Source organism: Pseudomonas sp. HLS-6 TE3448, from assembly GCF_053629555.1.
On the sequence record NZ_JBRJIO010000001.1, the window covers coordinates 570,001 to 627,671 of the forward strand.

The 57,671-nt window shown below is 58.4% G+C and carries 52 protein-coding genes and 2 tRNA genes (2 of these 54 only partly in view); 20 read left to right on the plus strand and 34 right to left on the minus strand.

Features of this window, described 5'->3' with window-relative positions:
- From msrQ to mrcB, 9 genes are all read right to left on the minus strand, one after another.
- Positions 1–288, minus strand: the 5' end (the start) of a protein-coding gene (gene msrQ, locus AB7M23_RS02700; protein ID WP_099775794.1) for a protein-methionine-sulfoxide reductase heme-binding subunit MsrQ. Its footprint begins 333 nt before the window's first position; the window shows 288 of its 621 coding nt (coding positions 1–288); the start codon lies at positions 286–288; its stop codon lies beyond the left edge, outside the window.
- Entirely contained in the window at positions 288–1,301 is a 1,014-nt protein-coding gene (msrP, locus tag AB7M23_RS02705; protein WP_454240169.1) for a protein-methionine-sulfoxide reductase catalytic subunit MsrP, read from the minus strand. The genes msrQ and msrP overlap by 1 nt, the downstream gene beginning before the upstream one ends.
- Positions 1,302–1,364: 63 nt before the next feature.
- Positions 1,365–2,222, minus strand: a complete 858-nt coding sequence (gene pssA / locus AB7M23_RS02710; RefSeq protein ID WP_065758297.1) for a CDP-diacylglycerol--serine O-phosphatidyltransferase — start codon at positions 2,220–2,222, stop codon at positions 1,365–1,367.
- 143 nt (positions 2,223–2,365) lie between these two features.
- Positions 2,366–3,382, minus strand: a complete 1,017-nt coding sequence (gene ilvC, locus AB7M23_RS02715; RefSeq protein WP_065758296.1) for a ketol-acid reductoisomerase — start codon at positions 3,380–3,382, stop codon at positions 2,366–2,368.
- A gap of 49 nt (positions 3,383–3,431) precedes the next feature.
- Positions 3,432–3,923, minus strand: a complete 492-nt coding sequence (ilvN, locus tag AB7M23_RS02720) for an acetolactate synthase small subunit (protein WP_042125802.1) — start codon at positions 3,921–3,923, stop codon at positions 3,432–3,434.
- Between the two features lie 2 nt (positions 3,924–3,925).
- Positions 3,926–5,650 carry an acetolactate synthase 3 large subunit gene (locus AB7M23_RS02725; RefSeq protein ID WP_065758302.1) on the minus strand — a complete coding sequence of 575 codons (1,725 nt, stop codon included), beginning with the start codon at positions 5,648–5,650 and terminating at the stop codon, positions 3,926–3,928.
- Between the two features lie 422 nt (positions 5,651–6,072).
- The gene (locus AB7M23_RS02730) at positions 6,073–6,402 is read right to left on the minus strand and encodes a YqcC family protein (RefSeq protein ID WP_102053646.1); all 330 of its coding nucleotides are present in this window, start codon (positions 6,400–6,402) and stop codon (positions 6,073–6,075) included.
- Complete coding sequence (locus AB7M23_RS02735) at positions 6,402–7,142, minus strand: tetratricopeptide repeat protein (RefSeq protein ID WP_065758294.1); 741 nt, start codon at positions 7,140–7,142, stop codon at positions 6,402–6,404. Before AB7M23_RS02735 ends, AB7M23_RS02730 begins: the two co-directional genes overlap by 1 nt.
- A 22-nt stretch (positions 7,143–7,164) precedes the next feature.
- Positions 7,165–9,486, minus strand: a complete 2,322-nt coding sequence (gene mrcB / locus AB7M23_RS02740) for a penicillin-binding protein 1B (protein WP_065758293.1) — start codon at positions 9,484–9,486, stop codon at positions 7,165–7,167.
- Between the two features lie 117 nt (positions 9,487–9,603).
- On the opposite strand from mrcB, the gene AB7M23_RS02745 reads away from it, so the two are divergent.
- The 3 genes from AB7M23_RS02745 to AB7M23_RS02755 all read left to right on the plus strand — a co-directional run bounded on the left by AB7M23_RS02745 (position 9,604) and on the right by AB7M23_RS02755 (position 12,049).
- Entirely contained in the window at positions 9,604–11,166 is a 1,563-nt protein-coding gene (locus AB7M23_RS02745; RefSeq protein WP_102053647.1) for a bifunctional aminoglycoside phosphotransferase/ATP-binding protein, read from the plus strand.
- A gap of 102 nt (positions 11,167–11,268) precedes the next feature.
- The gene (locus AB7M23_RS02750; protein WP_065758291.1) at positions 11,269–11,613 is read left to right on the plus strand and encodes a pentapeptide repeat-containing protein; all 345 of its coding nucleotides are present in this window, start codon (positions 11,269–11,271) and stop codon (positions 11,611–11,613) included.
- Positions 11,614–11,776: 163 nt separating this feature from the next.
- Entirely contained in the window at positions 11,777–12,049 is a 273-nt protein-coding gene (locus tag AB7M23_RS02755; RefSeq protein ID WP_065758290.1) for a TfoX/Sxy family protein, read from the plus strand.
- Positions 12,050–12,224: 175 nt separating this feature from the next.
- On the opposite strand, the gene AB7M23_RS02760 is transcribed toward AB7M23_RS02755, so the two are convergent.
- On the minus strand, positions 12,225–13,121 hold the full coding sequence (locus AB7M23_RS02760) for a ChaN family lipoprotein (RefSeq protein ID WP_454240170.1): 897 nt from the start codon (positions 13,119–13,121) through the stop codon (positions 12,225–12,227).
- A gap of 152 nt (positions 13,122–13,273) precedes the next feature.
- On the opposite strand from AB7M23_RS02760, the gene AB7M23_RS02765 reads away from it, so the two are divergent.
- A complete protein-coding gene (locus tag AB7M23_RS02765) occupies positions 13,274–13,591 on the plus strand; it encodes a Rieske (2Fe-2S) protein (protein WP_454240171.1) in 318 nt (105 codons plus the stop codon).
- On the opposite strand, the gene sfsA is transcribed toward AB7M23_RS02765, so the two are convergent.
- Both sfsA and AB7M23_RS02775 read right to left on the minus strand, forming a co-directional pair.
- Entirely contained in the window at positions 13,581–14,294 is a 714-nt protein-coding gene (sfsA, locus tag AB7M23_RS02770) for a DNA/RNA nuclease SfsA (RefSeq protein ID WP_454240172.1), read from the minus strand. The genes AB7M23_RS02765 and sfsA overlap by 11 nt on opposite strands.
- Entirely contained in the window at positions 14,294–15,466 is a 1,173-nt protein-coding gene (locus tag AB7M23_RS02775; RefSeq protein ID WP_454240173.1) for a pyridoxal phosphate-dependent aminotransferase, read from the minus strand. Before AB7M23_RS02775 ends, sfsA begins: the two co-directional genes overlap by 1 nt.
- Before the next feature lie 199 nt (positions 15,467–15,665).
- Between AB7M23_RS02775 and dksA the strand changes: the two genes are divergently transcribed.
- The 15 genes from dksA (at position 15,666) to AB7M23_RS02850 (ending at position 34,940) form a co-directional block, all read left to right on the plus strand.
- Entirely contained in the window at positions 15,666–16,112 is a 447-nt protein-coding gene (gene dksA, locus AB7M23_RS02780) for an RNA polymerase-binding protein DksA (protein ID WP_065758286.1), read from the plus strand.
- Between the two features lie 77 nt (positions 16,113–16,189).
- Positions 16,190–17,077, plus strand: coding sequence for a tRNA glutamyl-Q(34) synthetase GluQRS (gluQRS, locus tag AB7M23_RS02785; protein ID WP_454240174.1), 888 nt, complete (start codon positions 16,190–16,192; stop codon positions 17,075–17,077).
- Between the two features lie 155 nt (positions 17,078–17,232).
- Positions 17,233–17,409, plus strand: a complete 177-nt coding sequence (locus tag AB7M23_RS02790) for a hypothetical protein (protein ID WP_003250005.1) — start codon at positions 17,233–17,235, stop codon at positions 17,407–17,409.
- The gene (locus AB7M23_RS02795; RefSeq protein WP_177442424.1) at positions 17,393–20,350 is read left to right on the plus strand and encodes a sensor histidine kinase; all 2,958 of its coding nucleotides are present in this window, start codon (positions 17,393–17,395) and stop codon (positions 20,348–20,350) included. Before AB7M23_RS02790 ends, AB7M23_RS02795 begins: the two co-directional genes overlap by 17 nt.
- Before the next feature lie 22 nt (positions 20,351–20,372).
- Positions 20,373–21,809 carry a sigma-54-dependent transcriptional regulator gene (locus AB7M23_RS02800; RefSeq protein ID WP_454240175.1) on the plus strand — a complete coding sequence of 479 codons (1,437 nt, stop codon included), beginning with the start codon at positions 20,373–20,375 and terminating at the stop codon, positions 21,807–21,809.
- Between the two features lie 698 nt (positions 21,810–22,507).
- The gene (locus AB7M23_RS02805) at positions 22,508–23,896 is read left to right on the plus strand and encodes a polynucleotide adenylyltransferase PcnB (protein ID WP_065758282.1); all 1,389 of its coding nucleotides are present in this window, start codon (positions 22,508–22,510) and stop codon (positions 23,894–23,896) included.
- A 2-nt stretch (positions 23,897–23,898) separates the two neighbouring features.
- Positions 23,899–24,375, plus strand: coding sequence for a 2-amino-4-hydroxy-6-hydroxymethyldihydropteridine diphosphokinase (folK, locus tag AB7M23_RS02810; protein ID WP_065758281.1), 477 nt, complete (start codon positions 23,899–23,901; stop codon positions 24,373–24,375).
- A gap of 252 nt (positions 24,376–24,627) precedes the next feature.
- Positions 24,628–25,428, plus strand: coding sequence for a 3-methyl-2-oxobutanoate hydroxymethyltransferase (gene panB, locus AB7M23_RS02815; RefSeq protein WP_099775817.1), 801 nt, complete (start codon positions 24,628–24,630; stop codon positions 25,426–25,428).
- Positions 25,425–26,285, plus strand: a complete 861-nt coding sequence (panC, locus tag AB7M23_RS02820; protein WP_099775819.1) for a pantoate--beta-alanine ligase — start codon at positions 25,425–25,427, stop codon at positions 26,283–26,285. Before panB ends, panC begins: the two co-directional genes overlap by 4 nt.
- A gap of 101 nt (positions 26,286–26,386) precedes the next feature.
- Positions 26,387–26,767, plus strand: a complete 381-nt coding sequence (gene panD / locus AB7M23_RS02825) for an aspartate 1-decarboxylase (RefSeq protein ID WP_099775821.1) — start codon at positions 26,387–26,389, stop codon at positions 26,765–26,767.
- A gap of 118 nt (positions 26,768–26,885) precedes the next feature.
- Positions 26,886–28,550: a glucose-6-phosphate isomerase gene (pgi, locus tag AB7M23_RS02830; protein ID WP_065758277.1), complete on the plus strand. Its 1,665-nt coding sequence runs from the start codon at positions 26,886–26,888 to the stop codon at positions 28,548–28,550.
- Between the two features lie 77 nt (positions 28,551–28,627).
- A complete protein-coding gene (locus AB7M23_RS02835; protein ID WP_454240176.1) occupies positions 28,628–29,497 on the plus strand; it encodes an oxygenase MpaB family protein in 870 nt (289 codons plus the stop codon).
- Between the two features lie 142 nt (positions 29,498–29,639).
- Positions 29,640–30,818 (plus strand): acetyl-CoA C-acetyltransferase, encoded by a 1,179-nt coding sequence (locus AB7M23_RS02840; protein WP_065758275.1) that lies wholly within the window; start codon positions 29,640–29,642, stop codon positions 30,816–30,818.
- 69 nt (positions 30,819–30,887) lie between these two features.
- Positions 30,888–31,904, plus strand: a complete 1,017-nt coding sequence (locus AB7M23_RS02845; protein WP_065758274.1) for a class I SAM-dependent rRNA methyltransferase — start codon at positions 30,888–30,890, stop codon at positions 31,902–31,904.
- Between the two features lie 102 nt (positions 31,905–32,006).
- The gene (locus AB7M23_RS02850) at positions 32,007–34,940 is read left to right on the plus strand and encodes a DUF748 domain-containing protein (protein WP_454240177.1); all 2,934 of its coding nucleotides are present in this window, start codon (positions 32,007–32,009) and stop codon (positions 34,938–34,940) included.
- Positions 34,941–34,991: 51 nt separating this feature from the next.
- Here the strand turns inward: AB7M23_RS02850 and AB7M23_RS02855 are convergent, their stop codons facing one another.
- The 16 genes from AB7M23_RS02855 to rlmE form a co-directional block, all read right to left on the minus strand.
- Positions 34,992–35,324 carry a BON domain-containing protein gene (locus AB7M23_RS02855; RefSeq protein WP_065758272.1) on the minus strand — a complete coding sequence of 111 codons (333 nt, stop codon included), beginning with the start codon at positions 35,322–35,324 and terminating at the stop codon, positions 34,992–34,994.
- Between the two features lie 103 nt (positions 35,325–35,427).
- The gene (gene pnp, locus AB7M23_RS02860) at positions 35,428–37,533 is read right to left on the minus strand and encodes a polyribonucleotide nucleotidyltransferase (protein WP_065758271.1); all 2,106 of its coding nucleotides are present in this window, start codon (positions 37,531–37,533) and stop codon (positions 35,428–35,430) included.
- 250 nt (positions 37,534–37,783) lie between these two features.
- Complete coding sequence (rpsO, locus tag AB7M23_RS02865; protein ID WP_065758270.1) at positions 37,784–38,053, minus strand: 30S ribosomal protein S15; 270 nt, start codon at positions 38,051–38,053, stop codon at positions 37,784–37,786.
- Positions 38,054–38,205: 152 nt separating this feature from the next.
- Positions 38,206–39,123, minus strand: a complete 918-nt coding sequence (gene truB, locus AB7M23_RS02870) for a tRNA pseudouridine(55) synthase TruB (protein ID WP_065758269.1) — start codon at positions 39,121–39,123, stop codon at positions 38,206–38,208.
- Positions 39,124–39,126: 3 nt separating this feature from the next.
- On the minus strand, positions 39,127–39,528 hold the full coding sequence (gene rbfA / locus AB7M23_RS02875; RefSeq protein ID WP_065758268.1) for a 30S ribosome-binding factor RbfA: 402 nt from the start codon (positions 39,526–39,528) through the stop codon (positions 39,127–39,129).
- A 120-nt stretch (positions 39,529–39,648) separates the two neighbouring features.
- A complete protein-coding gene (gene infB / locus AB7M23_RS02880; RefSeq protein ID WP_454240178.1) occupies positions 39,649–42,144 on the minus strand; it encodes a translation initiation factor IF-2 in 2,496 nt (831 codons plus the stop codon).
- A gap of 26 nt (positions 42,145–42,170) precedes the next feature.
- A complete protein-coding gene (gene nusA, locus AB7M23_RS02885; protein WP_065758266.1) occupies positions 42,171–43,652 on the minus strand; it encodes a transcription termination factor NusA in 1,482 nt (493 codons plus the stop codon).
- 59 nt (positions 43,653–43,711) lie between these two features.
- Entirely contained in the window at positions 43,712–44,170 is a 459-nt protein-coding gene (rimP, locus tag AB7M23_RS02890; RefSeq protein ID WP_065758300.1) for a ribosome maturation factor RimP, read from the minus strand.
- A gap of 130 nt (positions 44,171–44,300) precedes the next feature.
- A tRNA-Met gene (locus AB7M23_RS02895) sits at positions 44,301–44,377 on the minus strand.
- 99 nt (positions 44,378–44,476) lie between these two features.
- Positions 44,477–44,562, minus strand: a tRNA-Leu gene (locus tag AB7M23_RS02900).
- A gap of 20 nt (positions 44,563–44,582) precedes the next feature.
- The gene (gene secG / locus AB7M23_RS02905) at positions 44,583–44,963 is read right to left on the minus strand and encodes a preprotein translocase subunit SecG (RefSeq protein ID WP_065758265.1); all 381 of its coding nucleotides are present in this window, start codon (positions 44,961–44,963) and stop codon (positions 44,583–44,585) included.
- A 3-nt stretch (positions 44,964–44,966) separates the two neighbouring features.
- The gene (gene tpiA, locus AB7M23_RS02910) at positions 44,967–45,722 is read right to left on the minus strand and encodes a triose-phosphate isomerase (RefSeq protein WP_065758264.1); all 756 of its coding nucleotides are present in this window, start codon (positions 45,720–45,722) and stop codon (positions 44,967–44,969) included.
- Between the two features lie 66 nt (positions 45,723–45,788).
- Positions 45,789–47,129 carry a phosphoglucosamine mutase gene (gene glmM, locus AB7M23_RS02915; protein WP_065758263.1) on the minus strand — a complete coding sequence of 447 codons (1,341 nt, stop codon included), beginning with the start codon at positions 47,127–47,129 and terminating at the stop codon, positions 45,789–45,791.
- Positions 47,130–47,145: 16 nt separating this feature from the next.
- On the minus strand, positions 47,146–47,997 hold the full coding sequence (folP, locus tag AB7M23_RS02920) for a dihydropteroate synthase (RefSeq protein ID WP_099775834.1): 852 nt from the start codon (positions 47,995–47,997) through the stop codon (positions 47,146–47,148).
- Positions 47,998–48,005: 8 nt separating this feature from the next.
- Positions 48,006–49,913, minus strand: coding sequence for an ATP-dependent zinc metalloprotease FtsH (ftsH, locus tag AB7M23_RS02925; RefSeq protein WP_099775835.1), 1,908 nt, complete (start codon positions 49,911–49,913; stop codon positions 48,006–48,008).
- Positions 49,914–50,124: 211 nt separating this feature from the next.
- On the minus strand, positions 50,125–50,748 hold the full coding sequence (gene rlmE / locus AB7M23_RS02930) for a 23S rRNA (uridine(2552)-2'-O)-methyltransferase RlmE (RefSeq protein ID WP_065758260.1): 624 nt from the start codon (positions 50,746–50,748) through the stop codon (positions 50,125–50,127).
- 100 nt (positions 50,749–50,848) lie between these two features.
- Between rlmE and yhbY the strand changes: the two genes are divergently transcribed.
- Positions 50,849–51,157 carry a ribosome assembly RNA-binding protein YhbY gene (yhbY, locus tag AB7M23_RS02935; protein ID WP_099775837.1) on the plus strand — a complete coding sequence of 103 codons (309 nt, stop codon included), beginning with the start codon at positions 50,849–50,851 and terminating at the stop codon, positions 51,155–51,157.
- Between the two features lie 13 nt (positions 51,158–51,170).
- Here the strand turns inward: yhbY and AB7M23_RS02940 are convergent, their stop codons facing one another.
- From AB7M23_RS02940 to dnaJ, 6 genes are all read right to left on the minus strand, one after another.
- Positions 51,171–51,566, minus strand: coding sequence for an MFS transporter (locus AB7M23_RS02940; protein WP_065758258.1), 396 nt, complete (start codon positions 51,564–51,566; stop codon positions 51,171–51,173).
- A gap of 28 nt (positions 51,567–51,594) precedes the next feature.
- On the minus strand, positions 51,595–52,071 hold the full coding sequence (greA, locus tag AB7M23_RS02945; RefSeq protein ID WP_065758257.1) for a transcription elongation factor GreA: 477 nt from the start codon (positions 52,069–52,071) through the stop codon (positions 51,595–51,597).
- Complete coding sequence (gene carB / locus AB7M23_RS02950) at positions 52,068–55,289, minus strand: carbamoyl-phosphate synthase large subunit (protein ID WP_099775839.1); 3,222 nt, start codon at positions 55,287–55,289, stop codon at positions 52,068–52,070. Before carB ends, greA begins: the two co-directional genes overlap by 4 nt.
- A 103-nt stretch (positions 55,290–55,392) precedes the next feature.
- Entirely contained in the window at positions 55,393–56,529 is a 1,137-nt protein-coding gene (gene carA, locus AB7M23_RS02955; RefSeq protein ID WP_099775841.1) for a glutamine-hydrolyzing carbamoyl-phosphate synthase small subunit, read from the minus strand.
- 281 nt (positions 56,530–56,810) lie between these two features.
- Positions 56,811–57,614: a 4-hydroxy-tetrahydrodipicolinate reductase gene (dapB, locus tag AB7M23_RS02960; protein WP_454240179.1), complete on the minus strand. Its 804-nt coding sequence runs from the start codon at positions 57,612–57,614 to the stop codon at positions 56,811–56,813.
- Positions 57,615–57,627: 13 nt separating this feature from the next.
- Positions 57,628–57,671, minus strand: partial view of a molecular chaperone DnaJ gene (gene dnaJ, locus AB7M23_RS02965; protein WP_065758253.1) — the 3' portion only. The gene runs 1,081 nt beyond the window's last position; only the last 44 of its 1,125 coding nucleotides appear in the window; its start codon lies off the right edge, out of view — the gene reads right to left on this strand; its stop codon occupies positions 57,628–57,630.

Sequence of the window (57,671 nt, forward strand, 5' to 3'; positions counted from 1 at the left end):
GCCGAGAATAAAGAACAGGTAACCGCTCAAGTGCAACACGACATAGGCAAAGCACCACAAGCCCAACTGGCGCCTCACCACAATCCAGCCAGACCAGCCGCTCAGGCGCTGCAATGGCGTCATGCACAAGGTAATGAGCAAAAAGATCAACGCCCCCAACCCCAGCCGATCAACCAACACCTTGCCCGGGTCTGGCCCCAATGCAAACGCCCACGCCTGATAGAGCCAAAACAAAGGCCAAAAACTGGCGAGAACAAAAATACCAAGGCGAAACCATGGGTAGCGCATCAGTAGTTCTTCCTCAGATCAAGACCACTATAAAGAGAAGCGACTTCCTCTGCGTACCCATTGAACATCTGCGTGTCGCGCACATTCGGACTGAACAGCCCACTCGGCAACCGACGCTCACGCGCCTGCGTCCAGCGTGGATGATCAACCTGAGGGTTCACATTGGCATAAAAGCCGTACTCATCCGGCGCAATACTTTGCCACGTGGTTTTCGGCTGCTGCTCAACGAGACTGATGCGCACGATCGACTTAATGCTCTTGAAGCCATACTTCCACGGAACCACCAACCTGAGAGGCGCACCATTCTGATTAGGCAGCTCCCGCCCATACATACCAACAGCCAGTATGGCCAACGGATTCATGGCCTCATCCAGACGCAACCCTTCTACATAAGGCCAGTCAATCAAGGCAAAGCCTGAGCGTTGGCCAGGCATGCTTTTCGGATCCTGCAGCGTTTCGAAGCGGATGTAACGCGCTTTGGATGTTGGCTCCACCTGCTTGAGCAGAGCGGACAACGGGAACCCCAACCAGGGGATCACCATCGACCAAGCCTCTACACAGCGCAGCCGATAGATGCGCTCCTCCAACTGATAGGGCTTGATGAAGTCTTCCAACGCATAGCGACCGGGCTTTCCGACCTCGCCATCGACTACTACCGTCCAAGGCGCCGTTTTCAGCACAGCCGCGTTTTGCGCCGGGTCTCCTTTATCAGGGCCGAACTCATAGAAGTTGTTGTAGTGGGTTGCATCTTTGAATGGCGTAATGGCCTCGCCTGGCGCCGTCACCGCCTGCCATTGAGTTCCACCAAGTTTCTCGCTGAACCAACCGGGCGCGGAACCGGCATCGACATCCGGATAACGCGAAACATCGGCGGCACTGGCCAAACGCGGCAGGGCTGAAACAGCCAACGCAGCCAAGGACCCGCCCAACAGATGGCGACGAGAGACATAGATAGATTCGGGGGTGACCTCTGACGCTTTGCAGTCAGAGGCCTTGGACATCTTGATCAGCATGATGACTCCGTAGAACGGGTGGACTGATGCACCAGTAGACTACGGAGTCTCGCAGAAATTACATCACTCGGTGCCTTTACGCCGACGCATGCGCAACAGGTACTGGATAGGGCCCGAAGCGGCATAAGCAAGGAAAATCAGCAACAGAATACGTGGCGGATCACTGAAGACCACAGCAAACACAAGCACTACGGCGAGAATCGCCACGAAAGGTACACGCCCCTTCAGGTCGAGTTCCTTGAAGCTGTTGTACTTGATGTTACTGACCATCAGCATGCCGGCGGCAGCAACCAACAGCGCCACCAGGAACGACAGTTTGGAACCCTGGATACCGTAGTCACTGAATGCCCAGACAGTACCGGCTACCACACCCGCCGCAGCCGGGCTGGCCAAACCGATAAAGTAGCGTTTGTCCGCCTTGCCAACCTGGGTATTGAAACGCGCCAGACGCAACGCGGCACCAGCCACATAAATGAAGGCCACCATCCAGCCGACTTTACCCATGTCGCCCAGCGCCCAGCCGAACGCCAGCAATGCCGGGGCCACACCGAAAGCGACCATGTCGGACAGGGAATCGTACTCGGCACCAAAGGCGCTTTGAGTGTTGGTCATGCGCGCAACACGACCATCAAGGCCATCGAGCACCATGGCAACAAAAATGGCGATGGCGGCGAAGGCAAAATACTTGCTCGCTTCGCGAGGATCACCAGCACTCAGCGCGCTTTGTGCGCTCATCGAGCTGATGATGGAATAGAAACCGGCAAACAGGTTGGCGGTAGTAAAGAGATTGGGCAGCAGATAGATACCACGATGCCGCACCTTGCGTCCTTCGGCATCATGCCCTTCTTCAACATGCTCATCGATCGGTAGCAGGCTTTCGGCGTCGGAGGCCTTACTGGGCTCTTCTGGACGTTCGCTCATGGACATTACCTTGCAACGGTTTGGAAAGTTTCGGCTGTTGTTTGCAGCGAGAGATCGTGCACACAGTGAGCTTTATACCAGAAGCTGACCCTCTAAACGAAAAAACGCGGCCGAAGCCGCGTTCTTATCGCATCAAGGCAAGATTAGTTCTTGGCTTTGTCTACGATTTTGTTCGCCGCGATCCAAGGCATCATCGAGCGCAGTTGCTCACCGATGACTTCGATACCGTGGGCAGCGTTGTTACGACGACGAGCAGTCATCGATGGGTAGCCAGTGGCACCCTCGCTGATGAACATCTTCGCGTACTCGCCGTCCTGGATGCGCTTCAGAGCGTTGCGCATGGCCTGACGGGACTCAGCGTTGATAACCTCTGGGCCAGTTACGTACTCGCCGTACTCAGCGTTGTTGGAGATCGAGTAGTTCATGTTGGCGATACCGCCTTCGTACATGAGGTCAACGATCAGCTTCAGCTCGTGCAGGCACTCGAAGTAGGCCATTTCTGGCGCGTAGCCAGCTTCAACCAGTGTTTCGAAACCGGCTTTGACCAGCTCAACAGTACCGCCACACAGAACAGCCTGCTCACCGAACAGGTCGGTTTCAGTCTCGTCCTTGAAGGTCGTTTCGATGATGCCGGTACGGCCACCGCCAACGCCTGCGGCGTAGGACAGGGCAACGTTCTTGGCGTTACCGGAAGCGTCCTGGTAGATCGCGATCAGGTCAGGGATACCGCCGCCCTTGACGAACTCGGAACGTACAGTGTGGCCTGGTGCTTTAGGGGCGATCATGATCACGTCCAGGTCAGCACGTGGCACAACCTGGTTGTAGTGAATCGCGAAACCGTGGGAGAACGCCAGGGTAGCGCCCTTCTTCAGGTTAGGCTCGACTTCGCTCTTGTACAGCTGAGACTGGAACTCGTCTGGGGTCAGGATCATGACCAGGTCAGCAGCGGCAACAGCGCTGGCCACGTCAGTGACTTTCAGACCGTGCGCTTCAGCCTTGGCAACAGTAGCCGAGCCTTTACGCAGACCAACGGTAACATCCACACCCGAATCTTTCAGGTTGCACGCTTGGGCGTGACCCTGAGAGCCGTAACCGATGATGGCAACTTTTTTGCCCTGGATGATCGAAAGGTCGCAGTCTTTGTCGTAATAAACTTTCATGAAACACCCCTTATCTCGGCCTTTCGAGGCCATTCGCTAATTTTTTGAGTTAGATGCTAAGAACTTTGTCGCCACGGGCAATGCCGGTGACGCCACTGCGTACGGTTTCGAGAATGGACGCGGTACCGATAGCCTGAATGAAACTGTCCAGTTTGTCGCTGGTACCGGTCAGTTGCACGGTATAGACACTGGCACTGACATCGACGATCTGCCCACGATAGATATCGGTGGTGCGCTTGATCTCGGCACGCTGTGCGCCCGTGGCCTTGACCTTGACCAGCATCAGTTCACGCTCGATATGCGCGCTTTCTGAAAGGTCGACCAACTTGACCACTTCAACCAGCTTGTTCAGGTTCTTGGTGATCTGCTCGATCACTTCATCATGGCCGACTGTTGTCAGCGTCAGACGCGACAAGGTCGGGTCTTCAGTCGGAGCAACCGTCAGGCTTTCGATGTTGTAGTTACGCTGGGAGAACAGGCCAACCACGCGCGACAAGGCACCAGGTTCGTTTTCCAACAGCAGGGAAATAATGTGCCGCATGATTAGGTACGCTCCGTCTTGCTCAGCCACATATCGCGCATCGAGCCATCCTTGATTTGCATCGGATAGACGTGCTCGCTGTTGTCGACCTGGATATCGATGAACACCAACCGGTCTTTCATGGCAAAGGCTTCCTCGAGCTTGGGCTTGAGGTCCTTCAGGCTGGTGATGCGGATACCCACATGGCCATAGGCTTCGGCCAACTTGACGAAATCAGGCAGCGATTCCATGTAGGAGTGCGAGTGACGGCTGTTGTAGGCCATGTCCTGCCACTGGCGGACCATGCCCAATACACCGTTGTTCAGGTTGACGATCTTCACCGGCAGGTCGTACTGCAGGCAGGTCGACAACTCCTGAATGTTCATCTGGATACTGCCCTCACCGGTGACACAGGCAACATCCTGGTCAGGGAAGTTCAGCTTGACACCCATGGCGGCAGGGAAGCCAAAGCCCATGGTGCCCAGGCCACCGGAGTTGATCCAGCGGTTTGGCTTGTTGAAGCGGTAGTACTGCGCCGCGAACATCTGGTGCTGGCCGACATCGGAGGTAACGAAGGCATCGCCTTTGGTCACTTCGCAGAGTGTCTCGATAACGGTCTGTGGCTTGATGACACTGCCATCACCCTTGTCGTAAGGGAACATGCCACGGTCGCCACGCCACTCTTCGATCTGCTTCCACCAGGCATCCATTGCCGCCTTTTCAGGCTTCTCACCGATTTCCTTGAGGATCGCGACCATCTCGGTCAGAACGCTTTCGACAGGCCCGACAATAGGCACATCGGCCTTGATCATTTTGGAGATCGACGCAGGGTCGATGTCGATATGGATGATCTTGGCGTTCGGGCAGAACTTCGCCGGGCCGTTGACTACCCGATCATCGAAACGCGCGCCAACAGCAAGGATCACGTCGGCATGGTGCATCGTCAGGTTGGCGGTGTAACTGCCGTGCATGCCCAGCATGCCGAGGAATTGACGGTCAGTACCCGGATAGCAACCCAGGCCCATCAGGGTATTGGTGACCGGCAGGTTCAGCATCTGCGCCATTTCAGTCAGGGCTGCGGAGCCACCGCCGAGGATGACACCACCCCCAGCGTACACAACCGGACGCTTAGCCGAGAGCAGCATTTCTGCGGCTTTGCGGATCTGGCCCGAGTGCCCACGAACAGCGGGGCTGTACGAGCGCAGCTTGACCTTCTTCGGATAGACGTACTCGAACTTTTCAGCCGGGTTGGTCATGTCCTTCGGAATGTCGACGACAACCGGGCCTGGACGGCCGGACTGCGCGAGGTAGAAGGCCTTTTTCAGAACTTCAGGGATTTCCGATGCGTGCTTGATCATGAAGCTGTGCTTCACGATCGGCCGGGAAATACCGATCATGTCGGTTTCCTGGAAAGCATCCGTACCGACCATGGTGCTAGGCACCTGACCGGAAAGGATGACCATCGGAATGGAGTCCATGTAAGCGGTGGCAATACCGGTAATGGCATTGGTCGCCCCAGGACCGGAGGTCACCAGAACTACACCAGCCTTGCCGGTAGCACGGGCGTAACCATCCGCCATATGGGTTGCAGCCTGCTCATGACGGACCAGAATGTGACTCACTTCCGGTTCTTTGAACAGAGCATCGTAAACATGAAGAAGAGCACCGCCCGGGTACCCATAGATGTGCTTAACGCCTTCGTCACGCAAAAAGCGGACGACCATTTCAGCGCCAGATAAAAGCTCCACGTTGTTCACCTCTAAAACGCCAGAATACCGTCCGATGGGAACGGGTCTTAATAGGTTTACTGCCAAGCAGAGCATGAGCGACGAAATCGCCGACTACGTCAGCACTGACTGAGCAAGTATTGGGAGCGCCCCAGAGTGTTGCGGGGTTTTCCCACCCAGCGCGAGGTAACGCGTTGCGGGGTGTAACAGGTCGGCGCGGGTGTGCGCCTCATGATCTGCTTAGCGGGTCTGCTTCTGGCAGTCCCTCTACAGCGGACTTTGGATTGTTCTGATTCGAACTGCTCAAGTCAAGTGATCTTCGCGGTTAATTCACCATAAGCCACTCTTGAGCAAGCAGAAAAACGTTTGCCTGAGCATGTGAAGCATCAGGCAACGAGCGTGCGGGGCAGACGAAGCTGCCCCGGAAGGAGAAACTCAGGAACTCAGCGAGATGAGCGAATCAGTTCGTCAAACTCGGACAACAGTCGACGCAGCTGCGTACTTTCCTGCACCCGATCCACATAAACCATCTCGGCCATCTCGAGAATACCGGAGGCGTTAGGCAGCGGTAGGTCGTTCTCAAGAATAATCTTCATACGCTGGAGGAAGATCCACTGCAGCCACTGCTCAAAAGACAGCGTATCGACCGCAAAGGGTTCAACACTGGCCAGCGCCTCGGCACTCGGCGCCCTCTCCTCCCACCATCCAAGCAAGCGCAGCTCCTGCTCGATCAGCAACAGATGGTCGGCGATTGACGGAACCCGCTTGTCCATTACGAGCTCACCCGCGCTTTCTGACGGGCCAGCGCAGCGCCAGCGGCGTCACCTTGCTTCTCCCGTGACTGGGCGATGATGTCCCACAGCCCGGCCTGCAAATCGGGTCGACCATTGGCATAGGTCAGCGCCCGTCGAGCCAGTTGCTCGGATTGGGCAGCATCCCCTTGGGCCAGGCGCACCTGGGCCAAACGGTAGAGCACTTGCGGCTCACGCGGTGCAATGCGCTGGGCACGCTCCAAGCTGGACGAGGCACCGTTGTAATCACCACTGCCTTGTTGTTGCTGCGCAGTGGTCAGCAACGCCAGCACCGGACCATCCAGTTGTTCATCCGCGGACAAGCCACCCGCATTGCCGCGAGGGATGCCTGTTGGCGCACTTGGCATGCTGTAGCCGCCAGAGCTGATTGATGCGGTCGTCATCGGCTCCGATGTCACCGGGCCTGGCGTAATCGGCCCCGGTGTAATTGGTGCTGCGCTGGTCGACGCCGGGAACGTCTGGATCGGCGCCGCACCAGCCCCCTGCGGCACCATGACGGTTACGGCATCGTTCTGAGGTATTGCTTGAGCCTGACGCGCACCGCTGGCGGCAGCGTTATAGCCACCGCGGCTGGCCGTTACTCGCTCACTGTTAGAAACACGCGTGCCTGACTCGACAACAGGGATCGAACCACGTTGCACGCTGGCACAGCCATTGAGTAGCGCCAGTGCCGTCAAGGCAGGAAACCACCACTTATTCACTTCACACCCTCTTCGCTAGTGCTCAATTCATCCAACCCTTGACCCAGTCCATTACCGATTCGGCTGGCGCGGATTCACCACCACAGGCAGGACCGGGGGGCGGTTCGCTGCCGCGAATATACGGCATCTGGACCGCGCCCGGGCAGCTTGCATCTGACCCTTGCCCGGAATGGGCATCAACCCAGGCCAGCACCACATTGTCTGGCTGCGGCATATCCAGAGGAAGCGGGTCAGCCTTGCGCATGAAACTCGTCCAAACCTGCAATGCGCCGGTGGCACCCGTGAACGGCGTCTTGCCATTGTCGTCACGACCCAACCAGACGACTGCCAGCAGGTCCTGACTGAAACCTGCGAACCAACTGTCTCGCGAGTCGTTACTGGTACCGGTCTTGCCGGCCAAGGTCAGAGAGCTTGGCAAGACACTGTAAACCGAACGTCCGGTGCCTTCACGCATGACCCGCTGCATGGCGTTCTGCACCAGATAGATGGAGCCTGGATCAAAACGCTGCTGGATCTGGAACGGGTAGCGCTTGAGCGGCTCACCCTCAGCCGTCAGTACGCTGCGAATGCCGCGCATCGGCGTATTGAAACCACCATTGGCCAGGGTCTGGTACATGGTAGCCACCTGCATCGGCGACATACCGCCCGCCCCCAGCAACATCGACGGGAACGCTGGCCAATCGACTTCGACACCCAAACGGCCAATGGTTTTCAACACATTGGGTACACCCACTTCCAGACCAAGTTTGGCCGTGGAAAGGTTGTAAGAGTTCGCCAGCCCTTGGTAGAGGTAGATGGTGCCATGGGATCGCCGATCGTAGTTCTGCGGCTTCCATACCTGGCCGTCAGCACCTTTGACCGAAAAGGGCTCATCCTGGACCCAGCTCGTGAGCGTGTACTGGCTGGGTTTTTCCAACGCGGTCAGGTAGACAGCCGGCTTGACCAGAGAGCCAATCGGCCGAACAGCATCCACAGCACGGTTGAAACCGGCAAAACCGGGCTGGCGACTGCCTATCAGCGCCTGGACCTCACCGGTTTCCGGATTGGTCACCACCATGGCTGCCTCGACTTCATCCGCCCCCTTGCGCCCGGCAAGGCGTTTGAAGGTGTCAGTGACCGATGCCTCCGCCTTCATCTGCAGAATCGGATCGAAGCTGGTAAAGATCCGCAGGCCTTCTTCGGTCAAGTCTTCGTCACGATAGTCCTGACGCAGTTGGCGTTTGACCAGGTCAAGGAAGCCCGGGAAGGAACTGTCGGCCAAGCTGCCACGCTTGGTAACGCCCAACGGCATTTTCTTCGCAGCCTCGACGGCCTCCGGGGTTGCAACGCCCTGCTCGGCCAACAAGTCGAGCACCAGGTTACGCCGCACCGTTGCCCGCTCGGGGTAGCGCCGCGGGTTGTAGTAGGAAGGCCCCTTGACCATGCCCACCAACAACGCGACCTGATGCAGCTTGAGCTCTGACAACGGCTGACTGAAGAAAAACTGGCTGGCAAGACCAAAGCCATGCACCGCGCGCTGACCATCCTGGCCAATGAACACCTCGTTGAGGTAGGCCTCGAGGATCTCGCGCTTGTCGTAATGCAGCTCAAGCAACATCGCCATCAGGGCTTCCGTCAGCTTGCGACTGAGGCTGCGCTCATTGGTCAGGTAGAAGTTCTTGACCAACTGCTGGGTCAGGGTACTGCCACCCTGACGCATGGCGCCGGATGAGGTGTTGACCCAGATGGCCCGTGCAATCGACTTGGGCGAAACACCAAAGTGCGAATAGAAGTCGCGGTCTTCCACGGCAACCAGGGTTTCAAGCAGGTACGGGGGCACCTGATCGAGCTTTATCAGGATGCGGTCTTCAAGGTTCTTCGGATACAAACCGCCGATCAGCAGCGGCTCCAGGCGAACCACGGCCAGTTTCGAGCCATTGGCTCCACTCAACCCGGCAACGTAATCGCCCGAGAAACGTACTTGAACCGCCTGGGCCTGCTCCAGCCCCTCATAGAACTGGAAACCACGGGTGTTGATATCGACCGTATTACCACTGACAGCAGCGGCACCAGGCCCATTGGCGACGCTCTCGCGCCGATAGCCCAAGGCATCAAGCTCGATAAGGAAGTCGTCCTTGCTGAGTTTCTGGCCGACGAACAGCTCCAGCGGCCGGGCATATACCTTGGCCGGGATCGTCCAGCGCTTGCCAGAGAATTTCTCCTGGACTACCGCATCGAAATAAATCGCAAAGCCCGCGAGCACGACGAGACCGACAAGGCTGAGCTTCAAAGCCCAGCCCAGCAGGGCGCGCGCACGGCCAGAGGGACGTTTTTTGGGGGTACGGGAAGATTGGGTACGAGTCATGGCCGCGGATTATACGCACTTTATTGTTCGTCGACAGGCGCCCTCCGGCGGTTTGCACGGGGGCCGCTTGTCGCCATAATGGGCGCTTAGACTCTTCACGACTCCAAAGGATCGCCCGTGAGCCAAGCCTTGATTGCAGCCCTGCAAAACCCAGCCCTGTACCCTCATCCGGTGAGCGGTTTCCAGGTTATTGAGACACACATTTCCTGGGTTCTGCTCACTGGCGAATTCGCCTACAAAATCAAGAAGCCGATGAACTTCGGCTTCCTCGACTTTACCGAGCTGGCCCAGCGCAAGCACTTCTGCAATGAAGAGCTGCGTTTGAACCAGCGCCTGACCCAGGGGCTGTACCTTGACGTACTGCCAATTACTGGCAGCGCCGAAGCCCCACAATTGGGCGGCACAGGCGAGCCGATCGAGTACGCCCTGAAGATGCGTCAGTTCCCGCAGAGCCAGATGCTTAACACGCTGCAGGCCAATGGCGAACTGACGGCAGAGCATATCGACCAGATGGCCCACCAGATTGCGCAGTTCCACCTGAGCGCACCGCGCGTGGCCGTGGATCACCCGCTGGGCAGCCCGGAAAGCGTGATGGCCCCGGTTGAGCAGAACTTTGAGCAGATACGCCCCTTCCTGAGCGAAAAGGCTGACCTGCAACAACTCGATGCCTTGCAAGCCTGGGCACACAGCAGCTTCAAGCGCCTTGAAGGCTTGCTTGAAGCCCGAAAAGCCCAAGGCTTCATCCGTGAGTGCCACGGTGACATCCACCTGGGTAACGCCACCCTGATCGACGGCAAGGTGGTGATCTTCGACTGCATCGAATTCAACGAGCCGTTCCGCCTGACCGATGTCTATGCCGACGCCGCGTTCCTGGCGATGGACCTGGAAGACCGTGGCCTCAAGTCGCTGTCCCGCCGTTTCATCAGCCAGTACCTGGAACTGACCGGCGACTATGAAGGCCTTGAGCTGTTGAACTTCTACAAGGCCTACCGTGCACTGGTGCGTGCCAAGGTTGCCCTGTTCAGCATGCCGGCCAATGCCGACGGCGTGCAGCGTGCCACAACCCTGCGCCAGTACCGCAACTACGCAACCCTGGCAGAGAGCTACAGCGCTATTCCTTCGCGCTTCCTGGCGATTACCCACGGTGTGTCGGCCGTTGGCAAAAGCCATGTCGCCATGCGTTTGGTCGAGGCACTTGGCGCTATCCGCCTGCGCTCGGATGTAGAGCGCAAGCGCCTGTTCGGCGAGCAAACGCCCGAAAATGCAGGCAACTTGCAAGCTGGCATCTACAACCAGGACTCCAGCCAGGCGACCTACGCACGCCTGCATACACTGGCAGGCATTGTCCTGCGTGCAGGCTTTCCGGCTGTCATCGATGCCACCTACCTCAAGCACGCACAACGTCAAACCGCCGCGGGCATTGCGGGTGAAACGGGCGTACCGTTCCTGATACTCGACTGCAATGCACCTGATGCGGTCATCGCAAGCTGGCTCAAGCAGCGTCAGGCCGACCAGAATGACCCGTCCGACGCCACGCTTGAGGTGATAGCCGCACAGAAGGCCAATCGCGACCCATTGAGCGCCGAAGAACTGCTGCACAGCAAGCGCGTAGAAACCAACGAAAGCGGCAGTCTCGACGAGCTGGTCAAGCAGATTCGGCAAAAACTGCCTGGCTTGTAAGCAACACCCGGACGTGAAGCAGTCGACACTTCTCGGCAGTGGGTTCGCGCCTCCCAAGTGATGGCACTATAGTGTCATCACAATCACATAAGGAGGCCTACCATGAACCAGCCCCGGCAAATCGACTCTGCGCTGTATGCCTTGGTGCGTAACGAAGAGGTAGCGGCTTTCAATCAGGAAAGGCCGAAAGACGCCAGCATCGATTTTAGTCATGGCGACTTTCGCGGTCTGGACCTGCGCGAATTGGACACCACAGGCATAGATTTCACTGGTGCCTACTTCCGGGCGGCCGACCTGCGTGGCCTGGATCTGCGAAACTGCTCCATGGAAGGCGCCAGCCTGGCCCATGCCCAGATTTCCGGCGTGTACTTTTCACCAGACCTGAGTGCTGACGAAATTCTCATGTCAGTTAATTTCGGAACGCGTCTGCGCTACCGCACACGTTAACAGACTGCAACCCTAGGGCCCGCCGACTCACACTTGACGGGCCATAGGGCGCCGCCCGCCCCCCATAAGCGCCAAAATGCCGCTTATTTTCCAACTGCCGCTACACTCCCCTTGGTATGCCTGCGATTCCCCTCGACCCGTTCAGCCGTCGCAAGGAGGCTTGATGAACGACGAACTCCAGCATCTGAAGAATCTTGGCAAGACTTCTGCGCAGTGGTTGCATGCAGTCGGCATTCACAGCGCCTCTGACTTGCGTCGCATGGGCGCGGTCAATGCGTATCAAGCCGTGCGTACTCGTGGCTTCAGGGCATCGAAGGTACTGCTCTATGCCATCGAAGGCGCCTTGCTCGACATGCACTGGAATGACATTCCAGTCGAGCGTAAGGAAGCCCTGAACCAGCAACTCGACGCAAGAGCGCCGCGGAAAAACAACTGAGAGCCGATACAGTAGTTGACACGCAAATGATAATTGTTATTATTGGAGCCACTGGCCGCAAGGCTGGTTGGATAAGCTGAAAAGCCTCGGTTCGGGCTCTCAAATTATCTCCTCATCAGGCTAATCACGGTTATTGACCCGGCACATTTTGCCGGGTCTTTTTTTGCCTGCTCACTCAGTGTTTCTTGCGCAAACTCGCGCAGTAGTCCTGAGCCGGCAACGCTGCAGTAAACCAGACATAATCCGCCATGCCCGGCTCAACCACCTCGCCTACCTGGGCCAGCATCAGCACCTGCGGTGCGTCTTGCACGCCAAGGTCAGCCACGTGCTGCGGCACACCGATATCTTTGCGCACGTGATAGCCGCCCGCGAACAAAAGGCTTGGCGTCGGCGCCGCAAGCAAGCGCTCGGCTATTCGTCGGTCACGCTGCTGCTGCACCGCAAGCATCGCTGGCAATTGCGAGTCTGGCAGCAAGCCACAATGGGAGTCGCGTACCTGCTCAAGTAGCGCCTGACGAACAGCCGTTGATGTCGAACGGTTTCCAGACAACACCGGCGGCTGTCGATAGATCCGCCCTACTTCATCATCGTCAAGATTGGCGGCCAGCAGTACATACGGTTGTCTCAGGGCCTCCTCTACGATCGGCCCATACAGGGTCCAATCCCAACCTTTTTGCCAGCGCAACGCCCCGGGGACATCAGCAGGTAATGATGCTTGCTGGCGCACTACCTCGACCCGCGCCTGCTGCACAGGCTGAAGCATCTCCAGTAGCAGGCTACCTTGGGGGCGGTATTGGCCGAGAGCCTTTAACAACCACAACTGCAGCGCATGATGGTCAGGATTATCGTGTTGCTCTCCCACCAGCACACGGGACGCACCCGCCAAGCGAGCGACCAGTTGCTCAGGGCTCAGTACTCGACCACTGGCCAGCTCACGTATCTGCCCCAGCTCAGCATGCCCCAGCCCCTCAGGGCTCTGCCAAGCCGGCAATGGCGGTAGCACAACGCGGGTCTGGCAGCCTGACAGGCACAGAAGCAGTGCGAGTACGGCATAACACAGCAGTCGGGGCATCAGCAGTTCTCCTCTCGAGCCAGCATCAGCAGGTGACTGCTGGCCAGCGGCGTCGGCTTTCCTACGGTCAATCTGCACTGTATAAAACGTGCCTCGGGGTTGAACGCTCGTGTCAGTCGAGCCAAGCACATCATTTTGAGTAAGCCATACGCATGCACTTCCTTTGCCCGTCCTCCGACCTTCGTGAAGGCCACAGTCGCGGCTTTAGCCTCGGCAACACCCACCTGTTCGCCGTTCGCCGTCAGGGTAAGGTCTACCTCTATCGCAACCGCTGCCCCCATCGAGGCATTCCATTGAACTGGCAGGCTGACACGTTTCTCGACAGCAGTGCCCAATTGATCGCCTGCGTGCATCACGGCGCACAGTTTCTGATCGAGTCAGGCGAGTGCGTGGCAGGCCCTTGCGAAGGCGACGCCCTGGAAGCCCTCAACTGCCACGAAGACACCGGGGGCATCTGGCTCACGGATTGATCAGTACTGGCAAGCGACGATCGACTTCAATCTGCTCACCCTCCAGACGCACTCCGTATGCCAGCACTTCCACACCATCCGCAACGGCCTCACGCAGTGCTGCCGCATAAGCAGGGTCGATTTCCTCGGCCGGACGAACCGCATCAACACCACTGAGGTTCACGCAATATAGCTGTACGGCGCGCACACCTTGACGAGCCAATGCGGCGAGCTCACGCAAGTGCTTGGTGCCCCGTTGAGTCACCGAGTCGGGAAACGCTGCAGTAGTCGAATCAGAAAAACCCAATGTCACGCTTTTGACTTCGACATAAGCCGGGCCGTCAGGAAACTCCAGGCGAAAATCCACTCGACTGTTTTCTTCACCGTAAGGCACTTCGCGCCTGAGCGCGCTAAACCCGGCAAGCTCCTTGATCCGCCCAGCATAAAGCGCCTCTTCGACCAGCGCATTGGCGCGCCCCGTATTCACGCACGCCAGCCGCCCCTGAGGCGTTTCGCTGATTTCCCACGTGCCAGGGAGCTTGCGCTTGGGGTCATTGGAGCGGCTGAACCAGACCTTGCCACCCTCGATCATGCAATTGAGCATTGAGCCGGTGTTGGGGCAGTGGATCGTCAGTTGCTCACCACTGGCCAGTTCTATATCCGCCAGGAAGCGTTTGTAGCGACGCAGCAAGCGCGCTTCCTCAAGTGCCGGTGAAAAGCGCATCAGCCTTGCCAGCTCCGCAGACCACGCTCAATTCGCTCTACAGCCTCCTGCAAGCGCGGCATGCTCTGGGTGTAGGCAAAACGCACATGGTGCCCGGCCTGATAGCGCCCGAAATCCAGCCCCGGGGTAAACGCGACATGCTCGGTTTCCAGGAAATGACGACAGAAAGCGAACGCATCGCCGCCAAACCTGCTGATATCGGCGTAGAGGTAGAAAGCGCCCTGAGGCTCGACTGCGATGCCAAACCCCAGCTCACGCAGGGCTGGAAGAAGAAAATCACGTCGCCGACCAAATTCCTCTCGACGCTCTTCCAAAATAGCCAGCGTTGCCGGCTCAAAGCAGGCCAATGCAGCATGCTGAGCCATGCTCGGCGCACTGATGTACAGGTTCTGGGCGAGCTTTTCCAGATCAGCCACGGCTGCAGGAGGAGCGACCAGCCACCCCAGACGCCATCCGGTCATGCCGAAATATTTAGAGAAACTATTCAGGACGAAGGCCTGGTCTTCGACTTCAAGCACGCTCGGCGCGTCCATGCCGTAGGTCAGGCCATGGTAAATTTCGTCTACCACCAGATGCCCGTGACGCTCCCGAACTGCCTGCGCGAGGCTGGCCAGTTGCTCACGGTCGAGCACCGTACCTGTTGGGTTTGCCGGTGAAGCAACCAATGCACCAACGCTGTCCTGGTCCCAGTAACGCGCTACCAGATCAGCGTTCAACTGGTAGTTGACCTCAGGGCCGACCGGCACCAACTGTGCAGCCCCTTCTACCAGGCGCAGGAAATGCCGATTGCATGGATAACCCGGATCGGCCAGCAACCAGTGCTTACCAGGGTCGACCAGCAAGCTGCTGGCCAGAAGCAGTGCGCCAGAGCCTCCCGGGGTAATCAGGATACGCTGAGGATCAATGCTCAACCCGTAGCGCGTGGCATAGAAACCCGCGATCGCCTCGCGCAATGCCGGGAGGCCACGCGCGGCGGTGTAACGGGTTTCCCCATTGGCGAGCGCCGCCTGCCCCGCCTTGATGATCGGCGCCGCCGTGGTGAAGTCCGGCTCGCCGATTTCCAGATGAATGACGTCATGGCCTGCAGCTTGCAGTTCGTTGGCTCGCGCCAGCAAAGCCATCACATGAAAGGGTTCGATGGCGCGACTACGCGCACTGTAGGGCTGAGCCATTAGCCTTCTCTCAAATGGGGTGTAAACTAAAGATTCTACCCAAGAGCCGGAACCAGCGGGTGGTAAAACCTGCAATCACGGGGAGTAGCATCCCCTGATTCTATCTGGTAAGTTCGGCGGCTCGCAGTCGCAGGGCCGGCGGGCGCCGGAGATGGAGCAGCCTGCGCAATGGATTAGAAGAGTGAGAGGCGGTCAATTCATGCCCACCAACGAAAAGCAACAAAGTAGTCAACTTGTTCGCGGCTTCGAACCCTATAGAGAAACCCAGGGCGAGGAGTACATGGGCAAGCCCATGCGTGCTCACTTCACCGAGCTGCTGAATAAATGGAAGCAGGAGCTCATGGTCAGCGTCGATCAGACCGTGGACCACATGAAAGACGAAGCGGCCAACTTCCCTGACCCGGCCGATCGCGCCAGTCAGGAAGAGGAGTTCGCCCTGGAGCTGCGCAATCGCGACCGCGAGCGCAAGTTGATCAAAAAGATCGACAAGACGCTGCAGCTGATCCAGGACGAAGAATACGGCTGGTGCGAGAACTGCGGCATCGAGATTGGCGTACGCCGCCTGGAAGCCCGCCCTACCGCCGACCTGTGCATCGACTGCAAGACACTGGCGGAAATCAAGGAAAAGCAGGTCGGCAAAGCCTGACCTGAAAAAATGGGGCGCTTATAGCGCCCCATTTCAATTATGGTTGTACGACTTTTCCTGATTACCCGCGCGTTACCATGAACAACCCCAGCTATGTCGGGCGCTTCGCCCCCACCCCCAGCGGTTTTCTTCATTTCGGCTCACTGGTAGCCGCCCTGGCCTCCTACCTGGATGCCCGTGCGGTTGGCGGTCGTTGGCTGCTGCGCATGGAAGACATCGACCCTCCCCGTGAAGCGCCTGGCGCACAGGCAGCTATCCTGCGCACCCTGGAATCATATGGTCTGGAGTGGGATGGCGAGGTGGTTTATCAAAGCCAGCGCCATGATGCCTACGCCGAAACGATCCAACGCCTGTTTCAGCAAGGCCTGGCCTATGCCTGCACCTGCTCGCGCAAACAGCTGGAGCCTTATCATGGAATCTACCCAGGCCTGTGCCGGAACCTTGGCCATGATCAGCACGATGCGGCCATCCGTGTACGCGTGCCAGAGCTTGCCTATCACTTCATTGATCGGGTGCAAGGCCGTTTTGAACAACACCTGGGCCGCGAGTCAGGCGACTTCATTATCCGCCGTCGAGATGGGCTGTATGCCTATCAACTGGCCGTGGTGCTAGACGACGCCTGGCAGGGCGTTACCGACATTGTGCGAGGCGCCGACCTGCTCGACTCAACACCACGCCAACTGTATCTTCAGGAGTTACTGGGGTTACGCCAGCCGCGCTACCTGCATGTACCGCTGATTGTGCAACCCGATGGTCATAAGCTGGGCAAATCCTATCGCTCCGCCCCGCTGCCAGCAGACCAGGCCACCCCGCTACTGCTACGTGCACTGCGTGCCTTGGGGCAACCGACCGATCCGGCTCAGGCGTACGCCACCCCGCAAGAGGTGCTGACACATGCTTGCCGGCACTGGAACGTCGACGCAATCCCCAAAAGCATGACCCTGGCCGAGGCAACGCTGCGCTGAAGCCTTGCCGAACGCAAGAAAGCCCAATAGATTCAATTCCTTGGGGCAGAATGCGAAGTCCATTTGCAGCCTTGTCGCCATCCGCTACCATCGCCACCGCCGATTTGCGCCAATAATAACTTCAGGCACGCAGCGGTTTAACCAGTGAGGCCCACATGTACATCTATCGTTTGGTCCTGCTTCTGGTCGTGGGGATCTATTTGTTCTCCCCTGCCATCATGGACTGGTGGATCGAACCGACCGGGGCCTGGTATCGCCCGTACCTGCTCTGGCTGATCCTGATCGTCGTGACCTTTATCCTGCAGAGCCAACGTGATGCCGATGAGCTTTAGCCTGACCCAGATGATCCTGATCAGCGCCGCCTACCTGCTGGTGCTGTTCGGCGTGGCCTGGATCAGCGAACGCGGCATGATCCCACGCGCGATCATCCGTCACCCGCTGACCTACACCTTGTCACTGGGTGTTTATGCCAGTGCCTGGGCGTTCTATGGCACGGTCGGGCTTGCCTACCAGTATGGGTACGGTTTCCTGGCCTGCTACCTGGGGGTTTCCGGGGCCTTTCTATTGGCGCCCGTGCTGCTTTACCCGATCCTCAAGATCACCCGCACCTACCAGTTGTCATCCCTGGCCGACCTGATTGCCTTTCGCTTTCGCAGCACCTGGGCCGGCGCACTGACCACCGTTTTCATGCTGATTGGCGTACTGCCTCTACTGGCGCTACAAATTCAGGCGGTGGCCGACTCAATCGGCATTCTCAGCGGCGAACCGGTTAAAAACCGAGTAGCACTGGCCTTCTGCGCAATGATCACACTGTTCACCATTTTCTTTGGCTCGCGGCATATCGCGACCCGTGAGAAGCATGAAGGACTGGTGTTCGCCATTGCCTTCGAATCGGTGATCAAACTACTGGCGCTAGGGGGGATTGGCCTCTACGCGCTTTACGGCGTGTTCGGCGGGCCCCACCAACTGGAAGTCTGGTTGCTGCAAAACCAGACAGCCCTCGCTGCATTGCACACTCCCCTACAGGAAGGCCCGTGGAGAACCCTGCTGCTGGTGTTTTTCGCCTCGGCAATCGTCATGCCGCACATGTACCACATGGCCTTTACCGAAAACCTCAATCCGCGCTCACTGGTCAGCGCCAGCTGGGGCTTACCGCTGTTTCTGCTGCTGATGAGCCTGGCGGTTCCCCTGATCCTCTGGGCGGGCCTGAAACTGGGCGCCAGCACCAGCCCGGAATACTTCACCCTGGGCCTGGGCATTGCCGCGAACAACAAGCTATTGGCACTGCTGGCGTACATCGGCGGGCTCTCAGCCGCCAGTGGCCTGATCATCGTGACCACCCTGGCGCTGTCCGGCATGGCCCTGAACCATCTGGTACTGCCGCTGTACCAGCCACCGGCCGAAGGTAATATCTACCGCTGGCTGAAATGGACCCGACGGGCACTGATCGTCGCCATCATCAGCGCAGGTTTCGGCTTCTATCTGTTGTTGGGCGCTCAGCAGGACCTGGCCAACCTCGGTATCGTTGCCTTTGTCGCAACACTGCAGTTCCTGCCCGGTGTGCTCTCAGTACTCTACTGGCCAACCGCAAACCGACGTGGCTTCATCGCCGGGTTGCTGGCGGGGATCAGCGTCTGGCTGGTAACCATGCTGCTGCCACTGGTTGGCAATCTGCAGGGCTTTTACATCCCCCTGCTGAACATGATCTATGTACTCGACGACACCAGTTGGCACATGGCAGCCATCGCTTCACTGGCAGCCAACGTCCTGTTGTTCACGCTGATTTCGCTGTTCACCAATGCCAGCCCGGAAGAGGTTGGCGCCGCGGAAGCCTGTGCGGTGGACAACGTGCGCCGGCCGCAGCGTCGCGAACTGCATGCGGCCTCGCCGCAGGAGTTTGCCACCCAACTGGCCAAGCCCCTGGGTGCCAAGGCCGCACAGAAAGAAGTTGAACAGGCACTGCGCGATCTCTACCTGCCCTTTGATGAGCGCCGGCCTTATGCGCTACGCAGGCTGCGTGATCGAATAGAGGCGAACCTGTCTGGCTTGATGGGGCCTAGCGTGGCTCAGGACATGGTCGAGACCTTCCTGCCCTACAAGTCCGGCAGCGAGAACTACGTTACCGAAGACATCCACTTCATCGAGAGCCGCCTGGAAGACTACCACTCGCGGCTGACCGGCCTTGCCGCTGAACTCGACGCCCTGCGCCGCTACCATCGCCAAACCCTGCAGGAACTGCCGATGGGCGTCTGCTCGCTGGCCAAGGATCAGGAAATCCTGATGTGGAACCGGGCCATGGAAGAGTTGACTGGCATTGCCGCCAAGCACGTGGTGGGCTCCCGCCTGACAACCATCAGCGAACCTTGGCGCGGCCTTCTGCTCGGCTTCATCAATGTTCCGGATGAACACCTGCACAAACAACGGTTGGCGCTGGATGGCCAGCCGCGCTGGTTGAACCTGCACAAGGCGGCCATCGACGAACCGCTGGCGCCGGGTAACAGTGGCTTGGTACTGCTTGTTGAAGACTTGACCGAAACTCAAGCGCTTGAAGACAAGCTGGTGCACTCCGAACGTTTGGCGAGCATCGGCCGGCTGGCCGCCGGGGTGGCCCATGAGATCGGCAACCCGATTACCGGCATCGCCTGCCTGGCGCAAAACCTGCGGGAAGAACGCGAGGAAGACAGCGAGATCACCGAGCTGAGCAGCCAGATCATTGAACAGACCAAGCGTATTTCACGCATCGTTCAGTCACTGATGAGCTTCGCCCACGCCGGCGGTAGCCAACAGAACAATGAAGAACCCGTATGCCTGGCAGAAGTGGCACAGGATGCAATCGGCTTGTTGGCCTTGAACCGGCGCAATTTTGAAGTACAGTTTTTCAATCTGTGCGACCCGGAGCACTGGGTAGACGGCGACCCCCAGCGGCTCGCCCAGGTATTGATCAATTTACTGTCCAATGCCCGCGACGCCTCGCCACCCGGTGCTGCCGTGCGGGTCAGAAGCGAAGCGAATGAACACACCGTCGACCTGATTGTCGAGGATGAAGGGAGCGGAATCCCAAAGAACATCATGGACCGATTGTTCGAACCGTTCTTCACCACCAAGGACCCGGGTGAAGGGACAGGACTAGGGCTCGCTCTGGTCTATTCCATCGTGGAAGAGCATTATGGACAAATCACCATCGACAGCCCGGCCGATATCGAAAGCCAGCGTGGCACCCGGATCCGAGTGACCCTACCGCGCCATGTCGTAGCGACGTCCGCTGTGAACTGAGACCGTCGAGAGAATTGAATCAATGCCGCATATTCTGATCGTCGAAGACGAAACCATCATCCGCTCAGCCTTGCGTCGCCTGCTCGAACGGAACCAGTACCAGGTCAGTGAAGCCGGCTCGGTACAGGAGGCTCAGGAACGCTTCAGCATTCCGACCTTCGACCTGATCGTCAGCGATCTGCGCTTGCCAGGCGCCCCGGGTACCGAACTGATCAAGCTTGGCCAGGGAACGCCTGTGCTGATCATGACCAGCTACGCCAGCCTGCGTTCTGCGGTCGACTCCATGAAGATGGGGGCGGTCGACTACATCGCCAAACCCTTCGACCATGACGAGATGCTGCAGGCCGTGGCGCGCATCCTGCGTGATCGGCAGAGCGCTCCAGCAGCACCTTCCGAACGTGTGAATGGCAAGCCAGCCGCCAGTGACAAGGCCGGCAGTGAAAGTGCCAATGGCGAGATCGGCATTATCGGCTCGTGCCCACCGATGCAAGATCTCTACAGCAAGATCCGTAAAGTCGCGCCCACCGACTCCAACGTCCTGATTCAAGGCGAGTCGGGTACCGGTAAAGAGCTGGTCGCCCGCGCCCTGCACAACCTGTCGCGACGCGCCAAGGCGCCGATGATCTCGGTAAACTGCGCAGCGATTCCGGAAACCCTCATCGAGTCCGAACTCTTCGGCCACGAGAAAGGCGCGTTCACCGGCGCCAGTGCCGGGCGCGCAGGCCTGGTTGAAGCCGCCGATGGCGGCACGCTTTTCCTGGATGAAATTGGCGAGCTGCCGCTGGAAGCCCAGGCTCGCCTGCTGCGTGTATTGCAGGAAGGCGAAATCCGCCGGGTCGGTTCGGTACAGTCGCAGAAGGTTGATGTGCGCCTGATCGCCGCTACCCACCGCGACCTGAAGAACCTGGCCAAAGTCGGCCAGTTCCGTGAAGACCTTTACTACCGACTGCACGTCATCGCCCTGAAGCTGCCTGCGCTGCGGGAACGGGGTACCGACGTCAATGAAATTGCCAATGCCTTCCTCGCTCGGCAGAGCGCACGTATCGGCCGCAATGACCTGAGGTTTGCTCACGACGCAGAAATGGCGATACGTCACTACTCCTGGCCAGGTAACGTGCGTGAACTGGAAAACGCCGTGGAGCGTGCCGTCATCCTTTGCGAGAGCCCAGAGATTTCTGCCGACCTGCTGGGTATCGATATCGAGCTGAGCGATCTGGAAGACGACGATGAGAACTTCGGTGGCCTGCCAGCAGCCGGCACGCAGGCCAACAACAGCCATGAGCCCATGGAAGACCTGTCGCTGGAAGACTACTTCCAGCACTTCGTGCTCGAGCACCAGGACCATATGACTGAAACCGAACTGGCACGCAAGCTGGGGGTCAGCCGCAAGTGCCTGTGGGAACGACGCCAGCGCTTGGGAATACCTCGACGCAAGAGCAGCGCAACCAACGAGGGCTGATACGCTTCAGCTGTCACCGTGCATTGGGCAGGTAACATAAGATTCACGTGACAGACTGTTACCGCAACATGAAGACGTAACAAAAACCGGGGCTTACGGTAACGAAACCCCGGTTTTTTTTCGGCGGCAAAACGGACCAAAACCGGCGTAAGCCCTTGTTTTACTGGGTTTCACAAAAGTTGGCACGGCACCTGCTATATGTTTGGTACAAGAACAATAACAAGCACTGCAAAAGACAATAAAAATAAGACGAATCGGCTCACGCACAATAAGAACAAGACGGCGGAGGCGCAGCTAACTGATTCTTTTGGAGAGGAGTTGTGTTTTGGGGCTTGCCCCACAACCAGGCAGAGAACAACAAAAACTGCACTAAAGCAGCGCCTAAACTGGTTGGATCGACAGATCACCGCAACCTCAGCGACCAAAGCAATCCGTTTGCTCTTGGCCCCCGAATAGGGGGACGCTCTACAAGCCTCGGCTTTGTAGACAGGGCACTCAACAAAAACAAGAAGCCCAGAAGAAAAATAAAAAGAGCACGCAACTACATTCCAGGGGAGCTTCGGCTCCCCTTGTAGTTTTCCTACCTGTACCCCCTCATGCTGTTGCCTACACCATTCCCAGAGTAAATGCTAGAATCCCCGCCTATCATGCGGCCATTCTTCGTTTATGGCTGAAAATTCCTTCAAACAGTGCATCCCATGCTGAAGAAGCTGTTCCAGTCGTTCCGTCCCCCCGTTCGTGGCCCGCACCACCAGCGCACCACGCCTGAAGTGATTAATAGCAGTCAACATTCGCTGCAACGTGGCCAATTCAGTCGTCATGCGGTGAGCATCGTCGAGCGTCTGCAAAACGCCGGCTACCAGGCCTATCTGGTCGGCGGCTGTGTGCGCGACCAGCTTCTGGGCATTACGCCGAAAGACTTCGACGTCGCCACCAGCGCCACCCCCGAGCAAGTGCGTGCGGAGTTCCGCAACGCCCGAGTCATTGGCCGTCGCTTCAAACTGGTTCACGTCCACTTTGGCCGTGAAATCATTGAAGTCGCGACCTTCCGCGCCAATCACCCCGAAAGCGAAGAGGAAAACAGCCACCAGTCCTCACGCAACGAGAGTGGGCGCATCCTGCGCGATAACGTCTACGGCACATTGGAAGAAGACGCGCAGCGCCGCGACTTCACCATCAATGCGCTGTACTACGATCCGATCAGCGAGCGCATTCTCGATTATGCCAACGGCGTACACGACATTCGTAACCGCTTGATCCGCCTGATTGGCGACCCGACCCAGCGCTACCAGGAAGACCCGGTACGCATGCTGCGTGCGGTGCGTTTCGCCGCCAAGCTGAACTTCGGCATCGAGAAGCACACCGTCGCACCGATTCGCCAACTGGCGCCGATGCTGCGTGAGATTCCGTCTGCACGCCTGTTCGAGGAAAGCCTCAAGCTGTTCCTCTCCGGCCAGGCCGCCGATACGTTCGAGATGCTGGTCGACCTGCAACTGTTCGATCCACTGTTCCCGGCCAGCGCCCAGGCACTGGAAGACCATCCGACCTACACCCATACCTTGATCAGCCAAGCGTTGATCAACACGGATCTACGGGTCAAACAAGGCAAGCCGGTAACCCCGGCCTTCCTTTTCGCTGCCATGCTCTGGCCTGCCCTGCCAACACGTGCGCTGCATTTGCAGAGCCGAGGCATGCCGCCTATCCCGGCCATGAACGAAGCGGCGCACGAACTGATCAGCGAACAGTGCCAACGCATCGCAATCCCCAAGCGTTTCACCATGCCCATCCGTGAAATCTGGGACATGCAGGAGCGCCTGCCACGGCGCAGCGGCAAACGTGCCGACCTGTTACTGGACAACCCGCGCTTCCGTGCCGGCTATGACTTCCTGCTGCTGCGCGAAAGTGCGGGCGAGGACACCGATGGTCTTGGCCAATGGTGGACTGACTATCAGGAGTGCAACGAAAGTGAGCGTCGCGACATGATCCGCGAACTCGGCAGCCGCGATGAGGGTGCTGGCGCAGGCCCACGCAAACGCAAGCGCAGTGGCAGCAAACGCAAGCGCGCCGACGGCGCTGCGGGCGAGTAAACATGCCTCGCGTCTATATTGGTCTGGGCAGCAACCTGGACGATCCCCGCCAGCAGCTTGAGAGCGCCCTGCAATCGCTCGAGCAGCTGCCAGCGACTGATCTGGTTGCCGTGTCCAGCTTCTACACCAGCGACTCGCTCTCACCAGGCCAGCCACGCTACACAAATGCCGTGGCGGCACTGGACAGCACGCTGGAGCCTATTGCCCTGCTCGATGCCCTGCAATCCATAGAAAACGCCCAGGGCCGCGTTCGTAAAGAGCGCTGGGGGGCACGAACCCTTGACCTGGATATCCTGCTCTACGGCGACCAGGTTATCGATGAACCACGGCTCAAGGTGCCGCATTACCACATGCAGGCGCGTCCGTTCGTGCTCTACCCGCTGGCAGAACTGGTACCTGCCGACTTCCTGCTGGCCGACCAGCGCCCGCTCGCCCAACTGCTGGCCGATTGCCCGTTCGTCGGTCTGGAGCGCCTGTAACCGGGCGTTCCCCCACACGGTAACGCCCGTAACAGTGCATTCGTAACAATGCGGTAACAGGGTAATTGACTTCAGCCCCCTCGCTCACGACTATAGGCGTCCCGTGGCGCCCAAGCGCCGCAAAAAAGGCGTATATAGGCCTGGAACAGGTCGTATTTCAAACACCACAATCGATGATGTGCTGTTCCAGAAGATGAATACACGCGTTGTACGCAGTCGTTTTTCACAGCGCCTGAACGAGGATTCCTTTTCATGCCAGATGTAACCCTGACCACCCTGCAGAGCCTAAAGCTCAAGGGTGAGAAAATTGCCATGCTGACGTGCTATGACGCAACGTTCGCCCAGGCATGCTGCCGCGCCGGCGTAGAAATACTGCTGGTAGGCGACTCGCTGGGCATGGTCCTGCAGGGCCACGACAGCACCTTGCCCGTCACCAACGCCGAAATGGCCTACCACGTAAGCAGCGTCAAACGTGGTAACGAAGGCGCACTGATTCTGGCCGACCTGCCGTTCATGGCGTATGCCACCACTGAACAGGCGTTCGCCAACAGCGGCGCACTAATGCAGGCCGGCGCCCATATGGTCAAAATCGAAGGCGCAGCCTGGCTGGCTGACACCATTCGTCTGCTGGCCGAACGCGGTGTACCTGTGTGCGCACATATGGGCCTGACACCACAAGCGGTGAACATACTCGGCGGTTACAAGGTCCAGGGTCGCCAGGAAAACCAGGCCCGACAAATGCGTGCCGATGCCATTGCCCTGGAACAAGCCGGCGCCGCGATGCTGCTGCTGGAGTGTGTCCCAAGCGAACTGGCCGCCGAAATCACCCAGGCAGTAAAAATACCCGTCATCGGTATTGGCGCAGGCAGTGCCACCGACGGCCAGGTACTGGTCATGCATGACATGCTCGGCCTATCCCTCAGTGGTCGTGTACCCAAGTTCGTGAAGAACTTCATGGCTGGCCAGAGCGATATTCAGAGCGCCTTGCAGGCGTATGTCAAAGAGGTCAAGGACGTCACTTTCCCAGGCAGCGAACACGGGTTCAGTGCATGAATACAGTCAAAACCGTCCGCGAGCTGCGCGCCGCCGTAGCGCGGGCACGCAGCGAAGGCAAACGCATTGGCTTCGTACCGACCATGGGCAACCTGCACAGCGGGCATGCTGCACTCGTGGCCAAGGCTGCGCAGCGGGTTGATTTCGTGGTTGCCAGCATCTTCGTCAACCCGCTGCAGTTCGGCGCGGGCGAAGACCTCGACAAATACCCTCGCACGCTTGCCGCCGACCAGGAAAAGCTGCTGGAAGCAGGCTGTCATCTATTGTTTGCCCCTTCCGTCGAGGAAATGTATCCCGAGGGCATGGCAGGACAAACCCGTGTTTCTGTTCCACAGCTGTCAGAAGGCCTTTGCGGCGCAAGCCGACCAGGGCACTTTGAAGGTGTAGCCACCGTGGTCAGCAAGTTGTTCAACATGGTTCAGCCAGACCTGGCGGTGTTCGGCCAGAAGGACTTCCAGCAACTGGCCGTGATCCGCGCACTGGTCCGTGATTTGAACATGCCGATCCAGATCATCGGCGAACCCACTGTGCGTGCCCCTGATGGCCTGGCGCTGTCGTCACGCAACGGTTACCTGAACGATGAACAACGCGCCTGTGCACCCGCGCTGTACCGCACCCTGACGCAGATGGCCGAAGCCATCAAACAGGGCTCGTGCGATTTCCAGGCCCTGATTGCCCAGGGCCAGGAGCAACTGCAAAAGGCCGGCTTCCGTCCCGATTACCTTGAAGTTCGCCATGCGATCAGCCTGCGCCCTGCCACCGCTGAAGACCGTGACCTGGTGATCCTGGTCGCTGCGTTTCTAGGCGCAACCCGCTTGATCGACAACCTGCACCTGAATCTCGACGACAAGCCTTAGCGCCATGTTGCCCGGCCCCCTGGGTTCGGGCACACTGCCGCCGCTCGCGGGGCCGGAAGGCTCCGTGTACCCGCGCGAGAACCTGACCAAGGAATCCCCCCATGCACGCCATCATGCTCAAGGCCAAACTGCATCGCGCAGAAGTCACCCATGCCGTACTCGACTACGAGGGCTCCTGCGCCATCGACGGGCTCTGGCTGGACCTGGCCGGTATTCGTGAGTACGAACAAATCCAGATCTACAACGTCGACAACGGCGAGCGCTTCACCACCTACGCCATTCGCGGCGAAGAAGGCTCCCGGATGATCTCGGTCAATGGTGCAGCTGCACACAAGGCCAAAGTCGGCGACCGCGTAATCATCTGCGCCTATGCCCATTACAGTGAAGCAGAACTGCACAACTTCAAACCGCGCATGCTATACATGGCGCCAGGGAATGAGCTGAGCCACACCAGCCATGCCATTCCGGTTCAGTTGGACTGAGCCACCGGCTCAGCCAGGCCAACGGCAGGTTCGTGTGCAATCTTTTCAGACGAGCCTGCAAACGGACCGACCTTTTCAGTGTCCAAGGCAGTTCCAGCAATAAGGAAAATCTGCAGCGATGGCGTACTACCGCACCCCTCATGACGTTACCGCCCTGCCGGCTTGGCAGGCGCTCCAGCAGCACCGCGAAGCCATGCAGAATTTCAGCATGCGCGAGGCCTTCAACGCCGATCCACAGCGCTTCAACCAATTTTCTCTGAGCTGTTGCGGCCTGTTCCTCGACTACTCGAAAAACCTGATCAACGCCCAGACCCGCAACCTGCTGGTAGGGCTGGCCGATGAAGTGGGCCTGCAGGATGCGATAAAGTCGCTGTTCGCCGGCGAGATCCTCAACGCTTCGGAAGGTCGCCCAGCGCTGCACACCGCGCTACGCCGTCCGGTAGGCGACAAATTGAGCGTCAACGGCGTCAACATCATGCCCGAGGTGCATAAGGTCCTTAACCAGGTAACCGAACTGGTTGGGCGGATTCACGACGGCTTGTGGCGTGGTTATACCGAAAAGCCGATTACCGACGTTGTGAACATCGGCATTGGCGGGTCCTTCCTTGGCCCCGAACTGGTCTCTGAAGCCCTCTTGCCTTATGCCCAGCGGGGCGTGCGCTGCCACTACCTGGCCAATATCGACGGCAGCGAGTTTCATGAGCTGTCGGCCAACCTGCGCGCCGAGACCACACTGTTCATTGTCTCGTCAAAATCTTTCAACACCCTCGAAACCCTGAAAAACGCCCAGGCCGCACGCGCTTGGTACTTGGCCCAGGGTGGCTCGGAAGTCGAACTTCACCGGCACTTCATCGCCGTTTCCAGTAACAAGACAGCAGCCATCGCTTTCGGCATCCGCGAAGAGAACATCTTCCCGATGTGGGACTGGGTAGGTGGCCGTTATTCGCTGTGGTCGGCCATCGGCCTGCCTATTGCGCTGGCCATTGGCATGGCCAACTTCAAGGAGCTGCTGTCCGGTGCCTACACCATGGACCAGCACTTCCAGAGCGCCCCGTTCGAACAGAACATGCCTGTGCTGTTGGCACTTCTGGGCGTCTGGTACGGCAACTTCTGGGGAGCGCAAAGCCACGCGATCCTGCCGTACGACCACTACCTGCGCAACATCACCAAGCACCTGCAGCAGTTGGATATGGAGTCCAACGGCAAGAGCGTGCGCCAGGACGGAACCCCGGTTAACCACGATACCGGCCCCGTCATCTGGGGTGGCGTCGGTTGCAACGGTCAGCACGCCTACCATCAGTTGCTGCACCAAGGCACCCAACTGATTCCAGCGGACTTCATCGTACCGGTGGTCAGTTTCAACCCGGTTGCCGACCACCACCAGTGGCTGTACGCCAACTGCCTGTCGCAGAGCCAGGCCCTGATGCTCGGTAAGACCCGCGCTGAAGCCGAAGCAGAACTGCGCGAGAAAGGCCTGGCCGAAACCGAAATCCAGAAGCTGGCGCCGCACAAGGTGATCCCGGGCAACCGTCCGAGCAACACCTTGGTTGTAGAGCGTATCAGCCCACGCCGTTTGGGCGCGCTGGTGGCCATGTATGAACACAAAGTGTTCGTGCAGAGCGTCATCTGGGGCATCAACGCCTTCGACCAGTGGGGTGTTGAATTGGGCAAGGAGCTCGGCAAAGGCGTCTACCAGCGCCTCACCGGTGGCATCGAAGAGCCTGCTGAAGATGCCTCGACCCAAGGCCTGATCAACTACTTCCGCGGCCGCCACCGCGGCTGATCAACCTTCCTGCCCCTGGTCGCCAGTGCGACTGGGGGCAGTGAAGCGCACCGCAACGACAGTGCCGCAAGGACGTTATGGAAGCCCTTCGTCGTCGTATCGAGACCCAACTGCTTAGCATGACCGGCCTGGCGCTGGGGCAACTGGACCTGGAACACCCCAAAGGTGATCCCGGGCTGTTTGGCCCAGACAGTGTCTGCTGGCGCGTGCATAGCGACTTTCCGAGCATGCTGATCGGTGGCATCAGCGCCCTCCTGTTGCAAGTCTTGCACCCACTGGCACTGGCCGGGGTCTGGGACCATTCGAATTTTCGCCAAGACATGATCGGCCGTCTGCGCCGTACCAGCCAGTTCATCTCCGGGACGACATTCGGCTCAACCCGCGACGCCGAGTGGCTGATCGATAAAGTACGGACCATTCATCTGCAGGTCGTCGGCACCACCGCCGATGGGCGCCCCTATGCCGCCAGCGATCCCGACCTGCTGACCTGGGTACACGTCGCCGAAGTCAGCAGTTTTCTCGCCGCACACCTGCGTTACCGCAATCCTCGGATGAGCCTCGCTGACCAGGATGCCTACTACGACGAAATTGCCTTGGTCGCCGAACGCCTGGGCGCACGCAATGTGCCCCGCTCGCGCCAGGCTATTGCCGAATATCTGCACGCCATGCGCCCACAACTGGCGAGCGATGCACGCAGCCGCGAAGTGGTTCGCCTGCTGCTTGATGCCCCTGCGCCGAGCCGGCAGGCCAAGCCCGTTGGCGCCGTGATGATGCGGGCAGGCATCGACCTGTTAGCGCCATGGGCCAGTGCCATGCATGGATTCTCACCGAGCCTGCTAGAGCGCCGACTGGTCCGCCTGGGGGTTGCCGGTGTTGCCCCGGTGCTACGCTGGGCCATGCGCGACAGCTCCAAGCACCGTGCACACCGACGCATGGGACTCAGCTGAGCGTCAGCCAGCGGGCGTGCACGCCTCATACTTTGGTGATTGGCAGGCGCCTGGCCATCTGTGCCACCATGCCTACCAACAAAGCCCAAAGCAGGCTTTTGCCGTTCCGATACCACATCCAACAAGACTAAGGACCTGTGCCATGCAAGATGTTGTGATCGTTGCCGCCACCCGTACCGCCATTGGTAGCTACCAAGGAGCACTGGCCGCTATTCCAGCCGTTGATCTGGGGGCTGCGGTTATCAGCCAGCTGCTGACACAGACCGGCCTGGACGCCGAACTCGTAGACGAAGTCATCTTCGGCCAGGTTCTGACCGCCGGTGCCGGTCAGAACCCTGCCCGCCAAGCCGCGATCAAGGCTGGGCTGCCCCACGCCGTGCCCGCCCTGACACTCAACAAGGTATGTGGCTCTGGGCTCAAAGCCGTGCACTTGGCTGCGCAAGCGATTCGGTGTGGCGATGCCGACGTGGTCATCGCGGGCGGACAGGAAAACATGAGCCTTGCCAACTATGTCATGCCTGGTGCGCGCACCGGCCTGCGCATGGGCCACAGCTCATTGATCGACAGTATGATCAGTGATGGCTTGTGGGACGCTTTCAACGACTACCACATGGGCATCACCGCCGAAAACCTGGTCGAAAAGTACGGCCTGAGCCGCGAGGAGCAGGACGCCTTCGCAGCGGCCTCCCAGCAGAAAGCCAGCGTAGCCATTGAAAGCGGTCGTTTCATTGAAGAAATCACCCCGATCCTGATCCCGCAACGCAAAGGCGATCCGATCGCTTTCGCCACTGACGAGCAGCCCCGCCCGGGCACTACCGCTGAGTCGTTGAGCAAGCTCAGGCCCGCCTTCAAGAAAGATGGCAGTGTCACGGCTGGCAATGCGTCGTCACTCAATGATGGTGCTGCCGCCGTACTGCTGATGAGTGCCGCTAAAGCCCAGGAACTGGAGCTGCCGGTACTGGCCCGTATCACCGCCTATGCAAACGCCGGCGTTGACCCTGCAATCATGGGCATTGGCCCTGTAAATGCCACTCGACGCTGCCTTGAAAAAGCCGGCTGGTCGTTGTCAGACCTGGACCTGATCGAAGCCAACGAAGCCTTCGCCGCCCAAGCGTTGTCCGTCGGTAAAGAGCTGGGCTGGGATGCCGCCAAGGTCAATGTCAACGGTGGCGCCATTGCATTGGGGCACCCTATTGGTGCTTCCGGTTGCCGGATACTGGTCACCCTGTTGCACGAAATGATCAAGCGTGATGCCAGGAAAGGGCTGGCAACGCTGTGCATCGGTGGTGGGCAGGGTGTGGCCCTGACGATCGAACGCTGATGTACGCCGGAGAGGCTCACCCTGGGCCTCTCCTGTTAAACTGCAGCCCCGCATACCAAGGCTACGTGCATGTCCCTCTTGAATCAGGCGCTGCGCGCCGCCCTCGACTCTCGCAACGGCCTTCTCGCCGAACTCCATGCCCAAGGAACCGACTGCTACCGGCTGTTCCATGGTAGCCAGGAAGGCGCTGCCGGCCTGACCGTAGACCGCTATGGCCCGCAATTGCTGGTACAGAGCTTTCACCAGACCCTCGATCACGATGCCCTGCTCGACCTGCATGCTACCGTCGAGCAATCACTTGGCCTGGAGCTGCTGCTGGTCTACAACGACCGCTCCCAAGGCAACAGTCGCATCGACCGTCGAGACCCGGCCTACCAAGCCAGCGAGGCGGCCTTGGCCGATCATGTCGGCCATGAGTGGGGGCTGAACTATCGGGTACGTGGTCGTCACTCGGGGCAGGATCCGCTGTTGTTTCTCGATTTGCGCAATGCCCGTGGCTGGATCAAGCAGCACAGCGCCGGCAAGCGCGTACTGAACCTGTTTGCCTATACCTGTGGGGTTGGCTTGAGTGCCGCCGCAGGGGGTGCCCGTGAAGTCTGCAACCTGGATTTCGCCGAAGGCAACCTGGCAGTAGGTCGCGAAAACGCAGCCCTGAACCCAACGCTTGCGCCCATGGAGTTCATACAGTCCGACTACTTCCCGGCGATCCGCCAGTTGGCCGGGCTACCCGTCAGCCAACGACGCGGTCACAAACTGCCGCCCTACCCGCGCCTGGAACCACGGCAATTCGATCTGGTATTTCTCGACCCGCCTGCCTGGGCAAAGAGTGCCTTTGGCACCGTCGACCTGTTGCGAGACTACCAAAGCCTGCTCAAGCCGGCGCTGTTGAGCACTGCCGAAGGGGGTGTGCTGGTCTGCTGTAACAACCTCGCCAAGGTCAGCCTCGACGACTGGCGCGCACAGGTGCTGCGCTGCGCCGAGAAAAACAACCGGCCAGTGCGCGAGTGGCAGGTTCTGACACCGGCTGCCGACTTCCCGTCCATGGATAACCAACCACCGCTCAAGACCTTGATTCTGCACCTTTGAAATAGACGTTTACGCACGAAAGAGGTGATTTGGCGCTATCTTCGGAACCGAATTATCGTGCCATACTCCAACCACTTCCGTTAGATACAGACGACGCCGCACATGCCCAAAGGAATGAAACGCGCCCTCGGCGCCTTGTTGGCCGCTCTGGCCCTTTACAGCCTGCTTGGATTCCTGATTCTCCCCGGCGTCGCCTTGCGAATTGCTAACCAGCAATTAGCCAACTACGCCACGCTACCAGCCAAGCTGCAGCGCGTGGAACTCAACCCGTTCAGCCTGGAGCTGACACTCTGGGGCTTGCAGATCGGTGAGCCGGGCAAGGAGCAGGTCGGCTTTGAACGTTTGTATGCCAACCTGCAGCTCGACAGCCTGTGGAGCGGCGCGCTTCACCTGGCGAACGTCGAACTGGACAAGCCACGTACCGAACTGCTGTTTGCCAAGGACGGCAGCCTCAATCTGACCCAACTCTTCAAGCTGCCGCCCAGCCAGCCAAAAGCCGAAACGCCTGCGAGCGAGCCCTTCCCGCTGCGTATTGGCAGCATCAAACTCAACGCCGGTTACCTGCATTTCGAAGACCTGCGCCCCAGCGAACCCATCGAATTTCTCTACGACTCGATGGACCTGGAACTGAAAAACCTCAGCACCCTGCCCGACGACAGCACGGACATGACCCTGGTCGCCGCAGGCCCCAAGGGCGGCCGGATCGACTGGCAGGGTACGTTCAGCCTGGTGCCCATCGCCTCTGAAGGCACGCTGAAGTTTACTGACGGCAAGATGAAGCTCGTCTGGCCTTATGTCCGAGATATAGTGCCGTTGGTACTTGAAGACGGGCGTGTCAGCTTTGAGACCCACTACAAACTGAACCTGTCCAAGGAAACCGAGCTGCTGCTCGACAACACCTCGCTTCAGGTCGCGCCGTTTGCAGTCAATGCGCCCGATGGCAGGCCATTGATACGCCTGGCCAGCCTGTCGGTCAGCGAAACGTCGATTGACCTGGCCAAGCAGTTGGTCACCGTTGGCAAGATTCGCAGCGAGAAACTGGAAACCTGGGCAGCCCTTGAAGCCGATGGTCAGCTCGACTGGCAGAAGCTGTTCGCCAGCCAGCCAGCCAAGGCAAAACCTGCAGAGAAAACTGAACCGGCCACCGCAACGCCGGCCACCAAAGAGACGACAGGCACCAATACCCCAAGCAAACCATGGCAGGTGTTACTGCGTGACGTTCAGTTGCGCAACTATCAGGTTCATCTGGCTGACCGCACCCACAAGGAACCGGTCGCGCTGGAGGTGGGCCCACTTAACCTGGACCTGCAGAACTTCGACAGCCTCAATCAGTCGCCCTTCACCCTGAAGCTCGATACCGGAGTAGGCAAGCAAGGCAAGCTGCAGGCCTCGGGTGACGTCAATCTGGCACCTGTCAGCAGTAAACTGAATGTCGTTACGCGGGATATCGACCTTCGTGTCGCACAAGCCTATATCAGCCCATTCATTCGCCTTGAGCTACGCAGCGGCATGCTCAACAGCGATCTCGACGTCGACCTCAAGAACACGGCACCGCTGGCCTTCAGTATCACGGGCAAGGCTCAGGTCAATCAGCTGCACACGCTGGACACCATCAAGAACCGCGATTTCGTCAAATGGCAGCAGTTGAATCTGGATGGCCTGGAGTACCGTCATGGAGATGCGCTGTCGATTGCCAAGGTCAACCTGCAACAGCCCTATGCGCGCTTTATGATCAATGAAGACCGCACCACCAGTGTCGATGACCTGTTGATTCCACAACCGGCTGGAAGCCCGCAGAAAGCCCGCAATACGTCTACCAGCAGCGCCAAGCCGCTGGGCATTCACATTGGTGAAATCGCGATCAACGACGGCTCGGCCAACTTCGCCGACTTCAGCCTGACGCCCAACTTCGCCACGGCGATCCAGCAACTCAACGGCCGGATCGGCACCATCGACAACCGGCAACCGAAACCTGCCAATGTCGATATCAAAGGTAAGGTCGACCGCTATGCGCCCGTCACCATCAAGGGCGCGCTGAACCCCTTCGACCCCATGGCCAGCCTGGACATCGCCACCAGCTTCAAACGCGTCGAGCTGACCACCCTGACCCCTTACTCGGGCAAATTTGCCGGCTACCGCATCCGCAAGGGTCGCCTGAATCTGGACCTGCATTATCTGATCACCAAGGGCCAACTCAAGGCCGAGAACAAACTGGTGCTTGAACAACTGCAACTGGGTGAAAAGGTAGACAGCCCTGATGCCGTAGACTTGCCAATTCGCCTTGCCGTCGCACTGCTCAAGGACACCGAAGGCAAAATCTCCATTGAGTTGCCAATCTCCGGCGACTTGAACAACCCTCAGTTCAGCGTGATGCCGATTGTCTGGCAGACATTACGAAACCTCGTCATGCGAGCCGCCCAGGCACCGTTCAAGTTCATTGGCGGGCTCGTCAGTGGCGGCGACGCCCAAGACCTCGGAAGCGTCGCCTTTACTCCGGGCTCAAATGACTTGAGCAGCGACGCCAAAGGGGCCCTGGACAAACTCGCCAGCGCACTCAAGGCGCGCCCGGAATTGCGCCTGGAAATCGAAGGTACCAGCGCCCAGAGCAGTGACGGCCCGCTGATTGCCGAGCAGCGTCTGGAGCGCGAGTATCAGGCTACCTACTACAAGATGCTGCAACGGCGAGGCGACAAGGTCCCGGCACAAGCCACTCAACTGCAGGTGCCAGATGATGAGAAACCCGCGATGCTTGAGGCGATCTACCGCTCGCGCCTCAAACAACAACCGCCCGCGCAGTGGGAACAGTTGAGCCGTAAAGAGCGCACAGACAACCTGCGCAACGCGGTGATCACGTCGTGGGCTGAAAGCCCCCTGCTGCTGCGTCAACTGGGCCAAGCGCGCGCCAGCAGCATCAAGGACTACCTGGTCGACCAGGGCAAGCTTGAAGACCAGCGCGTCTACTTCGTCGATGCCACGCTGGGGCAAGCCGAAGCCGATGGCCGGGTAATCTCGCAGTTGCATCTGGACTCCGAGTAAGCGCTCCTCAAACGCCTGCTTAAAACCCCGGCTAAATGGCCGGGGTTCAGCTTAATAGGTTCTCAGGCCTTCAGCCGATACCGCCTTCACCCCCTTTATTTTTTTGGCAATCGAGACTGCTGCGTCTTTCTGGGATTGGGTCAAAGGCACCTTTGACGACAGGGAAACTACGCCGCTGTTGGTTTCTACAGAGATGTCCGAACCCGGCACCCCCTTCTCCGTCATCAGGTCTGCTTTGACCTTCGTGGTGATCCAGGTATCGGAAGTAGCCTCTGTTGCCTTGGTCATCTCACCCGCCGCAACCGTCAGCGGCGCTTGAGCAAAAGTCACGTTGGCCAACATCAGCGCGGTAACAGTAGCGGCAGCAATAACGAACTTCTTCATACAAGACACTCCTTTTTGAAGCATGCAGGATGCAAGCACGTACACGGCGAACTCCGCCCATAAAAAAAGGACCCCTTAGGGTCCTTTCTTCAACGCTTTGAGCTTAGACGCCCGAAGCCTTGGCTGCTGCAACATCTTTGATCGACAGCTTGATACGGCCGCGGTTGTCCACGTCCAGTACCAGTACTTCAACTTCCTGACCTTCTTTCAGGATGTCGGTCACTTTCTCGACACGAGCATCGCTCAGCATCGAGATGTGAACCAGACCGTCCTTGCCCGGCAGGATGTTGACGAAGGCACCGAAGTCAACGATGCGCTCAACCTTGCCGACGTAGATCTTGCCGATCTCGGCTTCGGCAGTAATGCTCAGTACGCGCTGGCGAGCCGCTTCTGCCGCATCCTTGGTTTCACCAAAGATCTTGATCGAGCCGTCGTCTTCGATATCGATCGAAGCCTTGGTCTCTTCACAGATAGCACGGATGGTCGCGCCGCCTTTACCGATAACATCACGGATCTTGTCGGTATCAATCTTCATCGCGATCATGGTCGGAGCATTTTCCGACAGTTCGCTACGGGACTGACCAATGACCTGGTTCATCTGACCGAGGATGTTCAGGCGCGCTTCCAGGGCTTGGCCCAGAGCGATTTCCATGATCTCTTCGGTGATGCCGTTGATCTTGATGTCCATCTGCAGCGCGGTAACACCTTTGGCGGTACCGGCTACCTTGAAGTCCATGTCGCCCAGGTGGTCTTCGTCACCCAGGATGTCGGTCAGGATGGCGAACTTCTCGCCTTCTTTAACCAGACCCATGGCGATACCGGCAACCGGTGCCTTCATCGGTACACCAGCGTCCATCAGTGCCAGCGATGCACCACAGACCGAAGCCATGGAGCTGGAACCATTGGACTCGGTGATTTCCGAGACGACACGAATGGTGTACGGGAATACGTCGGCAGCTGGCAGCATGGCCTGAACCGAACGGCGAGCCAGACGGCCGTGACCGATTTCACGACGACCTGCACCACCCATACGACCACACTCACCTACCGAGAACGGAGGGAAGTTGTAGTGCAGCATGAAGGGGTCTTTTTTCTCGCCTTCAAGGGTGTCCAGCAACTGTGCGTCACGGGCAGTACCCAGTGTTGCAACAACCAGAGCCTGGGTCTCGCCACGGGTGAACAATGCCGAACCGTGAGTCTTCGACAGTACACCGACTTCGATGTTCAGCGGACGTACGGTCTTGGTGTCGCGACCGTCGATACGTGGCTTGCCATTGACGATGTTTTCGCGAACGGTGCGGTATTCGATTTCGCCAAAGATTTCTTTGACTTCACCAGCGCTAGGCTGACCTTCTTCACCGGAGAACTTGGCGACAACCTGGTCACGCAGTTCGCCCAGGCGAGCGTAGCGATCGGCCTTGACGGTGATGGTGTAAGCCTGGGAAACGGCTTCGCCGAACTCGGCGCGGATTGCGTTCAGCAGTTCGGTGTTGGCAACCGGTGCTTTCCAGTCCCAGGTAGGCTTGGCAGCTTCGGCAGCGAGCTCTTTGACGGCCTGGATAACAGCCTGGAACTCGTCATGAGCGAACAGCACAGCGCCCAGCATCTGGTCTTCGGTCAGCTCTTTGGCTTCCGATTCAACCATCAATACTGCGTCGGAAGTACCGGCAACGACCATGTCCAGGCTCGAGGCAGCCAGTTGCTCGTAAGTTGGGTTCAGCAGGTAGCCGGTGCTTTCGTGGTAAGCAACACGGGCAGCGCCGATCGGGCCATCAAACGGAATACCGGAGATAGCCAGGGCAGCCGAAGTACCGATCATCGCAGCGATGTCCGGATCGGTCTTCTTGCTGGTGGAAACGACGGTGCAGACAACCTGCACTTCGTTCATGAAACCTTCTGGGAACAGCGGGCGGATCGGACGGTCGATCAAACGCGAAGTCAGGGTTTCTTTCTCGGAAGGACGGCCTTCACGCTTGAAGAAACCACCAGGGATCTTGCCGGCGGCGTAGGTCTTTTCCTGATAGTGAACGGACAGAGGGAAAAAGCCCTTGCCTGGATCAGCCTGTTTGGCACCGACCACGGTCACCAGTACGGTGACATCGTTGTCGACGGTGACCAATACGGCGCCGGAGGCTTGACGAGCAATACGGCCCGTCTCGAGGGTAACGGTCGATTGACCGAATTGGAATTTCTTGATTACCGGGTTCACGGTTTCCTACCTTTTTTCAGTGGCTCTAGGGGAACTTGTTCTTGCGAATTCTTGGGCAGAACGGGGAATCGGCCCCATTGACCGTCCAGATAAAACTAGAGGTTGGGAGCCTGCCCTGACTGCGCGGAAACCGCTCAGGCAGAACAGACAGCCAACCTCATAGATACGCGCGGCGTGTTCATCAACCCAGGTACAACGTACCGTGGCTGAAGAATGCAACACGCCGAGCACACCACTGGCCAGGACGCTATTAGCGACGCAGACCCAGACGACCGATCAGGGCGCTGTAACGAGTGGCGTCTTTACCCTTCAGGTAGTCCAGCAGCTTACGACGCTGGTTTACCATACGGATCAGACCACGACGGGAGTGGTGGTCTTTGCCGTTGGCCTTGAAGTGGCCTTGCAGCTTGTTGATGTTGGCGGTCAGCAGTGCAACTTGCACTTCTGGCGAACCGGTGTCACCGGCTGCTTGCTGGTATTCGCCGACGATTTGAGCTTTTTCTTCAACGCTGAGTGCCATCTGGCTTCTCCAAATCAAGGGAAACCGAAACCGGTTTCCAATAGGCCAGGGACGAATCCCTGTATTCATAAAAGTGAGGAATAACCGTGCCTATTAACAGCCATCCTCTGTCCCGCAGGTATCACGCCGAAGCCTGATACCGTTGGTTTCGATCATTCAGACCGAATCAGTCGACGCGGCGCAATTCGCCCGTCTTCGCTCACTTCACCAATACCGATGAAGCGACCGTTGTGATCCTGTACGCGGACCATGCCGAATTTCGGCGCGTCCGGGGCCCTTACCGGCTGACCATGCAGCCAGTAGAAGGCACTGTGCTCGGAAAACTTGAGCAGAGGCCAATCTTGCAGACCGCTATCGGACGGTAACAGAAAGCGATCAACCGCTTCATTACCGCCTTCTGCGTGAACCTGCTCGAGTTCTTCGAGGGTCACAGTCTGTGCCAGGCTGAATGGCCCGGCATGCGTGCGGCGCAGTTCTGCAACATAGGCGCCACAGCCCAACTGCTCGCCGATGTCCTCGACCAGGGTACGGATGTACGTACCTTTACTGCAGCCCACCGAAAGACGAGCGCGGCTACCTTCACACTCAAGCAGTTCCAGGCGATCAATAGTAACAGAACGTGCTTCACGCTCCACTACTTCACCTGCGCGTGCCAGCTTGTACAGCGGCTGCCCGTCACGCTTGAGCGCAGAGTACATCGGCGGTATCTGACTGATTTGACCACGAAATTGTGGCAAAACAGCTTCGATATCGGCGCGACCAACGGTCACTTCGCGAGTCTGCAGCACTTCACCTTCAGCATCGGCAGTGCTGGTGGTCATACCCAATTGCATGACCGTTTCGTAACCCTTGTCAGAATCGAGCAAGTACTGGGAAAACTTCGTCGCCTCACCGAAGCACAGCGGCAATACGCCACTGGCCAGTGGGTCGAGGCTCCCCGTATGGCCTGCCTTTTCAGCATTGAGCAGCCAGCGCACCTTCTGCAAAGCGGCGTTGGAGGTAAACCCCAGCGGCTTGTCGAGCAGGATGATGCCACTGACGTTACGACGGATACGCTTGACCTGAGCCACCGCTTACTCCTTGGTGTCCAGGGAAGTACCGCCATCCTGATGCTGGCTGTCTTCTGCTACGGCACGCTCGATCAACGCCGACAGGTGGGCGCCACGGGAGACGCTTTCGTCATAGTGGAAGTGCAGTTGCGGCACACTGCGCAACTTCATTTCACGACCGAGTTGCATGCGCAGGAAACCTGCGGCGGAGTTCAGAACTTTCAAGCTCTGCGCGATGTTTTCTGCACCATCCTGCCCCATCACGGTGATGAACACCTTGGCATGGCCAACATCACGACTGACATCGACGGCAGTGATGGTCACCAGACCAACACGCGGATCCTTGACTTCACGACGGATCAGTTGAGCAAGCTCACGCTGCATCTGATCGCCAATACGTTGGGTACGGCTATATTCTTTTGCCATGTTTGCTACCTGTAACTGAAGCGGCAAACGCCCGGCCAGGCTGAAGCCGGACCGGGCGTTGCGTTCAGAGCCGCTGCGGGCGCCTTGCGGCGATCAACATACGGCTCCCAAGCTCGCGGCTTAGAGCGTGCGAGCGACTTGGACTTTCTCGAAGACTTCGATCTTGTCGCCAACCTTGACGTCGTTGTAGCTCTTGACGCCAATACCGCATTCCATGCCGGCACGGACTTCGGACATATCGTCCTTGAAGCGACGCAGCGATTCCAGTTCGCCTTCGAAGATAACGATGTCTTCACGCAGTACACGGATCGGACGGTTACGGTGAACCGTACCTTCGACCACCATGCAACCGGCGATAGCACCGAACTTAGGCGAGCGGAACACGTCACGCACTTCAGCGATACCGAGGATGTTCTCGCGAACATCGCTGCCGAGCATACCGGTCAGGGCTTTCTTGACGTCTTCAATGATGTCGTAGATCACGTTGTAGTAACGCATATCCAGACCTTCCTGCTCGACGATCTTGCGCGCGCCAGCATCAGCACGCACGTTGAAGCCGAACAGTACTGCATTGGAAGCCAGTGCCAGGTTGGCATCGCTTTCGGTGATACCACCGACGCCGCCGCCCACTACGCGCACTTGTACTTCGTCGTTGCCCAGACCGCTCAAGGAACCTTGCAGCGCCTCGAGAGAACCACGCACATCGGCCTTGAGGACGATGTTGAGGGTCTTCTTCTCTTCCTGCCCCATGTTCTCGAAGATGTTCTCGAGTTTGCCGGCATGCGCGCGAGCCAGTTTGACTTCGCGGTACTTGCCTTGACGGAACAGTGCAACTTCACGGGCCTTCTTCTCGTCAGCCACCACGCTCAGCTCATCGCCGGCCTCTGGAGTGCCATCAAGACCAAGGATCTCGACCGGAATCGACGGGCCCGCTTCTTTCACAGGCTTGCCGTTCTCGTCAAGCATGGCACGTACACGGCCGAAGTTCGAACCGCACAGAACCATGTCGCCCTGACGCAGAGTACCGTCCTGAACCAGCACGGTAGCCACTGGGCCACGGCCTTTGTCCAGACGCGATTCAACTACCACGCCACGACCCGGTGCCGAAGGCGTTGCCTTGAGCTCGAGAATCTCGGCCTGCAGCAGAACGGCTTCAAGCAACTCGTCGACGCCAGTACCCATCTTCGCCGAGACAGGAACGAATGGTGTATCACCGCCCCACTCTTCGGAGGTAACGCCCTGAACGGACAACTCGTTACGGATGCGGTCGAGATCTGCACCCGGCTTGTCGATCTTGTTCACGGCAACAACCAGAGGAACACCGGCAGCCTTGGCATGCTGGACTGCTTCAATGGTCTGCGGCATTACACCGTCGTCAGCCGCAACCACGAGGATCACGATGTCGGTTGCCTTGGCACCACGGGCACGCATTGCGGTGAACGCAGCGTGGCCTGGGGTATCGAGGAACGTGACCATGCCGCGGTCGGTTTCAACGTGGTAAGCACCAATGTGCTGGGTAATACCACCGGCTTCGCCAGCAGCTACCTTGGCACGACGGATGTAGTCGAGCAGCGAGGTCTTACCGTGGTCAACGTGACCCATTACGGTAACAACCGGCGCACGAGCGAACGACTCACCTTCAAACTTCAGGGACTCGGCCAGGGAATCTTCCAGGGCGTTGTCGCTGACCAGCTTGACGTTGTGGCCCAGTTCTTCAGCAACCAGCTGTGCGGTTTCCTGATCGAGCACCTGGTTGATGGTCACCGGAGTGCCCAGCTTGAACATGAACTTGACCACTTCAGCGGCCTTGACCGACATCTGTTGGGCCAGTTCAGAAACCGTGATGGTCTCGCCGATCACCACGTCACGGATTACCGGACCAGTCGGGCTCTGGAAGCCGTGCGCGTTACGCTTCTTCGGCTTGCCCTTGCCACGACCACCGCGACGGAAGCCATCGCTTTCTTCTTCGGTAGTACGCGGAGCAGCACGCGGCGTAGGCGCCTTTTCCTTTTCCTTGACCTTGACCGAAACACGTGGCGCTTCGTTGCGGCGCTCGCCACGACGATCGTCGTCACGCGCCTTGTCGCTACGACGGCTTTCGTCTTTCTTGCGATCGGCAACCGGTGCTGGAGCAGCGTCGGCCGGAGAAACAGCGGCAGGCGCTGCTGCGACCGGCGTGGCCGCTACGGCCTCAGTCGCTGCAGGCTGACGACGGGCTTCTTCCTGGGCACGTTGACGTGCTTCGGCTTCAGCCTTCTCACGTGCGGCGTTTTCCACGGCACGGCGTTCGTCCAGTTCGCGCTTCTGCTCGGCCTGGATCTCTTCCGGGCTGCGTTGCACAAATACTTTCTTCTTGCGTACTTCTACGCTGATGCTTTTGCTACCGGCAACACGCAGGGTGCTGGTGGTCTTGCGCTGCAAGGTGATCTTGCGCGGTTCTTCCACTTTCGCCTTGTGGCTGCTTTTCAAATGAGTCAGCAGAGCCTGCTTCTCACTGTCGGTCACTACCTGACCGGCGTCGGTGTGCGGCAGACCTGCCTCACGCATCTGCTGCAGCAGGCGCTCTACCGGTGCAGCGACCTCTTGGGCCAATTCTTTCACCGTGACTTGCGTCATGCACTTCTCTCCTCAGGCCAGCCTAATTACTCGAACCAGTGGGCTCGGGCGGCCATGATCAACTTGCCGGCACGCTCTTCGTCGATGCCGTCGATGTCGAGCAGGTCGTCGATCGACTGCTCGGCCAGGTCTTCGCGGGTAACCACGCCGCGCACCGCCAGTTCCGCTGCCAGGTCGTTGTCCATACCCTCAAGAGAGAGCAGGTCTTCGGCCGGGTGGGCGTCTGCCAGTTTTTCCTCTGTAGCGATGGCCTTGGTCAACAGACGGTCCTTGGCCCGAGCGCGGAGCTCGTTGACGATCTCCTCGTCAAAGCCATCGATGTTGAGCATTTCTTCCAGCGGTACGTAGGCAATTTCTTCCAGGCTGGTGAAGCCTTCGTCAACCAGCACCTGCGCCAGCTCTTCATCAACTTCCAGCTCGTCGATGAAGTTACGCAGGATGTCGCCGGTTTCAGCTTGTTGCTTGGCCTGAATGTCCGACTCGGTCATCACGTTCAGCGTCCAGCCGGTCAGCTGGCTGGCCAGACGCACGTTCTGACCGCCACGGCCGATGGCCTGGGCCAGGTTGTCCGCCGCCACGGCGATATCCATGGCGTGGGCATCTTCATCAACAATGATCGCCGCGACTTCAGCCGGTGACATGGCGTTGATGACAAACTGCGCCGGGTTGTCGTCCCACAGGACGATATCCACGCGCTCGCCGCCCAATTCGCCAGAAACTGCCTGAACACGCGAACCACGCATGCCAATGCACGCACCTTGTGGGTCAATGCGCTTGTCTTTGGAGCGAACGGCGATCTTGGCCCGCGAGCCTGGGTCGCGAGAGGCGCCCATGACTTCGATCAGGCCTTCGGCAATTTCCGGCACCTCAATGCGGAAAAGCTCGATCAGCATCTGTGGCGCAGTACGCGACAGAATCAGTTGCGGGCCACGGTTCTCGGTACGAATTTCCTTGAGCAGTGCACGCAGACGCACACCCACACGGAAGGTTTCGCGCGAAATGATGTCTTCACGGGCCAGCAACGCTTCAGCGTTGTTGCCCAGGTCGACGATAACGTTGTCGCGGGTGACTTTCTTGACGGTGCCGGAAATGATCTCGCCCAGACGCTCACGATAAGCGTCGACGACCTGCGCACGCTCGGCTTCACGCACTTTCTGCACGATAACCTGCTTGGCAGTTTGAGCAGCAATGCGGCCGAACTCAATGGATTCGATCTTTTCCTCGATGATCTCGCCAGCAACGGCACCCGGCTTTTTCGCCTGGGCCTGATCAACGGCAAGTTCAATCGCTGGATCGTCCAGATCTTCGTCTTCGACCACAGTCCAACGACGGAAAGTCTCGTAGTTACCCGTGTGGCGGTTGATTTCCACACGCAGGTCGACTTCATCTTCAAAACGTTTCTTGGTTGCAGTGGCCAGAGCCACTTCCAGCGCTTCAAAAATTACGCCGGCCGGTACGCCCTTTTCGTTGGATACCGACTCAACAACCAGCAGTACTTCTTTGCTCATCGTACGCCTCGCCTTTCGCACGCCATTGGATCCGCGGACTACGCGGTATCCGGCACGTCTCAGTCAAAACTGGGAATAATGTTGGCCTTGTCGATCGAGTCGATCGGCAACAGGAACTCATGGCTATCCACCTGGACCACCACATCCTGCTCCTCCACTCCACGGAGAAGGCCCTGAAAGTTACGACGACCTTCAAAGGGCGTACGCAGCTTGATCTTCACTTGTTCGCCGGCATGCGAAGCGAACTGTTCCAAAGTGAACAGCGGGCGATCCATGCCAGGAGAGGACACTTCAAGGGTGTATTCGGAACTGATCGGATCTTCGACATCCAGAATGCCACTCACCTGGCGACTGACCACTTCACAGTCGTCGACCAGAATGCCATCTGCCTTGTCGATATAGATACGCAGTACCGAATGCTTGCCTTGAGAGATGAATTCGATCCCCCAGCATTGATAGCCAAGAGCCTCGACCACCGGGGCCAACAAGGCCTGCAACTGTTCTAGCTTGCTCGACACCTGAACCCCCTCGTGCATGCTATGCAAATAAAAAATGGGCAAAGCGCCCATCCCGGATACGCCGCTGAATACCGGCGCTAAGAACTGTCCAGCTAGCAAAAAGCCCCTGAAAAGGGGCTCCGCTTGGGACTGGTTGCGGGGGCTGGATTTGAACCAACGACCTTCGGGTTATGAGCCCGACGAGCTACCAGACTGCTCCACCCCGCGACAAAGCTGGGGCGAAAGTATACGACCGAACCCACCAAGGGGTCAATCTAACCTCCACCGACAAGAAAGCCCGCATGTAGCGGGCTGTCTTGTTTTAATTGGTACCGAGAAGGGGACTCGAACCCCTACACCCTATGGGCACAACCACCTCAAGGTTGCGTGTCTACCAATTCCACCACCTCGGCAATACTACATTTGACGCTTTTTACTTCTTCTCTTGAGCTGGAGGAACATCAGTATTACCGACATTACCTTTTTGCTCTTGAAGCACCGGCACATCATCTGCCGCTGGTTTTTTCTGAACTTCCAGAACCGCTGGATCTGGCAATCCTACCTGAGTCAGCTCATGAGCTTTCTCTTTAGCAAAGTATCCTAACCCAAGAGCAGTTAAGAAGAAAGAGGCAGCTAGTATAGCAGTAAACTTACTCAGAAAGGTAGCAGAACCTTGGCTTCCGAACACAGTATTTGAAGCACCTGCGCCGAAAGATGCACCAGCCTCTGCACCTTTACCCTGTTGCAACAACACTAGTACCACCAAACCCAGTGCACCCAACAGATGCAAAACAACTACGACGGTTTCGAGCATTTCTCAGTTTCCTGCGGCGCGACAAATTGCACCGAATTCGTCTGCGTTCAGGGAAGCTCCACCTATGAGCCCCCCATCGATATCCGGCATGCCGAACAGCTCAGCCGCATTGGCCGCCTTCACGCTGCCGCCGTATAGAAGCCGCACATTTCCTGCGACTTCAGTATTCTCTGCCGCCAGCTGCTCACGAATGGCTTTATGCACATCCTGCGCCTGCTGTGGCGTGGCCGTAAGGCCTGTGCCAATGGCCCATACAGGCTCATAAGCAATCACCGCTTTGGCAAAGGCACCAACACCGAGCTCCTCGATGATGCTACCCAGCTGACGCCCTACAACCTCAAGCGTCTTGCCCGCCTCGCGCTCTTCCAGGGTTTCCCCTATACACAACACTGGCGTCAGGCCACAGGCCTGAGCGGCTGCAAACTTGCGGTTGAGCGTTGCGTCAGTTTCGCCCATGAACTGGCGACGCTCCGAATGCCCAACCAACACAAAACTACATCCTGCATCGACCAACTGGCTCGGTGCAGTTTCACCGGTCAGCGCGCCCTGCATAGACTCCACTGCGGAGTTCTGTGCACCGACGGCGACCGACTTACCCTGCAACCCTTCAATCACTTGATTGATGTAGAGACAGGGCGGGAAAACCGCTACTTCAACACCGCTCGGCAGGGCTAAATCACTCAAGCCCTTGATCAGCTCAGCGACGCTGGCGCGGGTACCGTGCATCTTCCAGTTACCAGCTACCATAGGGCGACGCATGCTGTACCTCGTCGGTCAAAGTGGGCGCAGATCTTACCCAACCCTTTCAACGCTGGCAAGCGCTAATCAGACGCAAACTTCACCAACCAGCGCTGCCAGCTCTTCGGCGTAACCACGCACCTGTGCTTCATCGTCACCTTCGACCATGACGCGCACCAGCGGCTCAGTACCGGATTTGCGCAGCAATACCCGCCCACGCCCCGCCATTGCCTCTGTAACACGCGCACAGGCTTCCTTGACGACAGGGTGCTCAACCGGATCGACCTTGCTGTCACCAAAACGCACGTTGATCAGAACCTGCGGGCACTTGCGCAAAGCCTGACGCGCCTGAGCCAAGGTTTCGCCGCGACGCTTGAGCGCCAACAACACCTGCAACGCAGCAATAATCGCATCGCCCGTCGTGGTGTGGTTGCAGCACACGACATGCCCGGAGTTTTCGCCGCCAACCACCCAGTCACGCTCCAACAGCTCAGCCATGACGTAGCGGTCGCCGACCTTCGCCCGCACAAACGGTATGGAAAGCTCCTGCAAGGCCAACTCAAGGCCCAGGTTGCTCATCAGGGTACCTACCACACCACCCTGCAACTTGCCGCGCTCCTGCAGGTCACGCGCAATGATGAACAACAGCTCGTCACCATCGACGATGGCACCGGTATGGTCGACCATCAATACACGATCGCCATCACCATCGAACGCGATACCAAGATCGGCATGCCCCACCAGCACTGCCGCCTGCAGCGATTCGATGTGCGTAGAGCCACAACCTTCATTGATGTTCAGGCCGTCTGGCTGCGCATGCAGCACCGTGACACTGGCACCCAATTCGCGGAACACGCTAGGCGCAACCTTGTAGGTAGCGCCATGGGCACAATCAACCACAAGCTTGAGCCCGGCAAAATCGGTACTGGTCGGCACACTGCTCTTGCAGAACTCGATGTAGCGCCCGGCAGCATCGTTGATGCGCGAGACCTTGCCCAGCTTGCTCGACTCCACCACGGTCATCGGCTGATCGAGCAACTCTTCAATCATCAGCTCGATATCATCAGGCAGCTTGGTGCCCTGGCCGGAGAAGAACTTGATGCCGTTATCATCGTGCGGATTGTGCGAGGCACTGATGACAATGCCCGCTTCGGCGTGAAAGGTACGCGTCAGGTAGGCAATCGCCGGGGTCGGCATCGGCCCAAGCAGCATGACATCCGCACCGGCAGCAGAGAGACCTGCTTCCAGGGCCGACTCGAACATGTAACCCGAAATTCGCGTGTCCTTGCCCACCAACACCCTGCAAGCGCCCATCTTGCGAAAGGCCATACCCGCCGCCCAACCCAGCTTGAGCATGAAATCAGGGGTGATGGGGTATACACCGACGCGGCCACGAATACCGTCGGTACCAAAATATTTTCTACTCATAAATGCTCCGTCACTCTTATTCGGCGGCCTGTACCGCTGCGATCATCCGCACTACGTCGACGGTTTCGGCGACATCATGAACGCGTAAAATACTGGCACCTTTGGTCATCGCCAGCGCAGCCAATGCGAGGCTGCCGTAGAGCCGCTCCCCAACCGGGCGCTCAAGTGCCTGACCAATCATGCTCTTGCGTGAAACGCCGACCAGCAGAGGCCTGCCAAGGCGAAACAACGCTTCCATGTGTTTGAACAGGCTAAGGTTGTGGGCCAGGTTTTTTGCAAAACCAAAGCCCGGATCCAGGATGATGCGCTCCGCACCAATACCCACCGCCGCACATGCAGCCATCCGCTCTTCAAGATAGCTCGACACTTCGACCGTGACATTCTGGTAGTGCGGGTTGTTCTGCATGTCGCCTGGCTCACCCCGCATATGCATCAAGCACACAGGCAAACCTGTAGCAGCCGCTGCATCCAGGGCGCCATCACGACTGAGCGATCGCACATCGTTAATCAGCCCCGCCCCGAGACGGGCCGACTCACGCATCACGGCCGGGGTCGACGTGTCGACGGAGATGATGACATCCAGCGCCTGGCTGATGGCCTCGACGATGGGCGCAACGCGCTCCAGCTCTTCGACAGGAGACACCGCTCGTGCGCCCGGCCGCGTGGACTCACCGCCCACATCGATCAGCGTAGCGCCTGCGGCAACCATCGCCTCCGCGTGGCGCAATGCCGCGTCACGCTGAGTGAAGCGGCCGCCATCGGAGAAGGAGTCTGGCGTGATATTGAGGATACCCATGACATGGGTAAGGGACAAATCAAGAACCCGGTTGCCGCAAGGCAACCGGGTTGGGTACTGCTTTGGAGTCATATGAATCCTTAGTGTTGCGCCGCCGGGCCACCAATCGGCGACTCGGGGCGGTCACTCTGCGAGACAGGTGTGCCCGAAGTACCCGATCCACCTTCCCAGTCACGCGGTTCGCGCGGGGTACGGCCAGCCATGATGTCGTCGATCTGATCAGCATCAATGGTTTCGTACTTCATCAATGCATCCGCCATGGCGTCCAGCTTGTCTCTATTCTCGGTGAGAATCTGCTTGGCAGTGGCATAGCACTGATCGATGATGCTGCGCACTTCGGAGTCGATCATCTTGGCCGTCTCGCCAGACACGCTAGCGTGCTGGGAACCCGCGCTACGACCCAGGAAAACCTCACCCTCTTCTTCGGCATACATCAGCGGGCCGAGCTTTTCGGAAAGGCCCCACTTGGTCACCATGTTACGGGCGATCTGACTGGCACGCATGATGTCGTTTGATGCACCGGTGGTGACACCATCAAAGCCGAGCGTCATCTCTTCGGCGATACGACCACCGTAGAGCGAGCAGATCTGGCTGATCAAGGCACGCTTGGAGAGGCTGTAACGGTCCTCTTCAGGCAGGAACATGGTTACACCCAACGCACGGCCACGAGGGATGATCGAGACTTTGTAGACTGGATCATGCTCAGGCACGATGCGACCGACAATCGCGTGACCCGCTTCGTGGTAAGCGGTGTTCTGCTTTTCCTTCTCCGACATGACCATGCTTTTGCGCTCAGCGCCCATCATGATCTTGTCTTTGGCCAACTCGAATTCTTTCATTTCGACGATACGCTTGCTGCCACGCGCAGCGAACAGCGATGCTTCGTTGACCAGGTTGGCCAGGTCGGCACCGGAGAAGCCTGGCGTACCACGTGCAATAACCGCCGGATTGACATTCTCGCCCACAGGCACTTTACGCATGTGAACCTTGAGAATCTGCTCGCGACCACGAATATCCGGGAGACCCACCACGACCTGACGGTCAAAACGACCTGGACGCAACAGCGCCGGGTCCAGCACATCTGGGCGGTTGGTAGCGGCAATCACAATGATGCCGTCATTCATCTCGAAACCGTCCATCTCGACCAGCAACTGGTTGAGGGTCTGCTCACGCTCGTCATGACCGCCGCCCATACCGGCACCACGATGACGACCCACCGCATCGATTTCGTCGATGAAGATAATGCAAGGGGCATGCTTCTTCGCTTGTTCGAACATGTCACGGACACGGCTCGCACCGACACCCACGAACATCTCGACGAAGTCAGAACCGGAAATGGTGAAGAACGGTACTTTTGCTTCGCCTGCAATGGCCTTGGCCAGCAGGGTTTTACCGGTACCCGGCGGGCCAACCATCAGCACGCCGCGAGGAATACGACCACCCAGGCGCTGGAACTTGCCCGGATCGCGCAGGAACTCGACGAGCTCACCGACTTCCTCCTTGGCTTCATCACAACCGGCCACGTCGGCCAGTGTGGTCTTTACCTGGTCTTCCGATAGCAGGCGCGCCTTGCTCTTGCCGAAGCTCATCGGCCCGCCCTTGCCACCTGCGCCACCCTGCATCTGGCGCATGAAGAACATGAACACGGCGATAATCACCAGGATCGGGAAGCTGGCAACCAGCAACTGAGTCCAGATGCTCTGCTGCTCGGGCTGCTTGCCTTCAACGACTACGTGATTGTCGACCAGATCGCCAATCAGGCCGTTATCCTGAATGGCCGGACGGATGGTCTTGAAGCTTTCGCCATCCGTACGCTTGCCGGTGATGACATAGCCGTCGACTGCGACACGTTCGACCTTGCCATCCTTGACCTGTTGAATAAAGTCGGAATAGTTGAGGGTCTGCGGCTCGTTCGGGCTGGAGAAGTTGTTCATCACCGTCACAAGGACAGCCGCGATGATCAACCACAGGATCAAATTCTTTGCCATATCGTTCAATTAGCTACCCTCTGAAGCAGGCTGAGGCGCAGCCGTGCCTCGCATGATAATCACCGGCCTAACTTACTACATTACCTACACATCTGCAGGCGCCGTCTGTAACCCTTTGTGAAACTTAGACTACACGATGTTCGCCCAAGTCAGGCAGGGCAGTCGATTGGAAAAAACTATCGCAAACCCTGGAAGCTGCCGGCATGACGCTTTACTCGCCGCGAAAACCCCTTGCCAGCAAGTACTGCTCGCGGGAACGGTCCCGCGAAGAGAGCGGCTTACGCATCTGCACCTTGTCGAACTTCTGCCGAACGGTTTTCAGATAGGTATCAAACCCCTCACCTTGAAAGATCTTGATCAGGAAATCACCACCCGGACGCAATACGCGGGTAGCCAGGTCAAGGGCCAACTCACAGAGGAACATCGCCTTGGGCATATCCACCGCAGGCGTACCACTCATATTGGGGGCCATATCGGAAATCACAAGGTCTACTTCCGTATTACCTACCGCTTCGAGGATTTGCGCAAGCACCTCATCCTGGGTGAAGTCGCCCTGAATGAAGGTCACATCAGGAATGCTGTCCATTTCCAGAATGTCCGAGGCAATCAAACGCCCCTGCCCACCAATCAGACGACTGGTCACCTGAGACCAGCCACCTGGCGCAGCGCCGAGATCGATGACACTCATGCCCGGGCGGATCAGTCGGTCTTTTTCCTGCAGCTCCAGCAGCTTGTAGCTGGCACGCGAGCGATAACCGTCCTTTTGCGCCATCTTGACGTAAGGATCGTTGAAATGTTCTTTCAGCCAGTTATGGCTTGTCTTGGAACGCGCCACTGGGCACCTCGATGATAACGGTCGTGATTAACTGGGCGGATCCACGGGCCCTCGGGTAAAATGGCCGCCATTTTTACAGAATCAGACAAAGGGTCAGATTATGCCGCTCACTCAAGAGCAGAAGAAACAGTACAAATCCATTGGCCACGACCTCAAACCAGTTTTGATTGTGGCAGGCAATGGGCTGACTGAGGGTGTTCTCGCCGAACTCGAGCGTGCCCTGAGCGATCACGAGCTGATCAAGATCAAGCTCAACCTCAACGAACGCGAAGAGCGTGCCGAAGTGATCGCCGAGTTGTGCAAGGCTGGCCGTGCAGAACTGGTACAAACCATCGGGAAAATGGCACTGATTTACCGCAAAAACCCACAGCCTAACAAACAGCTGTCGAACATCCATCGCTACAAGTGATGCTCGCGCCGTGTCAGCGGCGCGCTCTGCGCGCCCTGCCCGGCTGAGGTTGTAGCACCAGCAATACACCGGTAAGGCCCAGCACCAAATAGCAGAGCAACTGCCAACGCATCAACCCTGGCAGCAACGTTCGCAACGCAAAATACACAACACACGCCAGCAACGCCATCAGCAGCAGTTGCCCTCGCCTGTCTTGCCACAGGCTGCGCAGGCCTTCAGCCTGCACCAGAACCAACACCTGCAGCCCCGCACAAAACGCTGCGAATGCTACCAGCAATGACGCCACCAGCTTGCCGATATCCTCGACAAGTAGCGGCGCCAGCCCAACCTTTGCAAGCGTCGGTAAAAGCCCGAAGTACAGCATCCACAGGCCGCCAACCCAGAGCACCTGGGTTAGCTGCCAGATCACAGCGGTCGCGGCAACGCCGCGACGCCGATTAAATATGGGCGACTTCGACAATCTCGTACTCGATCAAACCACTTGGGGTCTTCACCGACACGACATCGCCCTCTTGCTTGCCGATCAGGGCGCGAGCAATAGGCGAACCAACCGAAAGCTTGCCAGCCTTGATGTCAGCTTCATCTTCACCAACGATCTGGTACTTCAGGCTTTCGTCGGTTTCGACGTTGGCAATCTCAACAGTCGTGCCGAAGATCACCTTGCCAGTGTGCGCAATCGAAGTGACATCAATCACCACCGCGTTCTGCAAGCGCCCTTCGATATCACGGATACGCGCTTCAACCATACCTTGCTGCTCGCGCGCAGCATGGTACTCGGCGTTTTCCTTGAGGTCGCCCAGCTCCCGCGCTTCACCAATATCCTGGCTGAGCTTGGGACGAACGACCTTGGTCAGATGGGTCAGTTCTTCTTCCAGGGCGCGAGCGCCCTGGACAGTCATAGGGTATTTATTCATCCGTTGAGTCCTGCATGGAGATCCTGCAAGCGGCGCACGGTCTTTTCCGGACCGAACTTCAGCGCTTCACAGATAGCTTCACCTGCCGCAATGGTGGTGGTGCAGTAGATTTTGTGCTGCAACGCATTGCGACGAATCGAGTAGGAATCAGCAATCGACTGACGACCTTCAGTGGTGTTGATGATCAGCGACACTTCATCGTTCTTGATCATATCAACAACATGCGGGCGGCCTTCAGTCACCTTGTTCACACGACGCACTTTCAGCCCGGCAGCCTCGATGATCTTGGCAGTGCCTGCAGTCGCGACGACTTCAAAGCCGAGGGCGATCAGGTCACGGGCAACGCCAGCCACTTGCGGCTTGTCGTCATCACGCACGCTGATAAACGCGGTACCGCCAGTCGGCAGCACTTCGCTGGCGCCCATCTGAGCCTTGGCAAACGCTTCACCGAAGCTGTCGCCAACACCCATGACTTCACCTGTCGACTTCATTTCAGGGCCGAGGATCGGGTCAACACCTGGGAACTTGGCGAACGGGAAGACCGCTTCCTTGACGCTGTAGAAGTTCGGAATGATTTCCTTGGTGAAACCAATTTCCTTCAGGGTCTTGCCGGCCATGACACGCGCCGCAATCATCGCCAGCGAAGTGCCGATGCACTTGGAGACGAACGGTACAGTACGCGAAGCGCGCGGGTTGACTTCAATGACGTAGATCTTGTCGCCTTGCAGCGCCAGCTGAACGTTCATCAGGCCGACCACGCCCAGCTCCAGAGCCATTTTCTTGACCTGCTCGCGGACTTCGTCCTGAACATGGGCTGGCAGAGAGTATGGCGGCAGCGAACAGGCCGAGTCACCGGAGTGAACACCGGCCTGCTCGATGTGCTGCATGATTGCGCCGATGACCACGTCGGTACCGTCGCAGACCGCATCAACGTCCATCTCGATGGCGCAGTTGAGGAAGTGGTCGAGCAGCACCGGGCTGTCGTTGGAAACCTGGACCGCTTCACGCAGGTAACGCTTGAGTTCGTCCAGTTCGTAGACGATCTCCATGGCACGGCCACCCAGCACGTAGGACGGACGAACCACCAGCGGATAACCGATCACACCGGCAGCACGGATGGCTTCATCTTCGCTGCGAACGGTGGCATTTGGCGGCTGCAGCAGGTTCAGACGCTGAACCATCTGCTGGAAGCGCTCACGGTCTTCAGCACGGTCGATTGCATCAGGGCTGGTACCGATAATCGGTACACCGGCCTCTTCCAGCGCACGAGCCAGTTTCAGCGGGGTCTGGCCACCGTAGTGAACGATCACGCCCTTCGGCTTCTCGACACGCACCACTTCCAGCACGTCTTCCAGCGTCAGCGGCTCGAAGTACAGGCGATCGGACGTGTCATAGTCGGTGGAAACGGTTTCCGGGTTGCAGTTGACCATGATGGTCTCGTAACCATCTTCACGCAGGGCCAGTGCCGCGTGTACGCAGCAGTAGTCGAACTCGATACCTTGGCCGATACGGTTTGGACCACCACCCAGGATCATGATCTTGTCACGATTCGACGGGTTGGCCTCGCACTCTTCCTCATAGGTCGAATACAGGTAGGCCGTGTCGGTCGCGAACTCGGCAGCGCAGGTGTCGACGCGCTTGTAGACCGGGAACACTTCCAGCTTGTGACGGTGACGACGCAGGTTCTTGTCGGTAATACCCAGCAGCTTGGCCAGACGCTGGTCAGAGAAGCCCTTGCGCTTGAGGCTGAGCATCAGGCCCTTGTCGATGTTGGCCAGGCCCAGGGTCTTGACGCGCTCTTCTTCCTTGATCAGGTCTTCGATCTGCACCAGGAACCAGTGGTCGATGCTGGTCAGCGCGAAGATTTCGTCACGGGTCATGCCAGCACGGAAGGCGTCAGCAACGTACCAGATGCGCTCAGCGCCAGGAACGGTCAGCTCGCGCTTGAGGATGCTTGGGGTTTCCGGGTTAGCCAGGTCAAGCTTAGGATCAAGACCGCATACACCCACTTCCAGACCACGCAGGGCTTTCTGCAGGGATTCCTGGAAAGTACGGCCGATGGCCATGACTTCACCAACGGATTTCATCTGAGTGGTCAGACGGGCGTCGGCTTTCGGGAACTTCTCGAAGGCAAAGCGCGGCAGCTTGGTCACAACGTAGTCGATGGACGGCTCGAACGAAGCCGGGGTACGACCACCGGTGATGTCGTTCTGCAGTTCATCCAGGGTGTAGCCGACAGCCAGCTTGGCGGCAATCTTGGCGATCGGGAAGCCGGTCGCTTTCGAAGCCAGGGCCGAGGAACGCGATACACGCGGGTTCATCTCGATCACGACCATACGGCCAGTGTCCGGGCAGATACCGAACTGGACGTTGGAACCGCCTGTTTCAACACCGATCTCACGCAGTACCGCCAGCGAGGCGTTACGCATGATCTGGTATTCCTTGTCGGTCAGGGTCTGTGCCGGAGCAACGGTGATCGAGTCACCGGTGTGCACGCCCATCGGGTCGAAGTTTTCGATGGAGCAGACGATGATGCAGTTGTCCTTTTTGTCGCGGACCACTTCCATCTCGTACTCTTTCCAACCGATCAACGATTCATCGATCAGCAGTTCCTTGGTCGGCGACAGGTCCAGACCACGGGCACAGATTTCTTCGAACTCTTCACGGTTGTAGGCGATACCACCACCGGTGCCGCCCATGGTGAAGGACGGACGAATGATGCACGGGAAGCCCAGCTTCTCGAGAACGGCGTTAGCCTCCTCCATGCTGTGGGCGATGCCGGAGCGCGGGCACTCCAGACCAATGGCTTTCATGGCCTGGTCAAAACGCGAACGGTCTTCTGCCTTGTCGATGGTGTCGGCATTGGCGCCGATCATTTCCACACCGAACTTCTCCAGAATGCCTTCGCGCTCCAGGTCCAGGGCGCAGTTCAGTGCAGTCTGGCCACCCATGGTCGGCAGCAGCGCATCTGGACGCTCTTTCTCAATGATCTTGGCCACCGTTTGCCATTTGATCGGCTCGATGTAGGTGGCGTCGGCCATGGCCGGGTCGGTCATGATGGTGGCCGGGTTGGAGTTCACCAGGATGACGCGGAAACCTTCCTCGCGCAGGGCCTTGCAGGCCTGGGCGCCGGAATAGTCGAATTCGCAGGCCTGGCCGATCACGATCGGTCCAGCGCCGAGAATCAGGATACTTTTAATGTCTGTACGTTTTGGCATGGGTTGTCACTCAAATCCGCAGGTCAGTCGGCAAGCCGTCTTGAACAATCTTGGCGGTCCCTGAACACGGCTTGCGCCGGTTCAGGGCCTTCTCACTAGGTGCTCAGCGGCGCTTGGCCATGGCATCGATGAAACGGTCGAACAGCGGCGCGACATCGGTCGGGCCAGGGCTGGCTTCAGGGTGGCCCTGGAAGCTGAACGCGCTCTTGTCGGTGCGTTCAATACCCTGGAGGCTACCGTCGAACAGCGACTTGTGCGTGGCGCGCACATTGGCTGGCAGCGTCGCCTCATCAACGGCAAAACCGTGGTTCTGGCTGGTGATCATCACAACGCCGGTGTCCAGATCCTGGACCGGGTGGTTGGCACCGTGGTGACCATGACCCATTTTCACGGTCTTGGCACCAGAAGCGAGTGCCAGCAGCTGGTGACCCAGGCAGATGCCGAACACCGGAATTTCGGTTTCGAGAATGTCCTGAATCGCCTTGATTGCATAATCGCAAGGCTCTGGATCGCCAGGGCCGTTAGACAGGAACACGCCATCTGGGTTGAGCGCCAGAACGTCGTTGGCCGGTGTTTGCGCAGGAACCACGGTCACGCGGCAGCCGCGCTCAACCAGCATGCGCAGGATGTTCAGCTTGACGCCGTAGTCATAGGCAACCACGTGGTATGGCAGCTCGGAAGCCTCGATAGTCGGGTGACTGTCGGTCTTCAGGTTCCAGACACTGGAACGCCACTCGTAGCTGTTCTGGGTGCTGACAACCTTGGCCAGGTCCATGCCTTTCAGGCCCGGGAAGCCACGCGCAGCGGCGATGGCGGCTTCTTCAGTGATGTTGTCACCGGCCAGGATGCAACCATTCTGCGCACCCTTCTCACGCAGAATGCGTGTCAGGCGACGGGTATCGATGCCGGCGATCGCAACCACGTTGTTGGCTTTCAGGTAGTCCGGCAGCGACTGCTTGTTCCGCCAGTTGCTGGCAAGCAACGGCAGGTCGCGAATCACCAGGCCAGCCGACCAGACGCGGTCGGATTCGGCATCTTCCGGCGTGGTGCCAGTGTTGCCAATGTGTGGGTAAGTCAGGGTAACGATTTGCTGCGCATAGGAAGGGTCAGTCAGGATTTCCTGATAGCCGGTCATTGCGGTGTTAAACACCACCTCACCAACGGTCTGACCGTCGGCTCCAATGGCTTCACCGCGAAAAATGCTGCCATCAGCAAGGGCGAGTATGGCTGGCTTAGTCAAGAAGACCTCCCGTAAATCAAGCCTGAAGGGGCGATCGCAGGTTGCAAAAAAGCGGAATGACGTATAGACACGTCACCCCGCTTTCTTCGTCGAATTATCTGCGCGCTTTTAGTGGACACACTAAAGCTGTAGCTTACAGAAAAACGTATTTTTGGTCTACCGCTGATGTGCCCGAAAGGCGCAGAAATGCGACAGGACGTCGCCAGGATTCAGAAGCAACCCGCAAGACCGGCTCCAGTGAAACCCAAAGAGCCGACTTGCAGGCACACTTTCAACAACGCTTAACGCAGTTCCAGCACGTCCTGCATGTCATACAGGCCCGGCTCGCGCCCTTCCAGCCACAATGCGGCACGCACTGCACCCTTGGCGAAGGTCATGCGACTGGAGGCCTTGTGGGTGATCTCGACGCGCTCACCCTCAGCCGCGAACAACACGGTGTGATCGCCAACCACATCGCCGGCACGCACGGTAGCGAAGCCAATGGTCTGCCGATCACGGGCGCCGGTCTGACCTTCGCGACCATAGACCGCCACTTCCTGCAGGTTGCGACCCAAGGCCTGGGCAACCACCTCACCCATGCGAAGCGCCGTACCCGAAGGTGCATCGACCTTGTGCCGATGATGCGCCTCGATGATCTCGATATCGACGTCATCACCCAGCACGCGGGCAGCAGTGTCGAGCAGCTTCAAGCACAGGTTCACACCCACGCTGAAGTTGGCGGCGAAGACAATCGGAATCTCCTTGCTCGCCTCTACCAGCAGTTGCTTTTCTTCAGCACTGAAGCCGGTAGTACCGATCACCATGGCCTTGCCCGACTCACGGCAAAACGCCAGGTTTTTCAGCGTGACCGACGGGTGGGTGAAGTCGATCAGGACATCGAAGTCATCGACCACCTGCTCCAGACCACCCGACAGCGCCACACCAATACGACCCAGCGCTGCCAATTCACCAGCGTCCGCACCGATCAGCGTACTGCCCGGACGATCCACAGCCGCGGTCAGGCCCGCACCCTGCGCATGCTGCACAGCTTCGATCAGGGTTTTACCCATCCGCCCTGCAGCACCCATTACCGCTATACGTCGCATGCCCTGTTCCTTCTTACAGATCGCCGAAGAAGCGCTTTACGCCTTCGAACCAGCCAC

Excerpts from the sequence above, each read along its gene's own strand:
- msrP (WP_454240169.1), bottom strand. The coding sequence starts at position 1,301 with ATGCTGATCAAGATGTCCAAGGCCTCTGACTGCAAAGCGTCAGAGGTC.
- pssA (WP_065758297.1), bottom strand. The coding sequence starts at position 2,222 with ATGAGCGAACGTCCAGAAGAGCCCAGTAAGGCCTCCGACGCCGAAAGC.
- ilvC (WP_065758296.1), bottom strand. The coding sequence starts at position 3,382 with ATGAAAGTTTATTACGACAAAGACTGCGACCTTTCGATCATCCAGGGC.
- ilvN (WP_042125802.1), bottom strand. The coding sequence starts at position 3,923 with ATGCGGCACATTATTTCCCTGCTGTTGGAAAACGAACCTGGTGCCTTG.
- AB7M23_RS02730 (WP_102053646.1), bottom strand. The coding sequence starts at position 6,402 with ATGGACAAGCGGGTTCCGTCAATCGCCGACCATCTGTTGCTGATCGAG.
- mrcB (WP_065758293.1), bottom strand. The coding sequence starts at position 9,486 with ATGACTCGTACCCAATCTTCCCGTACCCCCAAAAAACGTCCCTCTGGC.
- AB7M23_RS02750 (WP_065758291.1), top strand. The coding sequence starts at position 11,269 with ATGAACCAGCCCCGGCAAATCGACTCTGCGCTGTATGCCTTGGTGCGT.
- AB7M23_RS02755 (WP_065758290.1), top strand. The coding sequence starts at position 11,777 with ATGAACGACGAACTCCAGCATCTGAAGAATCTTGGCAAGACTTCTGCG.
- AB7M23_RS02760 (WP_454240170.1), bottom strand. The coding sequence starts at position 13,121 with ATGCCCCGACTGCTGTGTTATGCCGTACTCGCACTGCTTCTGTGCCTG.
- AB7M23_RS02765 (WP_454240171.1), top strand. The coding sequence starts at position 13,274 with ATGCACTTCCTTTGCCCGTCCTCCGACCTTCGTGAAGGCCACAGTCGC.
- sfsA (WP_454240172.1), bottom strand. The coding sequence starts at position 14,294 with ATGCGCTTTTCACCGGCACTTGAGGAAGCGCGCTTGCTGCGTCGCTAC.
- AB7M23_RS02775 (WP_454240173.1), bottom strand. The coding sequence starts at position 15,466 with ATGGCTCAGCCCTACAGTGCGCGTAGTCGCGCCATCGAACCCTTTCAT.
- dksA (WP_065758286.1), top strand. The coding sequence starts at position 15,666 with ATGCCCACCAACGAAAAGCAACAAAGTAGTCAACTTGTTCGCGGCTTC.
- gluQRS (WP_454240174.1), top strand. The coding sequence starts at position 16,190 with ATGAACAACCCCAGCTATGTCGGGCGCTTCGCCCCCACCCCCAGCGGT.
- AB7M23_RS02790 (WP_003250005.1), top strand. The coding sequence starts at position 17,233 with ATGTACATCTATCGTTTGGTCCTGCTTCTGGTCGTGGGGATCTATTTG.
- AB7M23_RS02795 (WP_177442424.1), top strand. The coding sequence starts at position 17,393 with ATGCCGATGAGCTTTAGCCTGACCCAGATGATCCTGATCAGCGCCGCC.
- AB7M23_RS02800 (WP_454240175.1), top strand. The coding sequence starts at position 20,373 with ATGCCGCATATTCTGATCGTCGAAGACGAAACCATCATCCGCTCAGCC.
- AB7M23_RS02805 (WP_065758282.1), top strand. The coding sequence starts at position 22,508 with ATGCTGAAGAAGCTGTTCCAGTCGTTCCGTCCCCCCGTTCGTGGCCCG.
- folK (WP_065758281.1), top strand. The coding sequence starts at position 23,899 with ATGCCTCGCGTCTATATTGGTCTGGGCAGCAACCTGGACGATCCCCGC.
- panB (WP_099775817.1), top strand. The coding sequence starts at position 24,628 with ATGCCAGATGTAACCCTGACCACCCTGCAGAGCCTAAAGCTCAAGGGT.
- panC (WP_099775819.1), top strand. The coding sequence starts at position 25,425 with ATGAATACAGTCAAAACCGTCCGCGAGCTGCGCGCCGCCGTAGCGCGG.
- panD (WP_099775821.1), top strand. The coding sequence starts at position 26,387 with ATGCACGCCATCATGCTCAAGGCCAAACTGCATCGCGCAGAAGTCACC.
- pgi (WP_065758277.1), top strand. The coding sequence starts at position 26,886 with ATGGCGTACTACCGCACCCCTCATGACGTTACCGCCCTGCCGGCTTGG.
- AB7M23_RS02835 (WP_454240176.1), top strand. The coding sequence starts at position 28,628 with ATGGAAGCCCTTCGTCGTCGTATCGAGACCCAACTGCTTAGCATGACC.
- AB7M23_RS02840 (WP_065758275.1), top strand. The coding sequence starts at position 29,640 with ATGCAAGATGTTGTGATCGTTGCCGCCACCCGTACCGCCATTGGTAGC.
- AB7M23_RS02845 (WP_065758274.1), top strand. The coding sequence starts at position 30,888 with ATGTCCCTCTTGAATCAGGCGCTGCGCGCCGCCCTCGACTCTCGCAAC.
- AB7M23_RS02850 (WP_454240177.1), top strand. The coding sequence starts at position 32,007 with ATGCCCAAAGGAATGAAACGCGCCCTCGGCGCCTTGTTGGCCGCTCTG.
- AB7M23_RS02855 (WP_065758272.1), bottom strand. The coding sequence starts at position 35,324 with ATGAAGAAGTTCGTTATTGCTGCCGCTACTGTTACCGCGCTGATGTTG.
- rpsO (WP_065758270.1), bottom strand. The coding sequence starts at position 38,053 with ATGGCACTCAGCGTTGAAGAAAAAGCTCAAATCGTCGGCGAATACCAG.
- rbfA (WP_065758268.1), bottom strand. The coding sequence starts at position 39,528 with ATGGCAAAAGAATATAGCCGTACCCAACGTATTGGCGATCAGATGCAG.
- infB (WP_454240178.1), bottom strand. The coding sequence starts at position 42,144 with ATGACGCAAGTCACGGTGAAAGAATTGGCCCAAGAGGTCGCTGCACCG.
- nusA (WP_065758266.1), bottom strand. The coding sequence starts at position 43,652 with ATGAGCAAAGAAGTACTGCTGGTTGTTGAGTCGGTATCCAACGAAAAG.
- secG (WP_065758265.1), bottom strand. The coding sequence starts at position 44,963 with ATGCTCGAAACCGTCGTAGTTGTTTTGCATCTGTTGGGTGCACTGGGT.
- tpiA (WP_065758264.1), bottom strand. The coding sequence starts at position 45,722 with ATGCGTCGCCCTATGGTAGCTGGTAACTGGAAGATGCACGGTACCCGC.
- glmM (WP_065758263.1), bottom strand. The coding sequence starts at position 47,129 with ATGAGTAGAAAATATTTTGGTACCGACGGTATTCGTGGCCGCGTCGGT.
- folP (WP_099775834.1), bottom strand. The coding sequence starts at position 47,997 with ATGACTCCAAAGCAGTACCCAACCCGGTTGCCTTGCGGCAACCGGGTT.
- ftsH (WP_099775835.1), bottom strand. The coding sequence starts at position 49,913 with ATGGCAAAGAATTTGATCCTGTGGTTGATCATCGCGGCTGTCCTTGTG.
- yhbY (WP_099775837.1), top strand. The coding sequence starts at position 50,849 with ATGCCGCTCACTCAAGAGCAGAAGAAACAGTACAAATCCATTGGCCAC.
- greA (WP_065758257.1), bottom strand. The coding sequence starts at position 52,071 with ATGAATAAATACCCTATGACTGTCCAGGGCGCTCGCGCCCTGGAAGAA.
- carB (WP_099775839.1), bottom strand. The coding sequence starts at position 55,289 with ATGCCAAAACGTACAGACATTAAAAGTATCCTGATTCTCGGCGCTGGA.
- dapB (WP_454240179.1), bottom strand. The coding sequence starts at position 57,614 with ATGCGACGTATAGCGGTAATGGGTGCTGCAGGGCGGATGGGTAAAACC.